Genomic DNA, 56,834 nt, shown 5'->3' with positions numbered 1-56,834 from the left:
GAAGTCACCAGCAACAGCGCTGCAGATGATGGTGCCGCAGTCCACGGAATGGACTGCACCTGACTGACAGTCAGGTATGCCCCGGTCATCGCATAGCTGCCTTCACCCAACTCAGGATCTCGCGGCGCCGGTCTCGTCAGCCAGTACAGCCTTCACCCGCCCACCGCTCGGTGCTCAGGAGGCCAGATCATGAGATACCCAAGCTCCCGGTCGTAAGGAGCCGCCAGCCCCGCGTTAGTGGACAAACCTCACAGGTCGCAGGGGCCTTGATCCCTGATAACACTCAACATTCTTGGCGGGATGACGTGGGGAAGGTTTTCAGAGCTTGGCTTCGAGAGGAGTTTGATCATGGGGTTGGTGGGTAAACGAGAGGGGCGGAATTTTGGATATGGGCGGCAATTGAGTTATGCCGGACCGCAGGCGTTGCGCGATCTGTTTGGCGGTGGGCATTACGACACAGTGAAAGCGCACAGCGATCGATGGCAGGCGTTTGTACGCTGGTGCCGATCTGAGGATGGACCGGGGGTTAACGATGCGCGACAGATTGACCGGCAGACGTTGCTGGATTACGCCGGACATTTGCGTAAGCAAGTTGAACAAGGTGACCTCGCCATCGCCACTGCTCAAAACCGATTGTCCAGTGTGAACCGAACGATGGCGGCACTACGCCGTGATCGGTATGTGGAAGTGCCCAGCCCGAGCAAGGCTTTAGGACTGCAGCGGACTACCGTCCGCACAGCAGACCCGCAAGGCCAGAATCGTGAGCAAGTGATGTGGGTTTTCGAGGTGCTTTGCGAACAGCACCCCCGTGCGGCCTCCATCGCCCTCTTGGCGCGAACCACCGGCATGCGCTTGCGCGAGGCCGTCTTAGCCGACCTGTCGCGTCTAAAACGTGAGGCCGAACACTACGGCAGGATCAATATCCAAGATGGCACCAAGGGTGGCCGCTCGGGCGCATCGGCACCTCGCTGGATCTGGGTGAATGACCATATTCGCAAAGCGCTCAGGTACGCCGAACAAGTCTCCCCCACCGGCAGCCGCAATTTGCTTGCGCCTAATGAAAGCTACCTCGATTTCCAAAAGCGAATTGTCCGCCCGGCACGAAACATCCTCCATACGCACAACCTCAAAGGCTTCCATGAATTGCGCGCAGCCTATGCATGCGAACGCTATGAGCAAATTACCCATCACCTAGCGCCCATCAACGGGGGCTTGTGCCGCCGACTCGCCCCGCAACTTGATCAACTGGCACGCTCACAAATCAGCTATGAATTAGGACACTGTCGAATCGACATCGTATCAGCCTACATTGGTGGTCTAACATGAGTAAGCCATTCGATATGGAGTTGTTCCTTGCAGGCGTCCTGACTGGAGCACATGCCACACGCAAACGCCACACCCGCCAGGCAAAGACTATTCAAGCTGCAATTTCTGAACGCTGGAGCCGAGACAATCCGTGGACTTGGCAGCATAAGCACCTGGCATGGTTTTTAAACTATAAATTAAGGTGTAGCGCTAAGCCAACTAGATATTACTACTTACTTACTATTAATCTTATCGCCTTACACTTAAACAAAGACTGGAAATTTCATCACATTAAAAACGAATGATGTAGACCTAACACCGATTTTTATCAGTCCACAATTAACACTAGGAAACTCAAGTAACGAATAGATTAACTGACAAACTGATTTTTTGGAAATAAAACAACTCTACGCGAAACCTTTCTCGATATCTGTCACGCGCCTCGCCAGCGCATGACAAAACGAAAAAAATGTGCTATGTTTTCCGGCAAGCTCCGCGCTTCGCTTAAAAGTATCAGATTCAATGGGGAACAGTGTGAAAATCGTATTATTAAGGAATATCGCGCATGATGGAGTTTGACGATATTCTCCTGCAATATGGCGGAGATCCTGCGTCCTTATTGCGATTTGACAGCGACCGCCCCGAACTACTTCCCTATGCGACACTTACTACCGCAAGAAGATCGGACTCTCCTGAACTTTCCGCACTACGAGGTGTGTATGAATGGCAAAGCAGCCCTCTTTTTTTCTTGGTAGATGGTAGTCAGCTCGAGAATGACCCGCTAAAGCTACTTAGAATTCGCCGCCTTGTGGCTATGCGTGGAGACGCCCCATATCTGGCTGTTGTGAACCCCGGAAGCTTATCAATATACCAAGTTACTTTAGACAGCGATCTTGCACAAGCTTGCGTCCCAGTCAGCGAGAATCGCGAACAACAACAAATTGTCATCCCTAACCTAGCAAATACAAGACCGCAGACTTCAGCAAATCGTCGATGGATTAGCGATGTTATTCTTAGACTTCTAACAGCGGCCCTAAGCGAAATGTCCGTGCTAGGGGTTGCAGATGGGGATGCTATCTCTCTAGTTGGACGCGCTTTATTTGTTCGTTTTTTGGCTGACCGTAACATCCTTCCCGAAGCGGTTTGTGCGGTTGCGCCAAGTGGTGCATCTACACTCTTTGATTCTGCAATGACTACGACAGCAATATCTAGCTGGCTCGATGAGACATTTAATGGGGACTTCCTCCCTATTACAATAGAATCAATAAATTCGGCCCCACAAGATGTTTTCCGTATACTTGGCCATATTTTGCGGCGAGCACCTGAAGGTCAACTTCAGCTAGACTGGCGCGAAAAATGGGATATGCTGGATTTCGCTTATATCCCCGTTGGCGTTTTGAGCCAGGCGTATGAGCGATATTTGTCACACCATCAACCTGAAAAACAGCGAAAAGAAGGTGGATTCTACACGCCGCGACACATAGCAGAGCTAATGGTTCGCGCGTCTTTCTCAGCACTAGCACGTGAAGGACAATGCCATAAAACTCGTGTACTTGATCCCGCAGTTGGCGCAGGAGTTTTTTTGCTTACTGCTTTTCGACAGTTGGTTGCTGAACGCTGGCACCACGATCAAAAACGACCAGACACAGAAACACTGAGGGAGATACTCTATAATCAGATTTCGGGATTCGATATAAATGAGTCTGCTCTACGTTTCGCAGCGCTTGGCCTTTATCTTATTTCTATCGAACTAGATCCGAATCCTGAACCAATCAAGAAATTACGATTTAAAAATCTTCGTAATTCTGTACTTTTTAAGTTTGGAAATAACATTGAGGAAACACAGTGCTCAGGCTTAGGAAGTCTTGGAGACGATGTTGGGAAGGAACATATAGGAGCCTACGACTTAGTCATCGGAAATCCCCCTTGGGCGACCTCAACAAAACTGTCAAACTGGTCCTCATTAGAGAATAAAATTTCGGGCATTGCGCGAGAACGACTTCGCAATCCCCAAGCCCGCGCACCTATTCCAAACGAAGTTCTAGATTTGCCATTTGTCTGGCGAGCCCTCGAGTGGGCGCGTCCCAGCGGGCAAATCGCTTTTGCACTTCACGCTAGGCTTTTATTCCAGCGCGGCGAAACCATGCCAGAAGCTCGTAACGCTTTGTTTGGATCATTAGATATTACAGGCATAGTAAACGGCACCGAGCTAAGAAAAACTCGCGTATGGCCAGAAATTACCGCACCCTTTTGCCTACTTTTTGCTCGAAATGCCGTACCAAGCCCCGGCGCCGGTTTTCGCTTCACAAGTCCTCACCTTGAAGGTCCACTAAATCAGAGCGGCGCCTGGCGGATCGACGCTTCGAATGCCGAGATTGTGTCCATAGAAGACGTGAGGCGACGCCCTGAACTCTTGAAAATTTTGTTCCGAGGTACACGCCTGGATTTAGAGCTATATGACCGAATAGCTTCAAAAGGCTTTCCAACTTTGGAACAATATTGGTCCGACCGCTTTGGCACATCTCGAGGCCGTCTGAAGTATACAGGGAATGGCTATCAACGGTTGAGAGACAGTAGTCAAGCGAGTAAGTCTGGGGATGGACTTCCTGGCCTCTCAGCAGTTTATCTAGAGGATCTTCCTGAAGTACCGAATACACCTCTACTTGGGATGCTGCTAGCACCGGCTGACTTTGATAAATTTAACAAGCCTAGGGTTCATCGTGGACGGCCTAGAGAACTGTTCAAAGGGCCACTTCTGTTAGTACGCGAAGCACCTCCCGTTAGCGCCGGTAGGATTAAAACTTCAGTTTCGACAGAAGATGTAATATTCAACCAAAGCTATCATGGCTATACCGCTCACACGCACAAACATGGCGAGGAGCTTGTGCGCTTCCTAGCCTTAATCATAGGAAGTAAAATTTCGCTCTGGCACGCTTTAATCACCAGCGGCAGATTTGGATTTGAAAGAGAAGTTGTAGAAAAATTCATCATAGATGAGTCTCCTGTGCCAATCTTTGAGGAACTTACAGAGACCAATCGTAAAGCCGTGTCAGAATTATTCAATATGCTCGTAGCTAATGACAGCGAAGCAAGTTGGAAAAAAATTGATCAGTGGGTTGGCTCGCTATTTGGTCTTAGTTCGGATGATATTGAGACAATAACCGATACGCTCGAGTATCGCCTCCCATTTTCTGTGAATGTCAAAGCAAGTCAGCAGCCAGCTAGCCCTGCACAAAAAAACGCATTCAAAGATCGCCTGGAACTGGAACTTAAACCCTGGGCTAAACGCTTCGATCAAGCATTAAGCATTCAAAAAATTACGACTCCACCAGCATCCCCATGGAGTTTCCTACAAATTGCTCGAAACACCATTCCAGATGATTCGCGAAGCAATAACATTGATTGGATGCAAGCCATGCGACTTGCTGATGAACTGTCCGCAACCGAGATCATATACACCGACAAAACAAATAATACTTTGATACTTGGTCGACTCAACCAAGCTCGATATTGGACACCAAGCCAAGCACGGCTTACAGCAAGACGTATTATCTGGGATCATGTCTGCTTTCTCTCGGGCCAGGATGCTCTATGAAAAAATCTGCAATCAGACCACGAGAAGATCAAGTAGCAGAGCTCACTCGAGGCCAAAAACTTCCACTCGACCCAATTGCAAATATACATCTTGATATTATATTTGAAACACTGAGCCGAGTTTGGGATCAGCTGAAGTTTGAGAAAAATCAGATTTTAGCGCATGGGAGCGAAACCGAAATAAACGCGATCATGGAGTCACGTTTAAATAATCTTTGTACTATAGACCCATTTTGGTCTCAGCTCGTTACATCTGTCGTACGTGGGAAAGAGTCATTAAGCTACGACGGATCTCATCTTGAAAAGCGCCCCGATCTCTCAATTTTTCTGACAGGTAAACATCCTTCATTTCCAATAGTTGTCGAATGCAAAATCATTGACTCAACGTCAGGTAAAGGTGTTGATTTATATTGTAAGAACGGGATTTCGCGCTTTGTTGTCGGAGAATATGCGTGGGCGAATCGCGAGGCTGTTTTGATAGCTTACACTCGAGACTCGTCGACTATTGATGAGCATCTTACTCAGATTCTGGAAAGTGGCACACAGCGAAAACCGGATCCTTGGCAAACACATCGACTCCCAGCTAGACCGACTACATTTCGTTCTGCTGTCTCTTCGAGCCACCATTCTCGTAATTTCATTTATTCAAAATCCATCTCGGTGACGCCTCCTGGCGCAATAGCCCTCTGGCATCTATGGTTGAATTCAAAATAAAAAGGTCAACGCTAATTAGCTTTTAAACAAATTACCGCCACCTACCCAGCTAACCGACCAGCAGACTTTGAACAAAAATAGGAACTATCAATTTCCGACCACGATATAGCCTTCACGCACAAGGGTAGTTCTAGAGGTAGTGAAACCGAAGGATAGATATTAGCTATTTAAAAACAGTAGCTTAGCAACCGATTCGACTCCTGGTGCCCCATACAAAACAAAGCCCTCGCAGAAATGCGAGGGCTTTGTTGTTTCTGGAAGGATTCAAATCTCCTGAAAGCTGGATGAAGGCCAGCATCGCCTCATCAGCATCGACAGCCAGCGTTGCTCGACCGTCTGCTCGTTACAATTTCACGTCGGTGCAACGTTGACGGTCTCTTACACCTACCTATAATTCGTCCCGACACACCCGCCAAGCCTAGGTTGAACCAGTCAGCAAGCTCAAATCGTGCGGGTTTTTTTTGCCTGGAGAAAACTACATGAGGCCCTTCGACAAACCGGCTTAGCGTAGAACAGCAATTGGAATGATGCTGGCCTACCTAACCGACTTGATCAGTCCAGACAGCCAGTGGAAGCCTCGCCTGGCCGAAATCATGGATCAGCAAGAGTTGGATTATTCGAGACTCATGGGATTTCCAAATGGCTGGAAACGTCAACAGCAATGGGGTCTAGCGTAAGTCTGGCAATGGCGCAGAGAGGAGGAATTGATATGGATATCTCAACCGCACAAAGCATCAAGCTCGCCATTGTGTCGGCAACCGGACTGTCAAAAGACGCGCTGCATATCTATTTGGGCATGGCGGTCTATTTAACGTTGTCCGTTGGCATCCGGCGATTCAGGCCATACCTTGGCTGGCTGGTTGCTTTCATCATTGCGTGCGCTGGCGAGTGGGTAGATCGGCGAGACGATATTGGAAGCTTCGGATACTGGCGCTGGCAGGCAAGCGCTCACGACGTTCTCAACACATTGTTTTGGCCAACGGTGCTAACACTGCTTTGGCTTTTAAAGTGCCGCAGTAAAGCAAGCGTACATCCGTAAGACTCTCGCAATATGCTCTGCCTCGTGGGGCCATCCAAACAGGGCTGAAAAGCCGCGACGTCAACTACCAGCCCCCTCAAGACCGCTCTGGGTGTGCTTAAGCCAAAAGTCGGCGAACCAGGAGCCCAGCTCCGATATCACTCCACCCTACTCCTGCTTTGCCAGCAGAAAGGCTTTGAGGTGTTGAATCACCTGCACTGGTTGGTCTTCATGAACATACAACTTGGCCTTGTCGATGCTGATAAAGCCGGCCAGGTTGGCAAAGCTTCGGCTCATCTCAATGGCATACGGCTCAGGGAAGGTATCGTCCTGCCGCCCCCAGATCAGCAAGGTCTGTGCCTCGATCTGGCCATGAAGACGGCTCAAGGCATCGAGCTGCGGCCAATCGAGCACTGCGATAAAGGCGCACCGGGCTTGCTCCATGCTCTGCGCGGATTGGATCAGCGGCGCGATAAAGCGCCGATGAAAGCTGCCGAGCAAGTGCTGGTGATCGTAGAGCGTTCCGCCAAACCCCCGCTTCGAACACAGATAGGCAGCACTTCTTAGCTGGATGCGAGCAAGCGCGCCGTATCCCGGTAACCAACGCGCCAGTTGTTTGTACAGACGCTGGTTGGGTGCGCGATGCCCGGGTATTTCGCTATTGAGCAGAATCAACTTGGCCACGCGGCTGGCGTCCCAAAGTGCAAGGTAGCGGGCAGCGATACCGCCGCTGTCATTACCCAACAGGCTATAGCCCTGCGCAATGCCCAAGGCCGCAAGTAAACCCTGGAGCAGACGCGCCTGGCCGGCGGGGCTCAGATCATGTTGGGTTGACCAGGCTGTCATGCCTGCGCCAGGAAGATCCGGCACAATGCAACGAAAGCCTGAGGCAAGCGCATCGACCAACGGCGCAAAGGTATCGCCATTAAGTGGCCAGCCGTGCAGCATCAGCAGTACCGGACCTGTTCCATAGTCGCGATAACCAAAACGCAGCCCTTCGATACTGATGAATTGATGCGGTGCGGCAAGAAAGCCGCTGGCATATGCATTCATTGTGCTGCCTCAAGTGCTGTGGAGTTTCGGCCAGTGTAGTGGCAGCCAGGGCGAGCGACTTGTAAGAACCAACTGACTTGAGGACACCGTGCAGAATTTTTTGATCCTGGGCAATCAGCTCACCCTGTATGTCGGGCCGCTACCCGACATCAGTCTCCATCGACATAGCGCCAGCGCTCTATGCCTGGGGTTACAGGCGCCGATTCAGGCACGAGGCACCGACGCAAGCCCATGGCAGCGTTACGATCAGTTATTCGTGCCAGCAGGTGTCGAGCATGCTTTGGCGTTTGCCGGGCAACCTGTGGCGGTGTTGTTTTTTGAGAAACAGAGCCGCCTCTACCAGCAGTTGCTGCTGCGTTACAACCTATCTACCGAGCACTTGAGCGATCCCGGGCCGAGCGCTGGCAACTGGCTGACGGAACTCAACGGGTTGACGGGCCGCGATGTGCTGGAAGGCGAAGCCCTCCTCGGGCTAATCGCCATGCGCTTGCTGCCCGATACGGGCGAGTCGAACCACGCAGACCCACGGGTACTCAAGGTGCTGGATGCGATGCAGGCGCAGCCCCAGCGCAATTTCACCACCCAGGAACTGTCGGCCCTCGTTTGCCTGTCGCCAAGCCGCCTTTCTGCACTGTTCAACCAGGCCATGGGGCTGCCGCTGAGGCGCTACCGGGTGTGGCTGCGTCTGCGCGCGCTGGTCAGTTTTGTCAGCCAGGGGCTATCGCTAACCGAAGCCGCGCAGATGGCGGGGTTCAGCGACTCAGCCCATTTCAGCAACAGTTGCCGCAAGCTATTGGGGGTCAAGCCGACTGACGTGCTTGCTGGCGATGATCTACGCATCCTCTTTTCCAACCGTCTGTGAACAGCCTTTAGGATCCTCGCTACCTGTGTCCGGTCCTGTGTCACTCCTGCCCACCGAACTTCAGAGAAATTTTAACTCGTTGTGGAGCGGCCAGCCGCTCTCGCCCCCTACGGATCAAGGCTACGTCATCGCTCATCAGGGCCGACTTAGAGGACAATTGGCCCTGACCTAAACCTCACCCGCCACCATCGCGCCACGATTGCGGCTTCCCCAATCGCCCGCTACTCTCCAACCGTCGCTGCCAATTCAGCGACCGGGCGTAGGAAACCCGAAGTAAATCAAGGCGCATCAGCTGCGCCTCGCTTACTATTGCAGGCGCTTTTTTTGTGTCTGCGATATGCGTTATGGCGGCTGTGCGCGGGACACCTTCGGGTGTGCCGGGTGCCTTGATTCCCGGTTTTCCTACCCCGTGCATGGCCGCCACCCAATCCCGTAGGAAAGGACGGTTGCGGCTCTCACAGTCAAGGAGCCAGACAATGCCAAATCCGCAAGACCTCAAAACCCCAGGCCTAACCCCCTTCTGCTACCACTCCGACCGCCCGCTATTCCGCGTCAACAGCGGCATACCCATCGGCGAAGCCCTGTCCCACGCCTCCGACCTGCTCCACGTTGCCAAGGTCCTGGCCGAGGACGCGGCGATGATTCGCAGTACGGATCGGTATGCCTGGGCGTCGTATTATTTGCAGGATATGAGCAAGGCCGTCATCGATGATGTGGTGAAGGTGCTGGAGGCGCCGGGGAGTAATCCGGCTTAAGGGCCGCAGGCGCAATGCTGCTCACGAGCGGGGCAGCGTTGGGCTTTCCTCAGTCACCACGAAATAAAGAAGGGCTGCTGCGCAGCCCAGCGGGAGCAAGCTCCCTCGCCACGGGCTCATCTAATCATTCCCCCCGCCGATAGCCTCGAATAAGGGCATTGCCTGTTCCAAGGCTCCGCTTGCGCTCAACTACACTTCCCGGAATTCCCCCGCTCCAAGGAGCAGTAAGCGATGAAAATCCGCACCAAGGTCATAGGCTCGGGGTTGGTCAGTCTTTCTTTTGCGCTGTTGCTCGGCGGAATCGGGTTGTGGGGTTATCACTCTATGACCCAGGCCTTGGTGCAGAACGAGACCAGTATTTCGGCCATGCGCAAGCACATGGAGGCGGACATGATGCACGACGCCATTCGTGCCGATGTGCTCGCCGCCCTGCTGGTGAAGCCGGGGGATGCCCAGGGGGCAAGGGAAGTGTTGGAGGCGTTCGATGAGCACACGCAGCGAATGCGCAAGGTCATCGCCGAAAATGCCGAGGCGAAGTTGCCGGGAGATGTCGCCAAGGCGATTGGCGAGCTCAAGCCACAAGTCGAAACCTACATCGATAAAGCCAAGCAAGTCATTGGCAAGGCGCTGAACGGCGCCCAGGATGGCCAGGCGTTGCGGGCGGAGTTCGACGGGGCGTTTTCGGCGCTGGAGGAGCGCAACGAAGCGGTGAGCGAGCTGATCGAGAACCAGGCGCAGTCATCGCGTGAGCATCAGGACCACAGCATTCACACCTCGGAGCGCTGGCTGATCGCGACGTTGCTGGCCACTTGCGTGGCGCTGGCGCTGTTGTCGTGGAGCCTGCTCAAGGCGGTGCTGACGCCGCTGAACAAGATCATCCTCAATACCCAGGCGATTTCCCAAGGGGATTTGCAGCGGTCGATGGGCGCTCAAAGCAAGGATGAGTTGGGTCAGTTGCAGGGCGTGATCGAGCAGATGCAGACCAATCTGCGGCAGATGATCGCCACGATCCGCAGCCAGAGCGATGAATTGCACGGCACCTCCCAGAATTTGGGTAATACGGCGCGGCAGATTGTGTCCAGCGCCGATCAACAGGCCCAGAGCGCGACCAGCATGGCGGCGAGCATGGAGCAGATGATGGCGAACATCAGCCAGATCCATCAGCACGCCGACAGCGCCCGGACGATTTCGGCGCAGTCCGAGCATTTGGCGAGCAGCGGTGGCCAAGTGATCCTCGGGGTGGTGGAAGGCATGAACCGGATCGCCGAGGTGGTCAACCAGTCGTCCAGCAAGATCACGGCACTGGACGCCTCATCCGAAGACATTCATTCGATCATCCAGGTGATCAAGAGCATCGCCGAACAGACCAACTTGCTGGCCCTCAACGCCGCCATCGAAGCCGCTCGCGCCGGTGAGGCGGGCCGTGGTTTTGCTGTGGTGGCCGATGAGGTGCGCAACCTCGCGGCGCGCACGACGCAGTCCACCCAGGAAATCACTGCGATGATCGAGCGCATCCAGTCCAGCGCCCGGGACGCGGTGGCGAACATGCAGGCCTGCGTCAGCCGTGTGGACGAAGGCGTCAACCTGGCCCAGCAGGCCGGGGTGTCCATCAGCGAAATCCGCACCGGCGCCCGGCATGCGGCCGAAGTGGTGGAGGAAATTTCCCAGACCATTGCCGAGCAGTCCAAAGCCAGTGATGAAATGGCCCAGCGTGTGGAGTCGATTGCCGAGCAGTCCCGTGAAAACACCCGCTCCATTCACAACCTGACGCAAACGGCGGATCAATTGAACGATGCGGCGGGGTCGATGCAGGCTTCGGTGCAGCAGTTCAAGATTTGATCAATAGACGCTCTCGTGGCGAGGGAGCTTGCTCCCGCTAGGCTGCATAGCAGCCCTTCAGTCCCTGATCAGCAGGCAAACGGTTTCGCTTCCAGCCTGCGTAAAATCTTATGCTAAATTATGGCTCGGCAATAATTATGGCTAATCCATAAAACAGGATAATTGCATGAGCAGCATTTTCCAGCGCCCGGAACTGGCTGAAAGCATGGCCAACCAGCTTCTCAATCCTGGGGTTCTTGACGAAGGTTTGCGTTCGGGCCTGTTTCTGTCCGGGTTACGTAGAACCGGTAAAACGACTTTTTTGCGAAGTGACCTGATTCCAGCTCTGGAAAAAGAGGGTGCGCTCGTCATTTACGTGGACCTCTGGAGCGATACCCTCGCCAACCCGGCCACCTTACTGCATGACGCCATTCGGAAAACGCTACAGGAATTACAGACCCCTACCTCTGGGCTGCTTGAAAAACTCAAGCGAGTCGGCGGCGTCGATATGGGTGCGGCAGGATTCAAGTTCGGCTTCAAACTTGAAGGCGTCGGTGATGAGGCACGACGCTCGCGCAAGCGTTCACCGAAGTTGTCGATCAAGCCAAGACCGACCTAGTGCTTATCGTCGACGAAGTACAACACGCCATTGCCTCTGAAGACGGTAACCAGATGTTGCTCGCGCTGAAAGCCGCTCGCGACGCCATCAACCCCCGACCCAATACCCCAGGCTATTTTCTGTTCATCGGCACCGGCTCTCACCGAGCACAGATCAGCGAACTCACAGCAAAACGTAACCAGGCTTTTTCCGGCGCAACTTCCACGGCGTATCCCGTCTTGAAAGGCGACTATGTCGAGTACCTGCTGAACCGCCTGGCAATGACTGTCAACCGGCACAAACTGCCGTCGCTTGAAGTCGCAACGGAAGCGTTCAATACCCTTGGCAACCGTCCGGAAGAAATGCTCAAGGCCCTCAGGCAAGTCTTGCAACAAGAGGGTAATCCGGACCTATTCTTGCCCGTCATCGCCAGTACCCTGCGTTCTGCCGCAGCAAACATCGAACTTGAGAAGGTTGAGCAATTGGGCAGTCTGGCTCAAGCCATCTTCAATAAAATCGCCTCCGCAGCGGGAGATGCCCGCGGTATTTTTTCCGTTGATGCAGCAGCAGAATACTCAAAAGCCGTGGATCGAGATGTTCGTATTGAAGAAATTCAACCCGTGGTGATCGCCTTGGTGGCGGAAAATATCATCATGCGTCGCGGGCATGGGATCTACGCGATTACAGATCCGTTCGTTCAGGAAATATGGCTGGAAGAACAAGCGTTGATCGCGGCAAGTTGATTTACAGACGGGGGCTGCTGCGCAGCCCAGCGGGAGCAAGCTCCCTCGCCACGAATTGATTCCTGTAAGGAACACTGCCGATTCTGCCGGGTGCTTTTCTATTCCAACTCACACCTGACTCACTTCAAACACAAACGAAATCTCCCGCTTCTGGGCGCTCCAGACATACCGAATATGTTTACCCTGCACCGGAATCGAAACCGCCGGCGGGCGAAACGCGGCCACGCATTCGTGGCCGGGCAATCGGACGCTGTTGTACAGCAGCCCCCACGACAGGGTTTCACGCAGTTGTCGGGCGAACACTTGGGATGGACCGTAGGCGGTAGGGTCCGGGTCGTGGAGGTGGGGATAGTCGTGGCGGATGTCGTGCAAGGGTTTGACGACCTTGTTGACGTAGGTGCGCATGGTCAACTCAAGGTCGGGCTCGTTGGTCGCGCCGAGGAATCGTGCCTGGTGGTAGCAGGTTTCGGCAATGGCCGCTTCCTGGCTGCTGGCGGCGTAATAGACGCCGAAGGTGCCGTCGCTGAAGCGGCTGCTCTTGCCGATGTGAGTAAACGCCGCCATCACCGGCGAGGAACCGGGCCCGGAAATACGGTCCTCGGGGCGTACCCGGGACAGCACACCAGCCTGTTCCATCAGCCGATCATTGGTCAACGCTTCCAGGGCGTAGGCGGTGGGCAGGTCTTCAGGGTCGAGTACGTCTTCAAACAGCGAAATCGGCGGGAAGCTGCTGTTGACGATCCGATAGGCCCGTTTCCATTGCGGGTCCGCCAGTGGTGGCACCATCAGCCGCGCACTCCGTCGAGGTATCGCCGCACATCAGCGATGTCCACCACCCGCCCGGTCAACATGTAGGACAGCGCCGACTGGCCGTTGAACGGTGCCGCAGTGTTGGGGCTGCTGACCCACTGATAGGCACGGTCCCGGCTGTTGCTGAAGATAATGCTCAGCGCTTTGTGAATGCCCATGAGGTAGGAAATACGCTCCAGCGTATCGCGAGGCAGCCTCACGTTTTCCGGCAATTGTTTGTACTTGTAGAAGGTCGTATTTCCCACCTTGCCCAATAAGGTGCGCTGCTGCTCGACGCTGCAACCCCACAGCGCCATGAGGTTGAAGAAAAACTTCAACGCGACTCGACCCGCGTCCGGGGAGTCCAATTGCTGTTGAGCATTGAGGGTGATCGAGGAAGTCGCCATGGGTTTGGGCTCCTTTGTAGCGGGGTGGTGCTTAGAGGATAGTACAGATATGGATTATTTTTAAGTTTTTATTCATAAGTGAACTACAAAAACCCCTATTTGAACAATTCGGCATGACTGCCCAAGTCAACAAACGTAACCAGATTCGGGCGTGAATGCTCATAAATCAACAGAAAGTCACCGCCAATATGGCACTCTCGAAATCCAACCCAGTTACCAGTCAAGGCATGATCCATGTATTCGCTCGGTAGCTGCTCACCCAAAAAAAGCATGACCATCACATGACGCACTTCATTCATATCGCGCCGCCCTGCCCGTTTGTAACGCTCCCAGGATTTTTTGAATTCAGACGTATATGCACATTGCTTCGGCAATTCAGCGCGCTTTTGCTTTTCTCCCGGTTTCGCCATCAGCCTCTCTCAGCATGTCGTCTATCGAGTTGAATCGTTGACGGATATCCCGTGCCTCAATCATGGCCCGGGCGGTCTTGTCCGAAGGCACTCGTATCTCGAATGGAAGCCCCTGAGTCTCAACAACCTGGCGCAGGAAAAGACGCATCGCGTCGCTAACACTCAATCCGCAGGCGTTCAAAACCTCGGTGGCACGAGCCTTCAAGTCCTCATCAATGCGGCAACGCACGTCGGTGGTTTTTAATAATGCACCCATGAAATAAACCTCATCGCTAAATTTGTAGCTACATTGGCGCTACCTCAAAACATTGTGGTGGGACTGCCGCCATGGGTCAACGTCAGGTGGATAAGCGGCCTTGCATGGATAACGGCAGGTTTGGCATCGCCTGTATTAAGGGGCGTATTTCAACCTGAGTTTCCAAGGACGGATATCAGAGCGATCAGCCATGATGTTGGGAGTGTTCCGAGACTCACGCAGGATTTTTCGCAAGACAGTCCACCTTTGACCCTGCTAACTGATCCCGGCCAGCAACGACTGGGCAAAACCCCCAAATCCCGCATAAGCTCCAATCATCGCCTCCCGGCGCTTTTTGGCACAAAATCGCGACAAGCGTGGCAAGGTGCATGATGATAGCCAGCATGACCACCTGGCCCGGTTCAGGTGCACAACAATAGCGAGCCCACTTAAGCAGAGGGCATTACCTCATGGATAGCAGAACCCTACGCAACCTCATGCGTATCGTGCAGACCGGCTCGTTGTCGGCAGCGGCCGAGCATTCGTGCCTCACGGTGCAGGCGTTGGCGGCGCAATTGAACAAGGTCGAGGAGCAGTTCGGTTTCCGATTGTTCCGGCGCTCGAACAAAGGCCTGACGTTGACGAGCCAGGGCTCGGAACTGACCCCCTTCATGGATCAGGTGCTGATTGCCACCCGGCAATTGGAAGAAAAAGTCGCAGCGCTCAAGACACCGCGACAGCGCACGCTCAAAGTGGCGCTCAATACCACCCTCCCGGCGGCGTTCAACCGGCGGATGATCGATCGGTTGATCGCGGTGTTTCCCCAGTATCAGCTGGAGTTCAGCTACGCCGAGTCGATGGAGAACCTGAGCAAGCTCAGGAATGAAGATTTTGACCTGGCGATCCTGATCGGGCAGCAACAGGGTGGTTTTACCAGCATCACCATGCCGGATGTGCAGGTGCGGGTGGTCGGTGCCCATTGTGGCGACGAGGACGATTCCCTTGGCCTGCTCGGTGACAAGTTTCAGGTGCGTCCGGCAGAAGAATGTCCGTATTCCCACAGCTTCCTGCGTTTTCTCGACGCTGGCCTGGGCGAATACGGGTCGAGCCAGCGCATGGTCTATTCCTGCAGTGAAACGCTGACGTTGTCGCTGATCACCCAGCTCGACGGCCTGGGCCTGGTGTCCCGGGAGGCTGCACTGGGCAACGGCCTGGCGATTTTCCCGGACTTCGAGGATTTCCTTGAGGTCCGCCTGGCGGTGAACAATCCCGAGTTATCTGGGCAGGCGCTGCACGATGTGGTGGACCTGAGGCTACAGGAGCGAGCCGAGCGCGATGTACGCCGCCGTGCCCAGCGCCACACTGAGAAACAGGTTGCGGCTGAAATACGCACATAACAGCGTCGGGATCGCGGCATAAAACTCAGGGCGATCGAGTTGTATCTGCTGGTCCTTGATCAGCAACGGGGTCAGGCTGATGGCAGCGACGATTGCCACGGGCAGGTATTCCAGGGCACGGGCGACGAAGGGCGGCCAGTGGTCGGTATTGATCTGCAGCGGCAGGGCGCGCGGCAGGAAGGTCACGGCCATCATCAGGACCACGACCAGGATCAGGAACGTTTGGTCAGGCATACGCCTACCCCGCAGCCAACGAACGTGGCAATGAAGACATTGAACGGCGAGCTGCCCAGCAGGCTCAGCCCGCCCATGCAGACGACAGCCGCCAGGGCCGCGATCAGTTTGTTGCGGGTGTCGCACAACGAAACCAGCACATAGAGCATCATCGCCGTCAGGGCATAGTCGAGTTGGTATTTGATGAGGTGCGCCGCGTATTGCGCACACACTGCGCCCAGCAAGCCACCGAGCACCCAGGATGTATGGCAGAACAGGTTGAAGCCGACCAGGTAGCGCACGCTCACCGGCGCACCGCTGCCAAGCTTGACGCTGTGGAACGCGAATGACTCGTCCGTCAGCCCCGCCGCGTAGCACCAGCGTTCGAAACGACTGAGCCCCAGCGCGCGCAGGGCCTTGGCCATGTAGACCGACATCAGCATGTGCCGGGCATTGATCAGGAACGTGGTGAGCACGATGGTGGTCAGCGAGGCACCGCTGGAAATCAACGCCAGCGCTGCGAATTGCGAAGCGCCCGCGTAGACGAACAGGCACATCGCCACCGGCAACCACAGGGGCAGCCCGGCGTTGACCGCCATCAGACCGAACACAAACGAAACCGTGAAATAACCCGCTACCACCGGACTGGCTTCAGCAAAGGTACGCGAGGCTTGTGGTTCGACCGCCAGCGGCTGGCTGGAAGTCTTGTTCATAAATCCCTCTCGAAGGTGATTTCACCCCGAGGCTCACAGAACCCCTGGGCGGCCCAGAAACGCTTGCCGGCCAGATTAGCATCGTCGACGAAAAGGAACATGCGCAGCACGCCCACCCGCTTCATGTCTGCCGATGCCGCTTCGACCAGACGCTGGCCCAGGCCTTTGGTGCGATGCTGCGGGCTGACCGCCAGGTGATTGATCGTGCCGCGGGTGCCGAGCATGCCGCCGATCACCGCGCCCACCACTTCACCGCTCGCATCGATGGCCAGGTACGCGGTGGTGGTTTCCTGCAACAACACACCGCGCAAGAATCGGGCATCCTGCCATTCGCAGAACGACACTTCGTCGAAACCGCGAAAGAACCGCTCCAGCCGCTCGGCGTCCCGGACCATGGCCCGACGCAACAGGACTTGCTGCGTCAGGTCGTCCATGGGTTCGAGCCGTTCAGCGAACAATGTCGAAAGCGGTCCCGGGCCGCGAGAACGAAATGGCGAGGATCTGCCGGTACGCCATGTCATGGCTATGGGTGTTGCGCGCCGGGGTTACGTAATGGCGCATGTCGCGATCCAGGAAAAACGTGGTGTCGAGAATGTCCTCGTAGGTCGTCGCCGCCAGCTGTTCTTCCTGGGCGGTGTACAAGCGGCTTTCGGCACCCGCCACATTCTGACGGCCCCAGAAGTGCACGCCGCTGAACGGATAACCGTCGCAGTGAATCCCTTCAGGGGTGATTTCCAGCTGTTTGCCCGGCTTGATCTCGATGCGGATCTGATGGATCTGGCACTGCCAGATTTCATCGTGCAGTTCTTGCGGCAGGACGTTCTTGTACACCTCGAAGTCCGTGTCGATCAGGCTGCGCATCACCGGCGAGTTGATCACTTCGTTGGAGAAGTCCTCGAAGTGCCGCTCCAGTCCGCCGACATAGCTGTTGTTGGCCTTGGACTGAACGTAGGCCCGGTGTTCGAGCTGCGTGAGCTCGCGGGTCGTTGGGTTGTATTCGAAGTCGCTGTAGCGGCGAAAACGCATGCCTGACTCGGCCTGGCCGTAATAACTGTCGGGCTCCATGTTTTCCCAGCTTTTGGTCAGCCGGACAAAGTCGCCGAAATGACCGTAGAGGTTGAAGTCCCCACCGCGAACGTTGACGTATTTGTCACGTCTCAGCGCTTCGCCCACTTCCCTGTTCAGAACGATCATTTTTCATAGGTCTCCACTGCATTGAGCGGCCTAATCTAGTGGGTGCAGGATTTACGTCCATGAGAAAGTATTTGAGGCATTTCAAGCGGCGCTTGAAACGGCGGGCAACATTACATAAACACGACTTTTTCTCGGGGAAACAGGCGATTCCAGCGGCTTTTCTTGGGCTAAAAGCCGAAAGAACCCGAGCTTGGCGTCGCCATGCTGTTCACTTCAGGCAGGCATGATTCAATGGTGGCGAGGGAGCTTGCTCCCTCGCCACGGTTATCGACTTACAACCTGATCAGGCCTCAGAAGACGCTGATCGGATAATCCACGAACACCCGCAGCTCATTACCGCTGACGTTGTACTCGCTGGATTTCTGCGACACCCGCAACACAGAGCTGCGCAACCTCACACTCAAGTCCTTGGCCGGGCCATTCTGGACCACGTACTTGAACTGGTTGAAGATCTCGCGCTCGGTCCCGTCTTCGCTGGTGGACGTGGTGATGTTATCGCCACGCACGTAAGCGACGTTATAGGTCAGGCCCGGTACGCCGAAGGTGGTGAAGTCCAGGCCGTAGCCCAACTGCCAGCTGCGCTCGTCCTCAGCGTTGAAGTCGGACCAGTAGGAGTTGGCCAGGTAGATCGTATTACCGCCATCACCCACGCGGTTCTGCTCGCGCTGATAGCCGCCGTAGGCGTAGCCCAGGTTACTGTCGCCCGTACTGCGCTGGTGGGCGAGCGTGAAGCTGTGGGGACCGGTGGCGAAAGTAGCGGCCAGGCTCCAGATCTTGTTGTCGTCGCCGGTGACGTTGTTTTCACGAACGTAGCTGTCGTCCAGCTTGGTGCGATAACCGTTGAAGTCCAGGGTCAGGGATTGATCCTTGGCCAGTGGGAACACGTAGTTGGCGTTTACGTATTGCTTCTTCAATACGTCTTCGACATCCGACGCGTAGAGCGAAGCCTTGAACTGCTCGGTGAATTGATAGCTGCCGCCCAACACGTTGATCGACTTCAGGCCACCGCTGTCATGGCCTTCGGCGCTCTTGCGCGATTCGGCGGTGAAACGACCGGCGTTCAGTTCCAGCCCCTTGATCTCCTTGGAGGTGATCAGCGTGCCGGTGTAGCTTTCCGGCAGCAGGCGCGAATTGTCATAGCTCAGCACCGGCAGGGCCGGCATCTGGTCACCGTAGGCCAGTACGGTATTGGAAACGCGGAACTTGACCGCCGCACCGAACTTGGACAAGTCATCGGCCGCGCTGCCGCTGTCGCCTTGCTTGAAGAAATCGATGCCTTGCGCACCGCTACGCCCCTTGCCGCCATCCAGACGCAACGCGTACAGGCCAAAGGCATCGACACCCACGCCCACCGTGCCTTGGGTGAAACCGGACGAGAACGTACCGATGGCCGCCTGGCCCCATTCGGCCTTGTCTTCTCTGCCGTCCTTGTAGTCGCGGTTCATATAAGCGTTGCGCAACAGCACTTTCAAGCTGCTGTCTTCAACGAACCCCTTTGACTCCGCCTGGTCATTGGCCATGGCGTGTGTCGTGCTCAAGATCCCCAATGCGATCAAACTGATGCGCTTGTTCAACATGATTATTTTCCTTGTACGGGTTGATACGCACCGCGGCGAGCAGCCGAAATGGCGCTTTGCGCTCTTTTTCGGACTCTTGCTCCTGAAAATAATGAAAAGGCCCGCCCACGTCTGATCGTGTCGGGCCTTTTTATTATTTAAGAGTCATGGCTGTCAGCCACAGGCGTAGGGCGAATCCTAGTCGCGCCCTCAAGAGCGTGTCAATTTCGTGAATCGTCTTTAATTAGGCAAAAAATGTCTAAGAACAATCAAAACGAACAACCATCCAGACCGCAAGTGGCTGATGGCGTAGAGGCCTGCTCCGGCAGGGCTTGCTTCAACCATTGGGCGAATGCCTCGGGCTTGCCTAGCCAGGGACCGATGTCGATCAACGAGAACTGGCCGTCCTGCTCCAGAGCCAAGGTTGGAAAGCCCTGGCCGCCAACCTGGGCGAGCAAGGCGCGACTGGCCTTGATATGCCCTTGCACATCAGCCGCGCGGAACGCCGCCAGGAACGCCTGGGCCGGCAGGCCAATGGATTGAGCGAGCTCCAGCAGGACGGTTTCGTCCGCGATGCGCCGCCCTTCGACGTAGTGTGCGGTTTGCAACCGTCCTAGCAGTTCCAGGCCATGGCCGCCGAGCTGTTCGGCCGCAAGGACGGCGGCGGTCGGCGGCGCCGAATCGAACACCGCGCTCTGATCGCGCAGCAAACCGTCGAAATAGGCCTCGCCAAAGGGCTGCCCGGAGTATTCGGCGATGCGCCGGTCGTGGGGCATCACATAATTGCGCAGTTGTGGCGAGACCTGCTGGCGATTGGTACCGGTCATCATGCCGCCGCCATGGGCGATCACTGGCAATACAGCCTGCGCCGCCTGCACCAGCGGTTTGGCGCCGTAGCACCAACCGCACAGCGGGTCGTAGAGGTAATGGAGAGTGGTCATGGAAAACTCCGCTAGCCATGGGGATTCGATGGCAGCAGGGTAGCCTCGCGAGCGCTGCGGAAAAACGCCGGAACGGCTTTCAGTGTGTTTCGTGGATCGGGCGAATGCCCACTTGAATTAAACACCGGCCCCTGTGGGAGCGAGCTTGCTTGCGATGGCAGTGCGTCAGTCAACATTTGTGTTATTTGACCCACCGCGATCGCGAGCAAGCTCGCTCCCACAGAGATTCAAGGGGATTCGAAAGCGGGCAGACACAAAAAAAGCGCTGCCATCCCGGCCAGCGCTTTTTATCAATCCGTCGAATTCTATCCTTGCATCACATCCCACAGCGCTTCCAGCTCAGCCTCGCTGAACAGGCCAGCGGGGTAGCGCTCAACGATCATCCGGCGCGGATCAGGTTCTCTGATCTGACGCGTTCCGTTGGACTTCAACCACTGCGCCAACGCTTGAAGCGACTCACCATTAACGGCCAAGGGATGGCATGTGCGCTCGCTTGTCATATTCATTCCAGCGCCCTCTCCTGGTTGATGAGCGGCTAATTTATCCAAGGTTTATGACAAAACAACTCAGCTCCCTTCCCCGGAACTGCCGCTGATCCGATACAAGAGCTATGCCAATCCATCCCTGTCCAGCCACGAACGAACACAAAAAAACCCGCGACCCAATCGGGCCGCGGGCTTGCCGGGATGGATCCAAAATCACCGATTTAGAGCCGGCGCTGGCGATATCCCCAGGCTGTTACATCGCCACTCACTTTGCCCGCGGCGCAGGTTGCTGTTGGGTAAGGCAATGGATATTGCCGCCGCCCAGTAACAGTTCGCGTCCTGGCACCATGACCACTTCGTGCTGCGGGAACAGGTTCTGCAGGATGTCCCTGGCCGGTGCATCCAGCGGGTCGTCAAAACTCGGCGCGATGATGCCGCCGTTGACGATCAGGAAGTTCACATAGGAACCGGCCAGTCGCACGGTTGGGTTGCGTTCCTGGGAACCTTCCACCGCATCCACGCCCGCGCATTCCTCTTCGGTGGCATACAACGGCCCCGGGATCGGCATTTTATGCACTGTGAACGAGCGCCCCTTGGCATCCGTGCTGTTTTGCAGCACGTCCAATGCCGCATGGCAGCGGGTATAGTTCGGGTTTTGCGGGTCGTCGGTCCAGGCAAGCAGGACTTCGCCAGGCCGTACGTAGCAGCAGAAGTTATCCACATGACCGTCGGTTTCGTCATTGAACAGACCGTCCGGCAGCCAGATGATCTTGTCCACGGCCAATTGCGCACTGAGCACCGCCTCGATCTCCTCACGGCTCATGTGCGGGTTGCGATTGCGGTTGAGCAGGCACTCCTCCGTGGTAATCACGGTGCCTTCGCCGTCCACATGGATCGACCCACCCTCAAGCACGAAACCTTCGGTGCGATAACGGGGGCTGCGCTCGAGCTCGAGGATCTTGCCGGCCACTTGCGAATCACGGTTCCACGGCGCGTACAGGCCGCCGTCAAAGCCGCCCCAGGCATTGAAGTCCCAGTCGATACCGCGCACTTCACCGCTGTCGTTGATCACGAACGTCGGGCCGGTATCGCGGACCCAGGCGTCGTCGCTGGACATTTCCACCAGGCGGATATTCGGCACGTCGAGGCGCGCCCGGGCATTTTCGTATTGGCCCGCGGACACCGCCACGGTCACCGGTTCAAAACGGGCGATGGCCTTGGCGACCGCCACGTGGGCAGCCTGTGCGGGCTTGCCGCCCAGGCGCCAGTTGTCCGGGCGCTCGGGCCAGATCATCCAGACCTGGGTCTGGGTCGCCCATTCGGCAGGCATGTGGAAACCATCCGCGCGCGGAGTGCTGTGCAACGTTGTCATGGGTCATCTCCTGGGCGATAGGCGTGGCAACTTTATAGACGATAAATATCGACTAATAAAGTCAAAAAATCCATCAAGCATAAAATAGAAGCGGAAAAGGCCGACAAAAATCGATTATAAAAACGCTAAATCCCCTGTGGGAGCGAGCTTGCTCGCGATAGCGGTGGGTCAGCCACATACGATTGGCTTGGCCACCGTCATCGCGAGCAAGCTCGCTCCCACAGGGAAACAGCTCGGCATTCCAGATCGATTACAGCCCCTCGTCCAATACCTTCATCAGCATATCGACAAAGAAATCCACACTCTGGCGCGTAGTCACCATCGGCGGTTTGATCTTGAGGATGTTCAGGTAATCACCCGTCGGTTGCATGAAGATGCCCAGCTCCCGCAGGCGATTGCACAGCGCCGTGGTTTCCTCGGTGGCCGGCTCCAGAGTATCGCGGTCGCGGATCAGCTCCACGCCCAGGTAAAACCCCGAGCCGTGGACGGCGCCGACCAATGGATACTGATCGATCAAGGCCTCCAGTCGAGCTTTGAAATGCCCACCAACCACCCGGGCGTTTTCCCAGAGATTGTCCTCTTCCATGACATCCAGCACCGCCATGCCGATCTGGCAACTAACCGGGCTGCCGCCGGCCGACGAGAAGAAATACCCCTCGGCCTCCAGCGCCTCGGCGATTTCCCGGCGAGTGATGACCGCGCCCAGCGGCTGGCCGTTACCCATGCCCTTGGCCATGGTGATGATATCCGGCACCACGCCTTGCTCTTCGAAACCCCAGAAAAACTCGCCCATGCGCCCGTAACCGACCTGCACCTCATCGGCGATGCAGACCCCACCGCGCTCGCGCACCATCGCGTAGACCTGCTTCAGGTAACCGGGCGGCAGTGCGATCCCACCGGCGTTGCCATACACCGGCTCGCAGATGAAACCGGCAAGTTGACGTTTGCTCTCGGCAATTTTCGCCAGGTTGTGTTCGACGCTGCGCACGTAGTCCGGCGCACTGTCGGGGCCGCGGAATTCGCCGCGATAGGTGTTCGGCGCGGTCACCGGGTGCACCCAGTCCGGGCGACTGCTCAGGGCCTGGGGGTTGTCGGCGATGGAGGTCGATACCGCATCGGCGGCCACCGACCAGCCGTGGTAAGCCTCCAGCACGCTGAGCATGTCCCGTCCGCCGCTGTAGGCCCAGGCCAGGCGGATCGCCAGGTCGTTGGCCTCGGTGCCGCTATTGACCAGGAACACTCGGTCCATGTTGGAGGGCGACAGCGCCAGCAGGCGCTCGGAAAACTCGGCGATCGCCGCATAGTGGAAACGCGAGTTGGTATTGAGTAGCGACCATTGCCGGGCAGCCACCGCCGCCATGCGTGGATGGCCGTGGCCCAACACCGCGACATTATTGAGCATGTCCAGGTACGAGCGCCCCTGCATGTCGATCAGGTGGTTGCGCCAGCCACGCTCGATGCGCGGCGGATCGACGTAATAGTGTTTCTGCGAACGGGCAAAGCTCGCATCGCGACGAGCCAGCAGCGCCTCGGGATCGGTCTCCGGCTCGGCATCGCACGCCAGCCCCAGCAGCACCGCCGGCGAAGGGCAAAGCGCCTGCCAGGCCAGGGCCCTGGAGGGCGTGCAGAACAGTGGCGGATTCACGTGGGCACCCCGGCACAACTGGACACACAACGCCCCCGTCACTTCGCCCAGCACCTGCCCCTTGACCAGCGCCGCGCCGGAATGCAGCGGCGACGTCACGCCCCACAAGCGCACGCTCAATTGTGCACTGTCCAGTTGCAACATGCCGTCGGCAAACGTGTGCACAACCCCGGCGAACGGAGATTCGAGCGGCGTTCCCCGCGGCACACTCAACGCCACATGCAAGGGATAAGTGTCGGGTTCGACGGCGCTGTCCGGCCGAGTGCGAGACAAGCGGTACTGCCCATAGCGACTGGCCGCCAGGCCGTGAACACCGGCGGCTTCATCCAGCAGGCGCTGGTCGATTCCCGGCTGCTCCCAATTGCCGGCCTCGAAATGCGGGCTCAGCACCCCCAGGTCGATCAGGGCGAACTCACGTCCTACCAGGGTCGGCAACAGTGGCGCAAAGCCCTCGCTGGCAATGGCTGGCAGGCTGTGGCCGACAGCGGTGAGAATCGCCGCTTCCATCAGATCGAAGGGCACCGAGTGGGCGACGCGGAAAATCTCCCACTCATGGGCCAGGTTGTCGCGGCTGTATTGGTTGTCCGGATCGATGGAAACCTGCTGCTCACCGCTGAGCACCAGCACCGCGGCGCGCGCCACGATCAGCGGCCACAGCGCCAACAGTTCCTGGCGCTGCAAGGGGTTGACCGCGTGGTAGGCCTTGATCGCCGGCAAGATGAAGAACGGGTCGCCGTCGGCGTGATGCAGCAGGGCTGCGCACGTCACCGACAAGTCAGTGATGCGCCAGGTACGGACCAGGTCGCCGAAATCGATAACGCCCTGCAATCGCCATTGGCGCTGGGCATCGCGCTGCCAGACCACGTTGTCATCGGTGATGTCCATGTGGATCGCCTGCACCGGCAGGCTGGGCTTGAGCGGCTGCAAGCGCCGCTCGGCCTGTTGCGCGACCTCGGCGACGCGATGGCGTCGTGTTTCATCCTTGATGACAGGCAGCAGGTAATCGACCAGGGCCGGGGCGTGGCGCCCGTCCCATTGCAGGGTGCGCTCCAGGCCTGGGTGGTCGAATGTCGCCAGGGCCAGGTCCATTTCCGCGCACAGGCGTCCCAGGCCAGTGACAAGCTCGGGCGTCAGGTGCTTGAGCTGCGTGAGGGACTGGCCGTCGATATATTCCAGCAGACGCATGTGAATCGCTTGGCCATCGACGTCCAAGGTCAGCAGGTCCTGGCCGTTAATCGCCGCAATGACCCGCGGCACTTTCACCGCGTCGTGTCCGGCCAAGTGCTTGAGGGCGGCATGTTGGGCCTGGATTTCCTGGACAGCGTAGTCGCCGTGGCAAATTTTCAACACAAAGCGTCCGCGCTCGCTGTCGACGCGGTAGTTGAGGTCCTGGTTGCTGCCAAGGGGTCGCAGGTCGCCGCTGAGTCCGTAATTCGAGCGCAGCAGCACCAGCGCTTGCTCGGCGCTGATCTGTGGGCTTGGCAAACTGGCGCGGTGAACCAACGTAGCGAGTGGCATACAACGACCCCTGAGGTGGTTTTGTTCGGATGCCTATCTCGCCACCGAGTCGGGGGATAAGCAACCCCCCCTGTTCAAAAATATGCACAGCTCTCCTGGGAAGCTGAATAGGAGGGTGTGCCCATGGGATATTCGCTTGCACCGCTCCCGCCATGCCGACAAGCTATGCTCCTATGCTTTGTCGTACCACGGAAAAAGGCTTACCCGGATGCGCATTCTCATCACTGGCGGTGCTGGCTTCATCGGCTCGGCGCTCATACGGCACTTGATTCTCGATACCGAGCATCAGGTCCTGAACCTCGACAAACTGACCTACGCAGGCAATCTCGAGTCCCTGAGCAGCATCGATCACGACAGCCGCTACGAATTCGTCCAGGCCGACATAGTGGATCAAGCCGCTGTCAGTGCGGTGCTGGCGCGATTCCAACCTGACGCCATCATGCACCTGGCGGCCGAGTCCCATGTGGACCGCTCCATCGATGGCCCGGCGGACTTCATCCAGACCAACATCGTGGGCACCTATAGCCTGCTGGAAGCCACCCGCGCGTATTGGCAGGCTTTGGCCGAACCGCAGAAGCGTGCGTTTCGCTTCCACCACATCTCCACCGATGAAGTGTATGGCGACTTGCACGGCGTGGATGACCTGTTCACCGAAACCACCGCCTATGCCCCAAGCTCCCCGTATTCGGCGAGCAAGGCGGCGTCCGATCATCTGGTCCGTGCCTGGCAACGCACCTACGGCTTGCCCGTGCTGTTGACCAACTGCTCGAACAACTACGGGCCGTTTCACTTCCCCGAGAAACTAATTCCCTTGGTGATTCTCAACGCGCTGGCTGGTAAACCGCTGCCGGTCTACGGCAACGGCCAGCAAGTGCGCGACTGGCTGTTCGTCGAAGACCATGCCCGGGCGCTGCTCAAAGTCGTCACTCAAGGCGCGATCGGCGAGACTTACAACATCGGCGGGCACAACGAGCAGAAAAACATCGACGTGGTGCGCAGCATCTGCACGCTGCTCGAAGAACTGGCGCCACGCAAACCCGAAGGCGTCGAGCACTATGCCGACCTGATCAGCTTCGTCCAGGATCGCCCCGGCCATGATTTGCGTTACGCCATCGACGCCAGCAAGATCGAACGGGAACTGGGCTGGACACCTCAAGAAACCTTCGAGACCGGGCTGCGCAAGACGGTGCAGTGGTACTTGGAAAACCTGCTGTGGTGCCAACGGGTCCAGGACGGTAGCTATCAGGGCGAGCGCCTGGGCTCGCTCGACAACAAGGATGCAATCGCATGATGAAAGGCATTGTCCTGGCCGGCGGTTCCGGCACCCGCCTGCACCCGATTACCCTCGGGGTTTCCAAGCAGCTATTGCCGATTTATGACAAACCGATGATCTATTACCCGATCTCGGTGCTGATGCTCGCAGGCATCAAGGACATCCTGATTATTTCCACGCCTCAGGATCTGCCGCAATACCGCAACCTGTTGGGCGACGGTCGGCAGTTTGGTGTGAATTTCAGCTATGCCGAGCAGCCGTCGCCCGATGGCTTGGCCCAGGCGTTCCTGATCGGCGAGCAATTCATTGGCAGCGATTCGGTGTGCCTGATCCTGGGCGACAACATTTTTCACGGCCAGTATTTTGGCGAGCAATTGCAGACCGCCATCAACCGACCGAGTGGCGCCACGGTGTTCGGCTACTGGGTCAAGGACCCTGAGCGATTTGGCGTGATCGACTTCGATTTGGAAGGGCGGGCGATGTCCATCGAAGAAAAACCCACCGCACCCAAATCCAGCTACGCGGTGACCGGCCTGTATTTCTACGACAACGATGTGATCGAGATCGCCAAGGCCATCAAGCCATCCAAACGCGGCGAACTGGAAATCACCGACGTCAACAATGCGTACCTGAAACGCGGCGACCTGCACGTCGAGCGCTTCGGCCGTGGTTTCGCCTGGCTAGACACCGGCACCCACGACAGCCTGCTGGAAGCCTCGCAATACGTACAGACCATCGAACATCGCCAAGGCCTGAAAGTGGCATGCCTGGAAGAAATTGCCTACCAGCAAGGTTGGGTCAGCCGCGAACACATCCTTGAGCGCGCCCAGTATTTTGGCAAGACCGGCTACGGCCAGTACCTGTTCAAGATCGCCGGAGAAACACGTTGAACGTCATCGCCACCCGTTTGCCGGACGTCTTGATCATCGAACCGAAAGTCTTCGGTGATGACCGGGGGTTTTTCTACGAAAGCTTCAATGCCCAGGCATTTGCCGAGGCGACCGGCAGCACCTTGCAGTTTGTCCAGGACAACCATTCCCGCTCCACCCGGGGCGTGCTGCGGGGCCTGCACTACCAGATCGAACAGGTCCAGGGAAAACTGGTGCGCGTCACGGCGGGGGAGGTGCTGGATATCGCGGTGGACATTCGCCGCAGCTCGCCGACCTTCGGCCAATGGGCGGGCGTTCGCCTGTCGGCGCAAAACCATCGGCAGCTGTGGATTCCGCCAGGGTTTGCCCACGGTTTCGTCGTACTCAGCGAATCGGCGGACTTCCTCTACAAGACCACTGATTACTACGCGCCACCGGCCGAACGCTGCATCCGCTGGGACGATCCGCAACTGGCCATCGATTGGGCGCTGGACGACGCGCCGATCCTCTCGGCCAAGGACCAGAACGGCAAGGCCTTGCACGAGGCAGACCTGTTCCCATGAGCACGGCCTTGCGCATCCTGATCATAGGCCGCAATGGCCAAGTCTCCCGAGCGCTCCAGTCGCGCCTGAACGGCATGGGCGAGTTGCTCGTACGCGGCAGCGACCAGCTTGACCTGGCGCAGGCGGATTCCCTGCGCGCCCCCATCAGGGCCCTGAGACCCGACCTGATCATCAATGCCGCCGCCCACACGGCCGTCGACCAGGCTGAGAGCGAGCCGGAACGGGCGTTCGCCATCAATGCCACGGCGCCGGGCATCCAGGCCCAGGCAGCGGCCGAACTGGGCATACCGTTGATTCACTACTCCACCGACTACGTCTTCGATGGCCTCAAGCCCACCCCCTACACCGAGGACGACACGCCCAACCCGCTGAGTGTCTACGGGCGCAGCAAACTGGCCGGCGAAAATGCCATCCGCCAGGCTGGCGGCCAGCACCTGATCCTGCGCACCAGTTGGGTATATTCCACCGAGGGCCGCAATTTCCTGTTGACCATGCAGCGTCTGTTGCAGGAAAAACCGCAACTGCGGGTGGTGGCCGATCAGATTGGCGCACCGACCTGGGCGGGCACCATTGCCGACAGCACCGCCCAACTGATCGAACGCTGGCAGGCCGGTCAAGCCGGAGCCTGGGGCACCTATCACCTGACGGCCCGGGGGGAGACGTCCTGGTTCGGTTTCGCCCAGGCCATCGGCGAGAACCTGCTCGAGCGACACAAGCCGTGCGCGCTACTGGAGCCCATTGCGTCCAGCGACTATCCAACGCCGGCCCCTCGACCATTGAACTCGCGCCTGGATTGCAGCCGCCTGTCCAAGGAATGGGCGGTGAGCCAACCCGACTGGCGAAGCGCGTTGCAGCGGTGTCTGGCCGGACAAGCCTGGTAAGGCCTTACAAATAGTATTTGCGAGACAACTAGGCATAATACGCCTGTCACCACAGGCGCCCCATGTTCATGAATTCCACCCTTCCTCGCAGACCCCGTTGGCGCAGCCTGGCCTTGCTCGCGCTGTGCCTGGCGCCGTTGCTGTGGCCGTTGGAGCACCTGGCCGAGCGTTATTACCGCAGTGAACTGGCCGGCCAGAACCGCCAGACCCTGGACCTTTACGTCGCCAACCTGCTGGGCACGCTGCACCGCTATGAAGTGTTGCCACAGATCCTCGGCGAGCTGCCGGCCTTGCGCGCCGCCTTGTCGGCCCCGGACGACGGCGTCACCCAAGGCAACGCCAACCGGCTGCTGAAAAACATCAGCGCCCAGACAGGCGCCGAAGTCATGTACCTGATGGACCCTTCCGGCAAGACCCTGGCCGCGTCGAACTGGGACAAACATGACAGTTTCGTTGGGCGCAATTTCGCCTTCCGGCCGTACTTCATCGAAGCCATGGCCGGGCGCCTGGGGCGTTTCTTCGGTTTGGGCACGACGTCGGCCAAGCGCGGTTATTTCTTCGCGGCCGCCGTGCACGACCGCGAAAAAGTCATCGGTGTGCTGGTGGTCAAGGTCGACCTCGACCACACCGAAAGCCTATGGGGCAAGACCCCGGAACAATTGCTGGTGACCGACCACAACGGCGTGGTCATTCTCACGTCGCGCCAGGAATGGCGCTTTCGCGCGACCCGGCCCCTCAGTGACGACGAGCGCAAGGCCATCAGCGCGGTACAACCTTATCCAACTCGCGACCCCAAGCCGCTGAACCTGGATGCCAACGCCTGGCTGCCCCAGACCCAATCCATCGAAGAAACCGGCTGGAGCGTGAGCATCCTCGCCCCGCGCACGCTGATCGACCGTCCCGTGCGTACCGTGGTTGCCACCGGTGGCGCGGCCTTGCTGGTGTTGATGCTGTTGCTCGGGTTGATGATGCAACGCCGGCGCCATTATCTGGATCGGATCGCCTTCGAAGCCAAGGCCCGTCACGAGCTGGAGGGCCGGGTGGCCGAACGGACCAGCGACCTGGAAGGGCTGAACCGGCGACTGAGACAAGAAGTGCTGGAGCGCGAGCAGGCCCAGCAGGAATTGGTCCGGGCCCAGGATGACCTGGTGCAGGCCGGCAAGCTGTCGGCCCTGGGCACCATGTCGGCGAGCATTAGCCACGAGCTCAACCAGCCACTGGCGGCGATTCGCAGCTACGCGGAAAACGCCGAGATCCTGCTTGACCACCAACGCACCGAAGACGCCCGCGGCAACCTCAAGCTGATCAGCGAACTGACCGGGCGCATGGCATCGATCATCGCCCACCTGCGCGCTTTCGCCCGTCGCGACCGTCATGCCCCGGAAAGCGTCGCCCTGCAGCCGGCGCTGGACGATGCCCTGGCGCTGCTCGCCAAACGCCGGCGCAGCATGGAAGTGGAGCTGATCCGCGACTTGCCGGCCGCCACGCTGTGGGTCGAGGCCGGCGAAACCCGCCTGCGCCAGGTACTCGGCAACCTGCTGGCCAACGCCCTCGATGCGCTCACCGAGAAGGGCCCGCCGCGCAAACTCTGGATCAGTGCCCAGGCCACCGACACGGGCGTCAACCTGTATATCCGTGATAACGGCCCAGGGTTTTGCATGGAAGCCTTGGGCCGCGCTGGCGAGCCTTTCTACACCACCAAGACGCGCACCCAGGGCCTTGGCCTGGGGTTGGCGATCTGCGACACCCTGATGCGCGCCTTTGGCGGCGAATTGTCGTTCGCCAACCACAAGGAAGGCGGCGCCCTGATCACCTTGAAGCTGCGCGCCGGTGCGCCCGGGGTGAGCCTGCAACCGTCCGAGGACCGAAGTGTATGACCATCGATAACCGGATTGAGGTGGTGCTGATCGATGACGATCCCCATCTGCGTCAGGCCTTGAGCCAGACCCTCGACCTGGCCGGCCTGAAAATCCTGCCCCTGGCCGAAGCCAAGGGCGTGGCCGGGCAACTGTCCCGTGACTGGCCGGGAGTGGTGGTCAGCGATATTCGCATGCCGGGCATGGACGGCCTCGAACTGCTGGGCGAACTCCACGCGCAAGACCCGGAACTGCCGGTGCTGCTCATTACCGGCCACGGTGATGTGCCGCTGGCGGTGCAGGCGATGCGCGCCGGGGCCTACGACTTCCTGGAAAAACCGTTCGCCAGCGATCACCTGCTCGACAGCGTACGCCGCGCCCTGGCCTTGCGCCGCCTGGTGCTGGACAACCGCAGCCTGCGCCTGGCCCTGAGCGATCGCCATGAACTCAGCGCCCGCCTGGTCGGCCAATCGACCCCGATGCTGCGCCTGCGCGAGCAGATCGGTGCGCTGGCCGCCACCCGTGCCGACGTGCTGATCCTCGGTGAAACCGGCGCCGGCAAGGAAGTGGTCGCCCGTGCCTTGCACGACCTCTCCGGCCGGCGCAACGGCCCCTTCGTGGCGATCAACGCCGGTGCCCTGGCCGAGTCGGTGGTAGAGAGCGAACTGTTCGGCCACGAACCCGGTGCTTTTACCGGCGCGCAGAAACGCCGCATCGGCAAGTTCGAGTTCGCCAACGGCGGCACGCTGTTTCTGGATGAAATCGAGAGCATGAGCCTGGATGTCCAGGTCAAGCTGCTGCGTCTGCTGCAAGAGCGCGTGGTGGAGCGGCTGGGCGGCAATCAACAGATTCCCCTGGATATACGCGTCATCGCCGCGACCAAGGAAGACCTGCGCCAGGCCGCCGACCAGGGGCGTTTTCGCGCCGACCTGTATTACCGCCTCAACGTCGCGCCGCTGCGCATACCGCCGTTGCGCGAACGGGGCGAGGATGCGCTGATGCTGTTCCAGCATTTCGCCAACGAAGCCAGTGCCCGACATGGCCTGCCGCCCCACGAATTGCAGCCGGCGCACCGGGCGTTGCTGCTGCGCCACAGCTGGCCGGGCAATGTGCGAGAACTGCAGAACGCCGCAGAACGCTTTGCCCTGGGCCTGGAGCTGGCCCTGGACAACAGCGCGCCCGACGGCAACCCTGGGGCACCGGTGGAACTGGTCAGCGGAGGCTTGAGCGAGCAGGTGGAAAACTTCGAGAAAACCCTCATCGCCGCCGAGCTGGCCCGCCCCCACAGCTCGGTGCGCAGCCTGGCCGAGGCCTTGGGCATTCCCCGCAAGACCCTGCACGACAAGTTGCGCAAGCATGGCCTGACCTTCGGCGACAGCAGCCAGGGGTCGGCCGATGAGTCCGATTGAATTATCGTCACTACCCTGCCAAGCAAGAGGCCCCGCAATGAACCGCGACAGCCGTTACCTGGAATCGATCCTGCACCACGACATTCCCTTGACCCGGGACATGGGCCTCAAGGTGCTCGATTGGCAGGCCCGGCAACTGCGCCTGTCCTTGCCGTTGGCGGCCAACGTCAACCACAAGAGCACCATGTTCGGCGGCAGTCTGTATTGCGGCGCCGTACTCGGTGGCTGGGGCTGGCTGCACCTGGCCCTGCGCGAGGAAGGCATTGAAGACGGGCATATCGTGATTCAGGAAGGGCAGATCAGTTATCCGCTGCCGGTGACCCGCGATGCGGCCGTCGTCTGCCAAGCGCCTGAGGAAAAGCTCTGGAAACGCTTCCTGGCCACCTACCGGCGTTACGGACGGGCGCGGCTGGCCTTGCAGACCCAGGTGATGAACAGCGGGAGCGAGGACGTGGCGGTGCAGTTCGAGGGGCAATACGTGTTGCACCGCTAAAACAGCACATGGCTTGGATTGTAGGGATGGGTAGCCCCTGTGGCAAAAAGCACTCTTGCCAGACAAAAAGCTTTTGCCACAAGAATCAGGTAGGGCTCAGGAGCGAGCCAGCTCCAACAGTTTCCCACGCCACGCCGCTTTCGCCGGCAACGCCAGGAACGAGGCATTCAACAGCGACTCACGCGGTGGATAACAGAACGGCTCGCCGCTCAAGTCCAGCACCGCGCCTCCCGCACCTTCCAATACTCCCTGGGCGGCGGCGGTGTCCCACTGGGAGGTTGGCGCCAACCGTGGATAACAATCCGCCGCGCCTTCGGCCACCAGGCAAAACTTCAACGAGCTGCCAATACTGGTCAGTTGCAGCTCACCCAGGCTCGCGCTCAAACCGTTGAGTAGGCGCTCCTGCTCCGGGCTGGTGTGCCGGCGACTGGCGACCACGGTGAACGCCTCGCCCGGCGCCACTGCGTCACGCACCGCGATAGGCAAAGGTACGCCCCCCTTGTCACCACGCCAGGCACCCAGCCCGGCGCCACCCACGTAGAAGCGACCATTGGTGGGCATCGACACCACGCCGAACACCACACGCCCCTGCTCTACCAAGGCGATGTTGACGGTGAATTCTTCGCTACCGGAAATGAATTCCTTGGTGCCATCCAGCGGGTCCACCAACCACCAGCGTTGCCAGCCGGCCCGCACGCTTTGCGCGATATCGGCGTCTTCTTCGGAAAGGATTGGAATGTCCGGGGCCAGCGTCGCCAGCCCGGCCACGATCACATCATGAGCCGCCATGTCGGCAGCGGTCACCGGCGACTCGTCGGCCTTGTGGTTGACCAACACGTTGGCGCGCCAGAACGGCAGGATCGCCTCGCCGGCCTTGAGCGCCAGCTCGACCACCGGGGCCATCAGCGAATGAGGAAATGTCATGACAGGAACGCTCCACGCTGGGCCAGCAGGTCACGGGCCAGGTACAGCGCCGCCAAGGCCCGGCCCTCGGTGAATTGCGGGTTTTGCGCCAGGGCCGACAGCTCGTGCAGGTTGACCTTGTCCACGCGCATCGGCTCGGGCTCGTCGCCCTCCAGGCGCTCTTCATACAGATCGGTCGCTAGCACCACTTGGATCTTCTGGCTCATGTAGCCGGGGGACAGCGACAACTCGGTCAGATGTTCCAACTGTCGCGCCCCGAAACCGGCCTCTTCCTTGAGCTCCCGCTCGGCCGCCGCCAGTACATCTTCCCCTGGCTCGATCAAGCCCTTGGGCAGGGACAACTCGTAAGCATCGGTGCCACCGCAATACTCTTCCACCAGCACCGCATGGTCGGCGTCGAGCATCGCCACGATCATCACCGCGCCGTAGCCTGCACCCTTGCTCGCCAGACGCTCATAAGTGCGCTCCACACCGTTGGAAAACCGCAATTTCAGTTCTTCCACACAGAACAGGCGGCTGGTAGCGACGATCCGGCGATCGAGTATGGTGGGTTTCTGGCGCATAAACGGCTCCCTGGGCGATAGCGGGCTACTATACCCGGCCTATTCTGATTGTTTGTGTCGGATATCCGATTACCGCTGGAGAAGTTTTATGGCCTTGCTGCCCTGGCATGAGATCGATACGGTTCTGCTGGACATGGACGGCACCCTGCTGGACCTGCATTACGACAACCACTTCTGGCTCGAACACCTGCCCCAGCGCTACGCCGACCTGCATGGCGTGAGCCGGGCGATGGCCGAGATGGAGCTGCAGCCATTGTTCGAGCGCAACGCCGGCCAGTTGCAATGGTATTGCCTGGATTTCTGGAGCGCCGAGCTGAAACTGCCGGTGCGCGAACTGAAGTTGGAAACCGCCCACCTGATCGCCTTGCGCCCGGACGCCGATACGTTCCTGGCCGCGATTCAGCGCGCCGGCAAACGCGTGGTGATGATCACCAACGCTCACCGCGATTCGTTGTCGCTGAAGCTGGAGCGCATCGAACTGGCCCCCTACTTCGAGCGTTTGATCAGCTCCCACGACTACGGCTTCCCCAAGGAAAACCCGCAGTTCTGGGACGCATTGCAAGCTGACCTGAATTTCGACCCGGCCCGCAGCCTGTTCATCGACGACACCCTACCGGTGTTGCGCAGCGCCCGGGATTTCGGCGTGGCGCACCTGCTGGCGGTCAGCGAGCCGGACAGTCGCAAGGGACCGAAGGATACGGGGGAGTTCGAGGCATTGGGGGATTATCGGGACTTGATCGAAGGGCTCTGAACCGTGGTGCCTTCATCGCGAGCAAGCTCGCTCCCACACTGGTTTCGCGGCGAACCAAAAAACCTGTGGGAGCGAGCTTGCTCGCGATGAAGGCACCACAGCCCTGAAAGTTATTCAGGGATACGCAACACCTGCCCCGGATAGATCTTGTCCGGATGCGACAGCATCGGCTTGTTGGCCTCGAAGATCTTGTTGTACTTGTTCGCGTCGCCGTACTCGGCCTTGGAGATGGCGCTGAGGGTGTCACCCTTTTTCACGGTCACGAAACGCGCCGCTTGTGCCACTGGGCCAGTCACGGTGATCTGGTCGTCCACGCTACCGACACCGGCGATATTACCCACCGCCAACAGGATTTTTTCCTTCTCTTCCTGGCTCGCCACTTCACCTGTGACGATGACTTTGTCGCCTTCGATGGTCGCCTGTACATTCGGATTACCCAGGCCGACCTTTGCAATGTGCTCTTTCAGTTGTTCGCTGGCATTGGCGTTACCGGGGGTCAGCAGGTCGATCAGCTTTTCACCGGCTTCCTTCACAAAGCTAAAGATACTCATGGCACACGCTCCTTGATTTAAGTGTCCAGACGCAAAGACTAGACCAGGCGAGACGAACCCGGTTCCCAGCCGACCAATGACCCCGCCCCGCGCAAGCGCTAGAATCCGAATCTTCCCGCGCCCTGGAGCGAAGATGGACATCAAGCAGCTGAAATTTCTCATCGCGCTGGACGAAACCCGTCACTTCGGCCAAGCCGCCGCACGCTGCCATATCACCCAGCCGACGTTGTCGATGCGCCTGCGCAGCCTTGAAGAAGAACTCGACCTGCCATTGGTCAACCGCGGCCAGCGCTTTGAAGGTTTTACCGCGCCGGGGGAACGGGTGCTGGCCTGGGCACGCACGGTGCTGGCGGCCTATGACGGGCTGCAGGCCGAAGCGGCAGCCTGCCGCGGCAACCTGGTGGGCACGCTGCGCCTGGGCGTGGTGCCGTTGTCGGACTTCGACCCGCTGGCGATGATGCAGCGCTTGCACACCGAACACCCCAGCCTGCGTTTCGAATTGTCGTCCCTGAGTTCCGAACGCATCCTCGAACAGTTGGCGAACAACCGCATCGACCTGGGCATTTCCTACTTGGAGCGGCTGGACAATGAACGCTTCGAGGCCCTGCCCTTCAGCCCCACCCGCATGGGCTTGCTTTACGACCAGCGGTATTTCTTTTTCGGTGAACAACCGCTGAGCTGGGAAGCGCTGATCGAACTGCCGCTGGGCATGCTCACCAGCGGCATGCATTTTCGCCAGTCCATCGACCACAATTTCCACAGCCGGGGTCTGACGCCCCAACCGCTGTTGCAAACCGATGCGGTGCATCAATTGTTACAAGCTGTGCATGGGGGATTGTGTTGCGCGGTGATGCCCCTGGACAGCGGCCTGAATGTCCTGACCGAAGACTTGCGCATCCAGCCCATTGAAAACGCCCAGACGCTGGTTTCGCTGGGCCTGATCATGCGGCGCGGTGCCCCCCGCTCGGCGTTGGCCGAGGCCTGTTTCGCCCTCTATCAGAAATCAGCGACGACTTCTTGATCGACGTCATCTATTGGAAGATCAGTAATAGCGATTAGACGTGGCAGATTGCCGCATTTAGTCTTAGCACTATTCCTACTTTCAGTGATGCCTATGAACGACAAGCCTCCGGTCAGTCCAGCGCCTGCGATGGAAACATCCGCGCCGGCCGCCAGCCAGAGCTATCGCTACTGCAATCTGGACCACGCCCAATCGGACAGCACCGCGCTGGCCGAGGAAGTGGCGCTGGCGATTGCCTACAACGGCATCAACCAGGCGGTCATGCTGGTCACGCCCACCGACCTTGAAGACTTCATCGTCGGCTTCAGCCTCGGCAGCGGCATCATTGAAGACTCATCGGACATCTACGACCTGCAACTGAGCGGCACCGGTGCCGCGCACTACGCCCAGGTAACCATCGCCAACCGCGCCTTCTGGAACCTCAAGCAGCAACGCCGGCAGTTGGCGGGCACCAGTGGCTGCGGGTTGTGCGGTGTGGAAGCGGTGGAACAGGCCTTGCCCAACCTCAAGGTGCTGCCCGGCGCGCCGTTGCCTGCCGGGCAATGGCTCGATGGCCTGCGTGACCGTATCGGTCAGTTCCAGCCCTTGGGCCAACATTGCGGCGCGGTGCATGCAGCCTTGTTCATGAATGCCCAGGGTGAGTTGCTCCTGGGTCGCGAAGACATTGGTCGGCACAACGCCCTCGACAAACTGATCGGCGCGCTGATCCGGCAACAAATCCCGGTGGCCGGTGGCGTGGCGATCGTCACCAGCCGTTGCAGCCTCGAACTGATCCAGAAAGTACTGCGCGCCGGCATCCAGACCCTGGTCAGCCTGTCGTCGCCCACGGGCCTCGCCGTGCAATGGGCCCGTCAACACAACCTCAACCTCATCCACCTGCCGCAAAAAAGTGCGCCGCGGGTCTACAGCCCTGCGATGGAGAAACAAGCGTGAGCAATCATCAACAAGCCGACCAGAAACCCGTACCACGCTACAAGCCCTACAAGGGCCCAGCCGGTGGTTGGGGTGCGCTGATCAGTGTCGCTCAGGCCTGGTTGACCAGCGACAACGCGCTGAAGAACATCCGCATGATGCTCAAGACCAACCAGAACGGCGGTTTTGACTGCCCGGGCTGTGCCTGGGGCGACTCGCCGGAAAGCGGCATGGTCAAGTTCTGCGAGAACGGCGCCAAGGCCGTGAACTGGGAGGCTACCAAGCGCCGTGTCGATGCCGCATTTTTCGCCAGACACAGCGTGACCTCGCTGCTGGAACAGAGCGACTACTGGCTCGAATACCAAGGTCGCCTGACCGAGCCAATGCGCTACGACGCCGAAACCGACCGCTACAAGCCCATCAGTTGGGAAGCGGCGTTCGCCCTGGTTGGCAAGCACCTGCAAGGGCTGTCCAGCCCCAACCAGGCCGAGTTCTACACCTCGGGCCGGGCCAGCAACGAAGCGGCCTATTTGTATCAACTGTTCGTACGCGCCTATGGCACCAACAATTTCCCTGACTGCTCGAACATGTGCCACGAGGCCAGCGGCGTAGCGCTGGCCCAGAGCGTGGGCGTGGGCAAGGGCACGGTGACATTCGACGACTTCGAGCACGCCGACGCGATTTTCGTCTGGGGCCAGAACCCTGGCACCAATCATCCGCGGATGCTCGAACCACTGCGCGAGGCGGTGAAGCGCGGCGCCCAAGTGATCTGCATCAACCCGCTCAAGGAGCGTGGCCTGGAGCGCTTCCAGCATCCGCAGAGCCCGATCGAAATGCTCACCAACGGCAATAAGCCGACCAACACCGCGTATTTCCGCCCGGCCCTGGGGGGTGACATGGCGATCTTGCGCGGCATGGCGAAGTTCCTGCTGCAATGGGAGCGGGAGGCACAGGACAGCGGTGCGCCGGCCGTGTTCGACCACGCGTTCCTCAACGAACACAGCGCCAACGTGCTGGACTACCTGGCAGCGGTCGACGATACGCCGTGGGCGCAGATCGTCGAGCAATCGGGCCTGACCCTGGTCGAAATCGAACAGGCGGCGCGCATGTACGCCAGAAGCAAGAACGTGATCATGTGCTGGGCGATGGGCATCACCCAGCACCGTCACTCGGTGGCGACCATCCAGGAAATCGCCAACGTGATGATGCTGCGCGGCAATATTGGCCGGCCAGGCGCAGGCCTGTGCCCGGTCCGCGGCCACAGCAACGTGCAGGGCGACCGGACCATGGGCATCAACGAACGTCCGCCAGTGGCGTTCCTCGACACGCTGGAGCGGCGCTTCCAGTTCAGGGTTCCGCGTGAGAACGGCCACAACGTGGTCGAGGCGATCCACGCCATGGCCGACGGCCAGGCAAAAGTGTTCATCGCCCTGGGCGGCAACTTCGCCCAAGCCACGCCGGACAGCCACCGCACGTTCCAGGCCCTGGCCAATTGCGATCTGACGGTACAGATCAGCACCAAGCTCAACCGCAGCCACCTGGCCCACGGCAAGGACGCGCTGATCCTGCCGTGCCTGGGCCGCACCGACATCGACCTGCAAACCGAAGGCGCGCAAGCGGTGACCGTGGAAGACTCCTTCAGCATGGTGCATGCCTCCATGGGTCAGTTGCAGCCGCTGTCGAACCAGATGCGCTCGGAACCGTGGATCGTCGCCGGCATCGCCGCCGCCACGCTGGGTAGCCGCCCGGTGGATTGGAACTGGCTGGTGGCCGACTACAGTCGCATTCGCGACCTGATCGCCGAGACCGTCCCCGGCTTCAAGGACTTCAATGAAAAGCTGAAGAACCCCGGCGGATTCTACCTGGGCAACAGCGCCGGCTCGCGACGCTGGAACACCCCGTCGGGCCGCGCCAACTTCAAGCCGAACCTCTTGCCGACCGACCTCGTGCATGAGCGCACCCGTGCCACCGGCCAGTTGCCCGACCTGATCATGCAGTCCATGCGTTCTCACGATCAGTACAACACCACCATTTACGGCCTCGACGACCGCTATCGCGGTGTAAAGGGCCAGCGCGACGTGTTGTTCGTCAACGAAGCGGACATCATTCGCCTGGGCTTCAAGCCGGGACAGAAAGCTGACATCGTCTCGCTCTGGGAAGACGGTCGCGAGCGTCGGGTCAAGGGTTTTACCTTGCTGGCGTTCGACATTCCAGCCGGGCAGGCTGCGGCCTACTACCCTGAAGTGAACCCGCTGGTCCCGCTGGAAAGCACCGGTGATGGCAGCCATACGCCGACGTCGAAATTCGTCGCGATCCGCCTGGAAGCGGCGAGTGAGAACGGACTGATCCTGGCCAAGTCGGCTTGAGACAACCTTTTGGATCATGGTGGCCCTGTGGCGAGGGAGCTTGCTCCCGCTGGGCTGCGTAGCAGCCCCTTCCATCCATTCACCTGACACACCGAGATGCTAAGCTTCAGGGCCGCTTCGCGCCCAACGGGAGCAAGCTCCCTCGCCACAAACGACTTTTCGAACGGGCACAAAAAAGGCCGTTTTCCATGGAAAACGGCCTGTCTCAAGTAGCTAAAGACCGGCCAATTCGCCTTAAGTTCCCACCGAAAAACAATAACTTAGAGAATTGTGCACAAGTCGTGCTACTCGTCGGATTTCGATTGTAAGCAAGCGAGGCCAGCCTCAGGATCGCGCCGTCATCCCTTTGAGGCTCCTCTATGAAGTTCTCCTCCATTCTCTTGTTGTCCCTTAGCCTGGCCAGTGGCATCGCTTCCGCCGGTGGTACTGCCGAAGCAGGTGTGGGCGGCGCATTAGGCGGGGTTTTGGGTTCGGTCGTCGGCCAGTCCCTGGGCGGCAACACCGGTTCCACTATCGGCGCGGCGCTGGGCGGTGCAGGCGGTAGTGCAGTCGGTGCAGACAGACACAGCCGCGGCGAAGCGGCGATCGGCGGCGCGCTGGGCGCGGCCGGCGGTAACGTGGTCGGCCGTAGTGTCGGCGGCAGCACCGGCAGTCTGATCGGTGCGGCAGCGGGCGGTGGCGCCGGTGGCGCCCTGGGTAACTACATGGGCAAGGACGATGACGATGACCGCCGTTATGACGGCCGCCGTGGCGACCGCCGCTACTACCGTGACGGCCATCCGGGTCGCGGCCATGCCTATGGGCATCGCAAGCACAAGCATAAACATCGTTATTACGACGATTGACCGCTGGCTTTGATACCCGCCGGTAAAAGATCGCAGCCTTTGGCAGCTCTTCACAGAGCCTGACCGGAGGCTGCGATTTTCGTTTCAGACCACCAAACGCTCCATCGCCCCACGCAGCCGATCCGGAATCGCCACCGGCCGATTCGATGCCCGATCCACGAATACGTGGACAAAACGCCCCGCCGCGCAGGCCTCTTCCTCGCCCGCCTTGAACACCGCCAGCTCGTACTGCACCGAACTGCTGCCCAACTTGCCGACCCGCAGGCCGATTTCAATCCGGTCTGGAAAGGCGATCGAGGCAAAATAGTCGCAAGCCGAACTCACCACGAACCCCACCACCTCTCCGTCATGGATATCCAGGCCACCGACCTCGATCAGGTAGGTATTCACGGCGGTATCAAAAAAGCTGTAGTAGGTGACGTTGTTGACGTGACCGTACACATCGTTGTCGTGCCAACGCGTGGTGATGGCTTGCAAGTGAGGGTATTCGCTACGTTGGGGCATCAAGTGCTCTTCATGGTTGTTCAATGACTTCAGGATGACGGCCTACCGGCTCGCGAACCCCTTGCCCTGCGCCGCCAGTTCGCCGATCAGGCGCGCGGGCTGCCACTGGTCGCCCTGCTTCGTTTCGAGCTCCAGCAGGCGCTCGTGGATAGCTTCCAGCCCCTGCCCGTCGGCCCAGGCCATCGGCCCGCCCTTGTCCACGGGAAAGCCGTAGCCGTTGAGGTAGACCAGGTCGATATCGTGGGCCGACTCGGCAATGCCTTCCTGCAGGATCTTCGCCCCCTCGTTGACCAGCGCCAGCAAGCAACGCTCAAGGATTTCCTCCGGGCCGATCTCGCGGCGCTGGAACCCCAGCGCTTCGCTGACCCGCAGCACCAGCGCATCGACCTCGACGTCATGCTCGGCCTGTCGGCTGCCCGGCTCGTAGTGATAGTACCCATTGCCGCTTTTCTGGCCGAACCGCCCCAGTTCGCACAAACGGTTGTCCACCTGCACCTCGGGCGCGTCCTGGCCCTTCCCCGCCAGCTCACGGGCACGCCATTCCAAGTCGATGCCGACGACGTCGTACATGCGGAACGGCCCCATGGCGAAACCGAAGCCTTGCAACGCCGCATCAACCTGGTGGGGGAACGCCCCCTCCAGCAGCATCTTGCGCGCTTCCAGCACATACGGGTGGAGCATCCGGTTGCCGATGAAACCATGGCAGTTGCCCGATATCACGCTGACCTTGCCCATGCGCTTGCCCAGCACCAAGGCCGCGTCCAGCACCGCTTTGGAGGTTTGCGCACCGCGGACGATTTCCAGCAGCTTCATGATGTGCGCCGGGCTGAAGAAATGCAGGCCCAGGACTTGGGCTGGCCTGCGAGTGACAGCGGCGATGGCATCGATGTCCAGTGCCGACGTATTGCTCGCCAGGATCGCCTCGGGCTTCAGCAGGCCGTCCAGCTCACGAAAGATAGTCTGCTTGAGCTCCAGGTTTTCGTAGACCGCCTCGATCACCAAGTCCACGTCGCGGATCGCCGCGTAATCCTGTGCCCGCGTCACCCGGGCGATCCGCGCATCCGCCTCACCCTGGTCGATACGGCCCTGGCGCACGCCATGGGCGTAGGTCTCGGCCACGGCGGCCAACGCTTGCTCGAGCATTTGCGGATTGTTGTCGACCCATTGCACCGCCACGCCGGCATTGGCCAGGCACATCACGATGCCCCGTCCCATGGTGCCTGCACCGACCACCGCGGCGCGCTGAATATCGAAGGGTGTCTGGCTCATGTCTGCTCTCTTGTTTTGGCGATCCGAAGACAGCCTTCACCTTAGTCAGCCAACGAATGTTTTTGAAATTTATTCGTGTGATGAGGGGCATTCAGCGGATGGATACAGCTCACAGGTGCGCTTGGGCCCACTGGCGAACTTCAGCGTATGGATACGTTTCCAGTGCGGCATACCCATGGATCTTCCGTGCCTTCAAACGGGTGAACAGCGGCACGCTGATTCCGCACAGGAACCGGGTGAGGCGCTCGGCAGACGGCACGCTGCCGCTGTGCTGCTCATGCGTGTGGATAAAATCGCCACATAGCGCCTCGAAATTTTTATCCACAAGCGCCGGCAACACGGGCGGCTCCGGCAGGCGGGCGACATGCCCATGGCACACCGAACAATGGCCGCACTGGCGTGGCGCATTGCCGTCGCCGAAATACTCCGCCAAGCGATGACCCAGACAACGGTCAGTGGCGAACAATTCGAGCATGGCGTGGATCCGCGCGATCTCACCGTGTTCGTGCCGGGTGAAGTAGGCGTGTAGCTGGGCGCTCAAGAGCTGCGCATCCAGATCCGCTTCCAGCACGCTGTACACCTCGGTCATCTGTTTGCTTTCCAGCTCGATCCAGCCCTTTTCCTGGAAATAATCCAGCGCCTTGACCACTCGATTACGCTCGGCGCGATACTGCTGGTACATCCCGTCAAAATCCACCGTGGCCCAACTCCGGGCGCGACTGGAGGTTTGGATGATGGCCGCGACGAAGTCCCGTCGCTCACCTTCGAAGCGCTCCAGCAGCTCGTGCGGCTCGGTCAGGAATTTGAAGCGGTACTCGGCGAAATAGGCATAGCGCGGCGCGATCAGCCGGCGCAATTCCAACTGGACCAGCAGCGTCTTGAGCGGCAGTTGCCGGATGTTGCTCTGGTCCGCCAGCGGTCCCAACAAGAATTCCCACTGCCCGTCGGCGGCCGCGGCCTTCAGTTCATCGAGCACGCAACGAATGCCGGTAAGCTCCGGCGTATCGCCATACACGAAGTTCTCCAGCACGTTGAGGCTGTCGCGGTTGGCCAGTACCAGGCAATCGGAGGGCTGCCCGTCCCGTCCGGCGCGGCCGATCTCCTGGCTGTAGTTTTCGATGGACTTGGGCAAGTCGAAATGCACGACGTTGCGGATGTCGCTCTTGTCGATGCCCATGCCAAAGGCGATGGTCGCGACGATGCAATTGGATTGGCCGCCCATGAATCGCCGCTGGATGGTTTCGCGCTGTTCATGGGGCAAACCGGCGTGATAGGCCTCGGCCTGGATACCCTGCCGGCCCAGGTGTTCAGCGATCTGCTCGGCGGTTCGCTGCAAGGTGACGTAGACGATGCTCGGCTGCCCGGCACGCTCGCCCAACCACTGCACCAGTCGCGCGCGCTTGTCGGCACCACGCACGGGCTCGACCAGCAGATTGAGGTTCGGTCGGTAGAAACCGGTCGTTACCACATCGGCGGCAGCGATGGCGAATTTCGCCTGCATGTCGGCGATGACCTTGGGTGTCGCGGTGGCCGTCAGCAGCAATACCTGGGGAATGTTGAATTGATGCTGGTAATCGGGAAGCTTGAGGTAATCAGGTCGGAAGTTATGCCCCCATTCCGAAATGCAGTGGGCCTCGTCCACCACCAGCAACGAGATCGGCACCTGCTGCAGGAAATTGCGAAAGCGCTCGTTCTTCAGGCGCTCCACGGAAATCATCAGGATCTTCAACTCACCCGAACGGGCCCGCGCCATGGCGTCGTTGGCTTCGTCACGGCTCTGGGCCGAATCGATACTGGCCGCCGCGATACCGTGGCGCTGGAGGAACGCCAACTGGTCCTGCATCAACGCCAGCAACGGTGAGACCACCAGCGTCAGGTGCGGCAAGAGCAGGGCCGACAATTGATAACACAGGGACTTGCCCGAGCCGGTGGGAAAGATGGCCGCCGCCGACCGACCGGCAAGCACTGCGCCGATGGCCGCCTCCTGACCGGGACGAAACTGTGGATAACCGAAAACCTGTTCCAGGGTGCTGTGCATGCGCGGTCGCTCCTTTGACTGCTGCGATGCCCAAAGCCTAGCGGGACAATGCGGCGAGTCGAGAAAAGGTCGGGGGCAAAAACGATACTGGATGATACAGCTTGGTGCCCAGGACCTGATTCAGGAAACCACGGGAAATGCGAAGGGATCCACGACCTCGCGGCGTTGGCGGTTGTACTCAAGCATGATGATTACCAAACATCCCGATAATCAAAAGATACTTGGTAGTCATACATCGACAAATCCAAAGCATGTTCGAAATGTGGCTGTAGTATCTCAGCCCACTCAACATTTACGTTGAAACCACCGACATTAATATTGTCCTCCACAGGAACTCCAAGAGCATCAAGCACCCAAGGGTCGTCGCCGAAATCTTTCGAGTACTCACGCCCCTCCCCGAGCTCAGTTTTTTTGTCATACCAACTCAACTTCAGTTTTAACCCCATACGCTCCTCACAAATATTTTTTTATATTACGATTTCGTTTAGGGGGATCAATTTGCTCGCCCGTTAAATAATCGTAAGAACCTAGATGGCTCCCATCGCTTGCACGGTATGCCTCTAGCTCGCCGTGCATGAAGTCCCACTCATAAATAGTTCTCCCTTTTTTGTCGGTCCAGCGCTCCCGAAAGCCACCGCCTCCCTGGCGAGGCGTCTTTTGTTTTGCGATCTGTAAGTCAGAAAAGCCAGTAATTTCCTCTGTCTTCGGTGCCCTGTGATAATCATGCCCCGCCTCGGGCAGCCCTTTGCGCCGAATGTTGAAAACAACATACAACGGCGAAACCCCAGAATCCGCCGGAAACACAAGAATGAAATCCTTGTACTCCGGCGGATAAATCGGGTTGACGATGATGCTGTCCGCCGCAGGTGTCGGCGGAAAAATCCAGATGTGCGGAGCCTGTGGCGCGGCCTCCAGCGCCGGGATGCCCAACGTCGCGGAGGGATCGACCGCAGGCGTCCAGATCAACTCGACCCCATCGCCAAAGTCCGCCACTTGTTGCTCGCCGCGAGCCTGGAACGTCACCACCGGGATCATTTCCCAATCACGTCGTGCCTGGGTGTTATAGCCGTATCCCTTGAGCGTGCCATCGGCCTGGGTTTCCACATGCAACCGTACCCGCGTACGTGCCTGCTCCAGGGAACGCAGTTGCTCTTCGGTGTACAACGAACCGTCACCCAGGCTCGTGGGCGTCAGCAGCCCCACCAAGCCGATCAGTACACCCGCCGCCACGGGTGCAGTGACCGCGCCAGCAGCCCCCGCCGCCACGCCAAGGGAAACCGGCATCGTCCTACCCAAGGCAAACGTGCCGAAGCTTGCCGGCAACGCCCCACTGATACTCTTAAGCTGAATGCGCCCTGACTCGTCAGCTTGGCGCCCACCCAACAAGGTAAATTGGCCGTACTCCCTCAGGGCTTCAGTCGGGATGTAGCCGCTCGGGTTGTGATGGTCGATCACCGAGTCAGGCAGCTTGCAGGACTTTGCAAATACACAGCCCTTCACGTCGGAAGGTGATGCTTCGTGGACCTGGGTCAGACGCTCGCTCATGTACGCCGTCTGCCTGGCGAGCATGGCCTCATAGGCCTGTTGATCGGCCTCTCTTTTTGCCAATTCGCTGGGGGTCATGTCCCGCAGGATCCTGTAGCCCCGATCGCCACCGTAATGCTCCCAGACCTGCGGAACACCGGCCTTCCCTTTCGTCATGCTCATCCCTGCTTGGTCGCCGTTAACCCCCATAAAAGGGCGTGGCGAACCTTACCGAGCGGCCAGGGAAATACTCAGCAGACGGTTCCGAGACCACTGTGAGACCTTTCTTCTTTTTCCAATGGCCAGCGATTCCCCCTAAACTTTCCCTCCAGACGAACTCACTCCAACACCCCGGAACTTCGCCATGCATCTCGCCCCAGACTTCCCCGACGATCACGCCATGCGCCAGCTCATGGAGCTGCTCCACGAAGAAATCGGCCTGCCTGAACGCAAGACGATTCGCCTGGACACCGCGATCAATCTCGACTGGGGTTGTGACGGCGCGGACGCCCGGCATCTGATGGAAGCAGTGGAGGAACGGTTCGCCATCGAGTTCATCGACTACGACGCCTACCGCTATTTTCTGCCTGAAGGGTTCGATGTGTTTCAAAAGCGCAGGGCCAAGGGCCGGGGGAACAAGCTGCCACTGACCATCGGCATGCTTTACAAGGCGATCAAGGCACAGAAATGGGATACGCGGGAAGTGGAGGAGAACGAGGTGATTTGAGCACCTTAAGTGGCATTATTCTGGCTGTCTGGCTCGATTTCAGCTGGAATAATGACAGTTTCCAGCCCCTACGCACCTAACTAACCGCCCATAAAAAAACCGCCCATAAAGGGCGGTTTTTTATTCACCAACCAAGCCTTACAGCTGTGGACCTGCCGCCTTGATCGCGTCGCTCACGTCGAACTTCTTGAAGTTCTCGATGAACAGACCGGCCAATGCCTTGGCGGCTTCGTCGTAGGCGGCTTTGTCGGCCCAGGTGTTGCGTGGGTTCAACAGGCCAGTCTCGACGCCTGGAACTGCCAGCGGCACGTCCAGGTTGATGATGTCCAGGTGTTCGGTTTCAGCACCGATCAGGGCGCCGCTCTGGATCGCTGCGATCACAGCACGGGTGGTCGGGATGTTGAAGCGCTTGCCGACGCCGTAGCCACCACCGGTCCAACCGGTGTTGACCAGGTAGACCTTGGAGCCGAAACCGCGGATGCGCTTGATCAGCAGCTCAGCGTATTCACCGGCTGGACGCGGGAAGAACGGGGCGCCGAAGCAGGTGGAGAAGGTCGACTTGATGCCGCTGCCCGAACCCATTTCGGTCGAGCCCACCAGTGCGGTGTAGCCGGACAGGAAGTGGTAGGCGGCTTGTTCTTCGCTGAGGATCGACACAGGCGGCAACACGCCGGTCAGGTCGCAGGTCAGGAAGATCACGGCGTTTGGCTCGCCACCGAGGTTTTTCGGTGCGCGTTTTTCGATCAGCTCACGCGGGTAGGCGGCGCGGCTGTTCTGGGTCAGGCTGTCGTCGGCGTAGTCGGCTTTCTTGGTGACGGGGTCCAGAACGACGTTTTCCAGTACGGCACCGTGCTGGATGGCTTTCCAGATGACCGGCTCGTTCTTTTCGGACAGGTCGATGCACTTGGCATAGCAACCGCCTTCGATGTTGAAGACCACGCCCACGCCCCAGCCGTGCTCGTCGTCACCGATCAGGTAACGGCTTTCATCGGCGGACAGGGTGGTCTTGCCGGTGCCCGACAAGCCGAAGAACAGGGTCACATCGCCCTCTTCGCCCATGTTCGCGGCGCAGTGCATCGGCAGCACGTCAACAGCCGGCAGCAGGAAGTTCTGCACGGAGAACAGCGCTTTTTTCATCTCACCGGCGTAGCGCATGCCGGCGATCAGCACTTTCTTGGCCGCGAAGTTGATGATCACGGTGCCGTCGGAGTTGGTGCCGTCGCGCTCAGGCTCGCAAACGAAATTCGGCGCGTTGAGGATCTGCCATTCGTCCTTGCCGCCGGCGTTGTACTGCTCGGGGTTGATGAACAGGCAACGGCCGAACAGGTTGTGCCACGCCGTCTCGGTGGTCATCTTGACCGGCAGGTAGTGCGCAGGATCGGAGCCTACATGCACATGGGATACAAAACGCTCACGCTCGCCCAGGTAGGCCTCAACGCGGCTCCACAGGGCATCGAACTTGTCGGCCGGGAACTTGCGGTTGATCGGGCCCCAGGCGATGGCGTCCTGGGTGGTTGGCTCTTCCACAATGAAACGGTCGACTGGCGAGCGACCGGTACGATGACCGGTACGGACAACCAGCGCGCCAGTATCGGCAAGCTCGCCTTCACCGCGATTCAGGGCTTCTTTGACCAGATCATCGACACTCAGATCGGTGTACACGGCGTTATTGGCTTGCGTCATGAGATTCCCCGTCGGCCCGTGGCCGAGTGCTCCAAACGTTTTGTAGTAGGAAGTCGCGCACTACTACCCGAAAAAAGTGGGCCGGATTATGCCAGAAAACCCCAAAAAGAGTAGGGCCCTCCCGTCAGTACGGCGTAAATCCGGCGTTTGCCAGGAGATTTACCTGCGCTGAACCGTTTTAGTGTCGAGTATCTGACGGTGTGTCGACACCCGCACCGGCGAACAATTGAGCGATGTCCGCCGCGTCGAACAGGTAGCGTTCGTTGCAGAACTGGCAGTCGACTTCGATGGCGCCGCCATGCTCGATCACCAGTTGCTGCGCATCTTCCAGACCCAGACTGACCAGCGCATTGCCGGAACGTTCACGAGAGCAACTGCATTGGAAGCGCAACGGCTGGCCGTCGAACAAGCGCACCTGCTCTTCGTGGTAGAGGCGATGCAGCACCGTTTCGTTGTCCAGGCCCAGTAGCTCATCGGCGCTCAAGGTGCTGGCCAGAGCGGTGATGTGCTGCCAGCTGGCATCACGTTCTTCCGGGTCACGCAGGCGATCGGCAGGCAGCTGTTGCAGCAGCAAACCACGTGCGCGCCGCCCGTCGGCGTAGAGCCAGAAGCGGGTATTGGTCTGCTGGGACATGACGAAGTAGTTGGTGAAGCATTCAGCCAGGGTTGCCCCGTCCAGATCGACGATGCCCTGGTAACGCTGGCCTTGGGTCGGATCGACCGTCAGGGCCAGCACGCCGTTGGGCATCATGTCGGCCAGGGTGGCGTCGGGCGCGATCTGTTCGGCGTCATACCGGGCCAGGCCACGGATCTCACGCTCGCTGGAGCACTCGATCATCAGCAGCGGCACCGGACCTTCGGAACGCGCCTGGAGAATCAGCAAGCCATCGAATTTCAAGGTGCCCACCAGCAACGCTGCGGCCGCCATCAGCTCGCCGAGCATTTGTGCGACCGGCTCCGGATAGGGGTGCTTGGCGAGGACTTCGGCGTAGCTACGCTCCAACGCCACCAGCTCGCCACGGGCGTCGCTGTCATCGAAGATGAAACGCTGGGTGTAGTCGGTATCCGGTAAATCAGTCATAGGGTCTGGTATCTGAAGTGATGACAAATGATGGCAGGCATTTTAGGGGCATTCAGGATGGGTTCCAAGCAAGGCTTGGGTTGGCCTGACGGGAAGGGACTGACGCCCATCTGAATGTGCAGGGCTGACACATTGTGGCGAGGGAGCTTGCTCCCGCTCGGTTGCGCAGCGACCGTAAGATTTTGGGGCCGCTGCGCAGCCCAGCGGGAGCAAGCTCCCTCGCCACGGATAGACTCGAATGACCGATGTTTTATTCGTTGTTGCTGCCATGAAACTTGAACAGGTCCCGGCGCTGCTTCTTGCTCGGTTTGCCGTCGGTGCTGACCCCCAGGGCGCCGGCCTTGCGTTGCGCGGCGGCGGCTTCGCGCTTGGCGATGCTGGCTTCGGTTTCACGATACAGCGCCTGTGCTTCAGGCGCGCCGCGCCGCACGGTCGACAGGGCCTCGACCACCACGGTCTTTTCATCGAACCCGGTGCGGATGACAAACTCATCGCCGATACGTGGCTCCTTGCCCGGCTTGCAACGCTCTCCGCGGTGATGGACCTTGCCGCTTTCGATGGCGGTCTTGGCCAGGGCCCGTGTCTTGTAGAATCGCGCCGCCCATAACCATTTATCGAGACGGACCTTGTCGTCCTCTTCCTTTTTTTGTGCCACTGCCATTCCTCTTTTCTGCCAATAGCCGGAACTGTACTACCGTTTTTGTCGGGCGCACGAATCCGGCCCGACGGATAGAATGCCCGTCAAACCGACGCCGTACGCATCGCTGGGGTCGGAATCGGTTACACGCACAAACAAGTGCGTAGATAACTGTCGCCATTTTGTGATTATTCTGCGTGAATACCGCGATTCGCGGAGTCCACGATCCGATGCACTGATCGCAGGTTTTTTTATTGAAGATTTTTGACCATTTGACCGTTGTCGGTCTGCGCGAGTGGGTGGCGCTCCCGGATCTGGGAGTCGCGGGCCTGCGGGCAAAAATCGACACCGGGGCCAGCACCTCCAGCCTGCATGCCACTGAGATCGAACCCTTCGAGCGCGATGGCGAAAAGTGGGTACGCTTCACCGCGCACCTCGGCACGGTGGTGCAGTTGCGCCATCGCCGTTGCGAAGCCCCGCTGGTGGCGCGCAAGACCATCAAGAGTTCCAACGGTCACGCGCAGGTCCGCTACGTGATCAGCACCACGTTGGCGCTGGGCGACCGGATCTGGCGGGTCGAGTTCACCCTGGCCTGCCGCAAATCCATGCGATATCGCCTGTTACTGGGTTCCAAAGCCTTGATCGACGGCCAATTGGTGGTCAATCCGGGTAGCAAATACGTTCAAGACAAGCCGGCATTCCCGGTGTCCACTACCTCTGCCACAGGTGTTGCATGAAGATCGCTGTGCTGTCGCGTAATCCGCGTCTGTATTCCACCCGTCGCTTGGTCGAAGCAGGGACCGAACGTGGCCATGAAATGGTGGTGATCGACACCCTGCGCGCCTACATGAACATCGCCAGCCACAAGCCGCAGATCCATTACCGTGGCAAACCGCTGGAAGGGTTCGACGCGGTGATCCCGCGGATCGGCGCATCCGTGACGTTCTATGGCTGCGCGGTGTTGCGCCAGTTCGAAATGATGGGGGTGTTTCCCCTCAACGAGTCGGTAGCCATCGCCCGTTCCCGGGACAAATTGCGCTCGTTGCAGCTGCTGTCACGGCGCGGGATCGGCCTGCCGGTCACCGGTTTTGCCCACTCCCCCGACGATATTCCCGACCTGATTGCGATGGTCAACGGCGCACCGCTGGTGATCAAGGTGCTGGAAGGCACCCAGGGCATCGGCGTGGTCCTGTGTGAGACCGCGACGGCGGCGGAGTCGGTGATCGAAGCGTTCATGGGCCTGAAGCAGAACATCATGGTCCAGGAATACATCAAGGAAGCCGGGGGCGCAGACATTCGCTGCTTCGTGGTCGGCGACAAGGTGATTGCCTCGATGAAACGCCAGGCCAAGCCCGGTGAGTTCCGCTCCAACCTGCATCGCGGCGGCAGCGCCAGCCTGATCAAGATCACGCCGGAAGAGCGCATGACCGCCCTACGGGCCGCAAAGGTCATGGGCCTGGCCGTGGCCGGCGTGGATATCCTGCGCTCCAACCACGGGCCGCTGGTGATGGAGGTCAACTCCTCGCCGGGCCTGGAAGGCATCGAGACCACCACGAACAAGAACGTGGCGGGGATCATCATCGAGCACCTGGAAAAGAATGGCGGGCCGAACATGACCCGGACCAAGGGCAAGGGTTAATTCAACACACCCCCCTGTGGGAGCTAGCTTTTGTGGGAGCCGAGCTTGCTCGCGTTAGCGGTGTGTCAGTCAAGATCAACTTTACTGATCCACTGCTATCGCGAGCAAGCTCGGCTCCCACAGGACTCGCTCCCACAGCTTCCTGTCTTGCTTGAGAGAGATCGCTACACCGCATCCCGAGGCAGCATCAAGCCCAACGGCAACCGCACCCGAGCTTCCAATCCACCACCGGCGCGGTTGCGCAACTCGACGTTGCCACCGTGCATCGAGGCGATGCGCTTGACGATGGCCAGGCCCAGCCCCGTGCCCTTCCCACCACGGGCGCGATCGCCCCGGGTGAAGGGGTTGAAGATGGCTTCCAGCTCCGAAGGATCGATGCCGGCGCCACGGTCCATGACGCTCAGCACCACGTAGGGCGCGCTGGTGTCGCCGGAGACATAGGCGGCGACTTCGACGCCAGCACCGGCATGGTTCAGGGCATTGCCGATCAGGTTGTTCAGCAAACGCTTCATCGACACCCGGCGTAATGGAAACGGCTGGATCGGTTCCAGGCGCAACTGCACTTTCTCGTCGTTCTGGTTATAGGGCGCGACCACTTCCCGCACCAACTCGCTGAGGTCCACCTCTTCCACGGACTCATCACGTCCGTCGCGAATGAACGCCAGGAACTGGTCGAGAATCGCGTCCATATCCTCGATATCGCGGACCATCTCGTCGGTCAGGTCGGTGTGCTCACCCATCAACTCCAGCGACAGCCGCAGCCGGGTCAGCGGCGTACGCAGGTCGTGGGAGACGCCCGCAAGCATCAATTCGCGCTCGCGCCCGGCCTGTTCCACATCCTCGGCCATCTGGTTGAAGGCACGGTAGACCTCAGTCATCTCGCTGGGCGTATCGCTGATGGGCAGCCGCACGCTGCGCCCCTGGCCCAGTTGCCGAGCGGCGTAGACCAGGCGCTTCAACGGTTGGTTGAGCTGGCTGACGAAGATCCACGCCGACGCGGTCGACAGCAGGCCGATGGCCAGGAACCAGCCGAGCACGTTCCAGATTTTCTGACCGCGCAGCGGATGCGGATACAGCGGCACCTTCAGCCAGCCATCCCCCAGGCTCGGGGCTCGCACCCAAAGCGCCGGCGGCGAATGCATGCGCAATCGCACCTCGGTGTCGGCGCCCAGTTCGGCCTGCATCTGGCGCTGATAAATCTCGCTGTACGGCCAGTGCTGCTCGCCCACCGGCACACCGGCACCGACGACGCGGATCAGCGTCGCCGCCTCGGCGATTTTCGCCCGGTTGGTTTCGTCCGCCGCCCAATAAGCCCGCAGGGTCAGAGCAACACCATGGCTGTACTGCCGATCCACGAGCACGTCTTCGTTCATCAGCAGGTACACCAACGTCAGTGCCTTGGAGAAGAGCACGACGATCAGCACCAGCCAGAGGGTGCGGGAGAAGAAACTCTGGGGGAACCACACGGGGGTTTTCATGAATAACCGCTACACACTTGCAGGAGCGAACGATGCTCGCACAATGACAGACCGCGAGTCGCCTGGAAGAAGACATTTCAACCGGCCAGGCCACCCGCTCCTACAAATCGCCGATCACTTGCTGGCGGCGCCATCCGGCACGAACACGTAACCTACGCCCCAGACGGTCTGGATGTACCGCGGCTTGGAAGGATCGGGTTCGATCATCCGGCGCAGGCGGGAAATCTGCACGTCGATGGAGCGCTCCAGCGCATCCCACTCACGGCCACGGGCCAGGTTCATCAGTTTGTCGCGGGTCAGCGGCTGGCGGGCGTTCATCACCAGGGCCTTGAGCACGGCGAACTCACCGGTGGTGAGCATGTGGACCTCATCGCCGCGCTTGAGCTCGCGGGTGGCCAGGGACAGTTCATAGTCGCCGAAGGTCACGCTTTCGTCTTCGCTGCCCGGCGCACCCGGCACCGGTGCCGACTGGCGACGCAGCACCGCCTTGACGCGGGCCATCAGCTCGTCGGGGTTGAACGGCTTGGCCAGGTAATCGTCGGCGCCCAGTTCAAGGCCCTTGATACGGCTCAGCTCGTCGCCCTTGGCGGTGAGCATGATGATCGGGATCTGGTTGTTGGCGCCGCGCAGGCGGCGGCAGGCAGTCAGGCCGTCTTCGCCGGGTAGCATCAGGTCGAGTACGACCAGGTTGAACACTTCACGGGCCAGCAACCGGTCCATTTGCTCAGTGTTCGGGACGGTGCGGGCGCGGTAGCCCTTGCTGACGAAAAAACGCTCCAGCAGGCTGCTCAGCCCTGGATCGTCGTCAACAATCAGAATTTTTTCGCCTTCAGCAGTTTGTGCAGTGCTGCTCATAGGAAGCTCCTTTGATCTTGGCGCGCATTATGGCTTAGCTGCCGTTATACGCACCGTGTGCATTGTTAGCAGATTTTTCCTCTATCTCCAGCAAACCGCCCATCAAAGCCACATTCCACAACGCCCCCGAACAGCGGAACGCTGGTTATAATGCGCGGCCCTTTGTGCCAGGGCAGACCGGATCGCCGGATCGGCGCCGCGCCTTATTATCTTTGGCCAGGCAGCACTTTTTGAATTTCGCGGGTCAACAGGCAGCCTTTTGACCCAGGCAGCGGCGCATGCCAGGCCGCTCAACCAGTCTCGCCGAGCCCCGTTTGCGCGGTGGCGAGCCTGATTTCACAATTTGTCAGGTGGTTTTATGGACAGCATCAACAGCCGCATCGCCGAGGAACTCGGTGTACGCCCACAGCAGGTCGAAGCGGCCGTCGCGCTACTCGATGAAGGCTCCACAGTGCCTTTCATCGCCCGTTACCGGAAAGAAGTGACCGGCAGCCTCGATGACACCCAATTGCGGCATCTGGAAGAGCGCCTGCGCTACCTGCGAGAACTCGACGAACGGCGCATCAGCATCCTTGCCAGCATCCAGGAGCAGGGCAAGCTGACCCCGCAACTCGAGCGCGACATCAAGTTGGCCGACACCAAGACCCGTCTCGAAGACTTGTACCTGCCCTACAAGCAAAAGCGCCGCACCAAGGGCCAGATCGCCCTGGAAGCCGGCCTCGGCGAGCTGGCCGACGGCCTGTTCAACGACCCGACCCTGGCCCCGGAAACCGAAGCCGCGCGCTTCGTCGATGCCGAAAAAGGCGTGGCGGACGTGAAGGCGGCGCTGGAAGGCGCCAAGTACATCCTCATGGAGCGTTTCGCCGAAGACGCCAACCTGCTGGAAAAGCTGCGCAACTACCTCAAGCAGGAAGCCACCCTCAGCGCCCGGGTCATCGCCGGCAAGGAAGACGAAGGCGCGAAGTTCCGCGACTACTTCGAACACGACGAACCGCTCAAGAGCATGCCGTCCCACCGCGCCCTGGCGATTTTCCGTGGTCGCAACGAAGGCATCCTCAGTTCTGCGCTGAAGGTCGGCGAAGAACTGCCCGGCACCATGCACCCGTGCGAAGGCATGATCGGCCAGCAGTTTGGCATCCAGAACCAGAACCGCGCCGCCGACAAATGGCTGGCCGAAGTGGTGCGCTGGACCTGGAAGGTCAAGCTCTACACCCATCTGGAAACCGACCTACTGGGCGAGTTGCGCGATAACGCCGAGACCGAGGCGATCAACGTGTTCGCCCACAACCTGCACGACCTGCTGCTGGCCGCGCCGGCCGGGCCGCGCGCCACCCTGGGCCTTGACCCGGGCCTGCGCACCGGTTGCAAGGTGGCCGTAGTGGATTCCACCGGCAAACTGCTGGACCACGCCACGGTCTACCCGCACGTGCCGCACAACAAGTGGGACCAGACCCTCGCCGTACTCGCCGCCCTGTGCGCCAAGCATTCGGTGGACCTGATCGCCATCGGCAACGGCACCGCCAGCCGTGAGACCGACAAGCTGGCCGCCGAGCTGATCAAGAAATACCCAGCCATGAAGATGACCAAGGTCATGGTCTCCGAGGCCGGCGCTTCGGTTTACTCGGCGTCGGAACTGGCTTCCAAGGAATTCCCGGACCTGGACGTGTCGATCCGTGGCGCGGTGTCCATCGCCCGTCGCCTGCAGGATCCACTGGCAGAGCTGGTGAAGATCGACCCTAAATCCATCGGTGTCGGCCAGTACCAGCACGACGTCTCCCAACTGAAACTGGCGCGCGGCCTGGACGCCGTGGTGGAAGATTGCGTGAACGCCGTGGGCGTGGACGTGAACACCGCTTCGGTGGCGCTGTTGGCGCGCATTTCCGGCCTGAACGCCACGCTGGCGCAGAACATCGTCACCCACCGTGACGAACACGGCGCGTTCAAGACCCGCGCCGCGCTGAAGAAGGTCCCACGCCTGGGCGAGAAAACCTTCGAACAGGCCGCCGGTTTCCTGCGAGTCATGAATGGCGACAATCCTCTGGATTCGTCGGCAGTCCACCCTGAAGCCTACCCGCTGGTGCAACGTATCGCCGCCCAGACCGACCGCGACATCCGCTCGCTGATCGGTGACGCCGCGTTCCTCAAGCGCCTGGATCCGAAGAAATTCACCGACGAAACCTTCGGCCTGCCGACCGTGACCGACATCCTGCAAGAACTGGAGAAACCGGGCCGCGACCCACGTCCCGAGTTTAAGACCGCCGAGTTCCAGGACGGCGTCGAAGACCTCAAGGACCTGCAACCGGGCATGATCCTCGAAGGCGTGGTGACCAACGTCACCAACTTCGGTGCCTTCGTCGACATCGGCGTGCACCAGGACGGCCTGGTGCACATCTCGGCCTTGTCCGAGAAGTTCATCAAGGACCCGCGCGAAGCGGTGAAGGCCGGTGATGTGGTGAAAGTGAAGGTCATGGAAGTCGACATCCCGCGCAAACGCGTCGGCCTGTCGATGCGCATGAGCGACACACCGGGCGAGAAAATCGACGGTGCCCGTGGTGCGCGTCCTGGCTCGACGCCACGCCAGTCGCAAAACACCGCGCCACGCAAGGAAACCGCCACCGCAGCCCCGGCGAACAACGCCATGGCTTCGTTGTTTGCCAACGCCAAGCAGTTGAAGAAACGCTGATGGACGCACCGGCCGGATTGGTGGAGAGCGCGTTCTTCAAGCTGCTCGGCTGCCGTCTGCAGAGCCTTGGGGATGGGGTGGCGCAAGTTGCCCTGAGCCTCGAG

At 59.4% G+C, this 56,834-nt stretch carries 53 protein-coding genes and 1 pseudogene (1 of these 54 only partly in view); 27 read left to right on the top strand and 27 right to left on the bottom strand.

Annotated elements, in window-relative coordinates:
* The first annotated feature begins 348 nt into the window (after positions 1-348).
* The 5 genes from J3P85_RS01250 to J3P85_RS01230 all read left to right on the top strand — a co-directional run bounded on the left by J3P85_RS01250 (position 349) and on the right by J3P85_RS01230 (position 6,652).
* Positions 349-1,326 (top strand): integrase domain-containing protein, encoded by a 978-nt coding sequence (locus tag J3P85_RS01250; protein ID WP_434704626.1) that lies wholly within the window; start codon positions 349-351, stop codon positions 1,324-1,326.
* A complete protein-coding gene (locus J3P85_RS01245; RefSeq protein ID WP_434704625.1) occupies positions 1,323-1,610 on the top strand; it encodes a hypothetical protein in 288 nt (95 codons plus the stop codon). Before J3P85_RS01250 ends, J3P85_RS01245 begins: the two co-directional genes overlap by 4 nt.
* A gap of 260 nt (positions 1,611-1,870) precedes the next feature.
* Positions 1,871-4,900, top strand: a complete 3,030-nt coding sequence (locus J3P85_RS01240; protein ID WP_434704624.1) for an HsdM family class I SAM-dependent methyltransferase — start codon at positions 1,871-1,873, stop codon at positions 4,898-4,900.
* Positions 4,897-5,613, top strand: coding sequence for a hypothetical protein (locus J3P85_RS01235; RefSeq protein WP_434704622.1), 717 nt, complete (start codon positions 4,897-4,899; stop codon positions 5,611-5,613). The genes J3P85_RS01240 and J3P85_RS01235 overlap by 4 nt, the downstream gene beginning before the upstream one ends.
* Before the next feature lie 709 nt (positions 5,614-6,322).
* Positions 6,323-6,652, top strand: a complete 330-nt coding sequence (locus tag J3P85_RS01230) for a hypothetical protein (RefSeq protein WP_434704621.1) — start codon at positions 6,323-6,325, stop codon at positions 6,650-6,652.
* A 147-nt stretch (positions 6,653-6,799) separates the two neighbouring features.
* Here the strand turns inward: J3P85_RS01230 and J3P85_RS01225 are convergent, their stop codons facing one another.
* Positions 6,800-7,684 carry an alpha/beta fold hydrolase gene (locus J3P85_RS01225; protein ID WP_434704620.1) on the bottom strand — a complete coding sequence of 295 codons (885 nt, stop codon included), beginning with the start codon at positions 7,682-7,684 and terminating at the stop codon, positions 6,800-6,802.
* A gap of 88 nt (positions 7,685-7,772) precedes the next feature.
* Here J3P85_RS01225 and J3P85_RS01220 point away from each other — a divergent pair, with 88 nt between their 5' ends.
* From J3P85_RS01220 to J3P85_RS01205, 4 genes and pseudogenes are all read left to right on the top strand, one after another.
* Complete coding sequence (locus J3P85_RS01220; protein WP_434704619.1) at positions 7,773-8,546, top strand: helix-turn-helix domain-containing protein; 774 nt, start codon at positions 7,773-7,775, stop codon at positions 8,544-8,546.
* 476 nt (positions 8,547-9,022) lie between these two features.
* Positions 9,023-9,301, top strand: a complete 279-nt coding sequence (locus tag J3P85_RS01215) for a DUF3077 domain-containing protein (RefSeq protein WP_434704618.1) — start codon at positions 9,023-9,025, stop codon at positions 9,299-9,301.
* A 231-nt stretch (positions 9,302-9,532) separates the two neighbouring features.
* Positions 9,533-11,140: a methyl-accepting chemotaxis protein gene (locus J3P85_RS01210; RefSeq protein WP_434704617.1), complete on the top strand. Its 1,608-nt coding sequence runs from the start codon at positions 9,533-9,535 to the stop codon at positions 11,138-11,140.
* 166 nt (positions 11,141-11,306) lie between these two features.
* A pseudogene (locus J3P85_RS01205) lies at positions 11,307-12,460 on the top strand (ATP-binding protein).
* A gap of 108 nt (positions 12,461-12,568) precedes the next feature.
* Here the strand turns inward: J3P85_RS01205 and J3P85_RS01200 are convergent.
* The 4 genes from J3P85_RS01200 to J3P85_RS01185 form a co-directional block, all read right to left on the bottom strand.
* Positions 12,569-13,246 carry an RES family NAD+ phosphorylase gene (locus tag J3P85_RS01200; RefSeq protein ID WP_434704616.1) on the bottom strand — a complete coding sequence of 226 codons (678 nt, stop codon included), beginning with the start codon at positions 13,244-13,246 and terminating at the stop codon, positions 12,569-12,571.
* The gene (locus J3P85_RS01195; RefSeq protein ID WP_060739641.1) at positions 13,246-13,656 is read right to left on the bottom strand and encodes an MbcA/ParS/Xre antitoxin family protein; all 411 of its coding nucleotides are present in this window, start codon (positions 13,654-13,656) and stop codon (positions 13,246-13,248) included. The genes J3P85_RS01200 and J3P85_RS01195 overlap by 1 nt, the downstream gene beginning before the upstream one ends.
* A gap of 95 nt (positions 13,657-13,751) precedes the next feature.
* A complete protein-coding gene (locus J3P85_RS01190) occupies positions 13,752-14,066 on the bottom strand; it encodes a type II toxin-antitoxin system YafQ family toxin (protein WP_058544980.1) in 315 nt (104 codons plus the stop codon).
* Positions 14,032-14,322, bottom strand: a complete 291-nt coding sequence (locus J3P85_RS01185; RefSeq protein WP_207963137.1) for a type II toxin-antitoxin system RelB/DinJ family antitoxin — start codon at positions 14,320-14,322, stop codon at positions 14,032-14,034. Before J3P85_RS01185 ends, J3P85_RS01190 begins: the two co-directional genes overlap by 35 nt.
* A 449-nt stretch (positions 14,323-14,771) precedes the next feature.
* On the opposite strand from J3P85_RS01185, the gene J3P85_RS01180 reads away from it, so the two are divergent.
* Positions 14,772-15,698: a LysR family transcriptional regulator gene (locus tag J3P85_RS01180; protein ID WP_434704614.1), complete on the top strand. Its 927-nt coding sequence runs from the start codon at positions 14,772-14,774 to the stop codon at positions 15,696-15,698.
* Here the strand turns inward: J3P85_RS01180 and J3P85_RS01175 are convergent.
* The 9 genes from J3P85_RS01175 to J3P85_RS01135 all read right to left on the bottom strand — a co-directional run bounded on the left by J3P85_RS01175 (position 15,615) and on the right by J3P85_RS01135 (position 25,335).
* Positions 15,615-15,932, bottom strand: coding sequence for an AzlD domain-containing protein (locus tag J3P85_RS01175; RefSeq protein ID WP_122565219.1), 318 nt, complete (start codon positions 15,930-15,932; stop codon positions 15,615-15,617). The genes J3P85_RS01180 and J3P85_RS01175 overlap by 84 nt on opposite strands.
* A complete protein-coding gene (locus tag J3P85_RS01170; protein WP_053117411.1) occupies positions 15,911-16,624 on the bottom strand; it encodes an AzlC family ABC transporter permease in 714 nt (237 codons plus the stop codon). The genes J3P85_RS01175 and J3P85_RS01170 overlap by 22 nt, the downstream gene beginning before the upstream one ends.
* The gene (locus J3P85_RS01165) at positions 16,621-17,058 is read right to left on the bottom strand and encodes a GNAT family N-acetyltransferase (protein ID WP_434704613.1); all 438 of its coding nucleotides are present in this window, start codon (positions 17,056-17,058) and stop codon (positions 16,621-16,623) included. The genes J3P85_RS01170 and J3P85_RS01165 overlap by 4 nt, the downstream gene beginning before the upstream one ends.
* A 13-nt stretch (positions 17,059-17,071) precedes the next feature.
* A complete protein-coding gene (locus J3P85_RS01160; RefSeq protein WP_250961866.1) occupies positions 17,072-17,818 on the bottom strand; it encodes a 2OG-Fe dioxygenase family protein in 747 nt (248 codons plus the stop codon).
* A gap of 290 nt (positions 17,819-18,108) precedes the next feature.
* Positions 18,109-19,395, bottom strand: a complete 1,287-nt coding sequence (locus J3P85_RS01155) for an OprD family porin (protein WP_434704612.1) — start codon at positions 19,393-19,395, stop codon at positions 18,109-18,111.
* A gap of 248 nt (positions 19,396-19,643) precedes the next feature.
* Positions 19,644-20,315 (bottom strand): DsbA family protein, encoded by a 672-nt coding sequence (locus J3P85_RS01150; RefSeq protein ID WP_434704610.1) that lies wholly within the window; start codon positions 20,313-20,315, stop codon positions 19,644-19,646.
* A gap of 305 nt (positions 20,316-20,620) precedes the next feature.
* A complete protein-coding gene (locus tag J3P85_RS01145; RefSeq protein ID WP_057449186.1) occupies positions 20,621-20,821 on the bottom strand; it encodes a hypothetical protein in 201 nt (66 codons plus the stop codon).
* Between the two features lie 244 nt (positions 20,822-21,065).
* Positions 21,066-22,172, bottom strand: a complete 1,107-nt coding sequence (aguA, locus tag J3P85_RS01140) for an agmatine deiminase (protein ID WP_411386214.1) — start codon at positions 22,170-22,172, stop codon at positions 21,066-21,068.
* 250 nt (positions 22,173-22,422) lie between these two features.
* Positions 22,423-25,335, bottom strand: coding sequence for an aminotransferase (locus tag J3P85_RS01135; RefSeq protein ID WP_434704609.1), 2,913 nt, complete (start codon positions 25,333-25,335; stop codon positions 22,423-22,425).
* A 208-nt stretch (positions 25,336-25,543) separates the two neighbouring features.
* On the opposite strand from J3P85_RS01135, the gene rfbB reads away from it, so the two are divergent.
* From rfbB to J3P85_RS01100, 7 genes are all read left to right on the top strand, one after another.
* Positions 25,544-26,626, top strand: a complete 1,083-nt coding sequence (rfbB, locus tag J3P85_RS01130; RefSeq protein ID WP_434704608.1) for a dTDP-glucose 4,6-dehydratase — start codon at positions 25,544-25,546, stop codon at positions 26,624-26,626.
* The gene (rfbA, locus tag J3P85_RS01125) at positions 26,623-27,498 is read left to right on the top strand and encodes a glucose-1-phosphate thymidylyltransferase RfbA (protein WP_434704607.1); all 876 of its coding nucleotides are present in this window, start codon (positions 26,623-26,625) and stop codon (positions 27,496-27,498) included. Before rfbB ends, rfbA begins: the two co-directional genes overlap by 4 nt.
* Entirely contained in the window at positions 27,495-28,040 is a 546-nt protein-coding gene (gene rfbC / locus J3P85_RS01120) for a dTDP-4-dehydrorhamnose 3,5-epimerase (RefSeq protein ID WP_434704606.1), read from the top strand. Before rfbA ends, rfbC begins: the two co-directional genes overlap by 4 nt.
* Positions 28,037-28,921, top strand: coding sequence for a dTDP-4-dehydrorhamnose reductase (gene rfbD, locus J3P85_RS01115; RefSeq protein ID WP_434704605.1), 885 nt, complete (start codon positions 28,037-28,039; stop codon positions 28,919-28,921). The genes rfbC and rfbD overlap by 4 nt, the downstream gene beginning before the upstream one ends.
* Before the next feature lie 68 nt (positions 28,922-28,989).
* Positions 28,990-30,798, top strand: a complete 1,809-nt coding sequence (locus tag J3P85_RS01110; RefSeq protein ID WP_434704604.1) for a sensor histidine kinase — start codon at positions 28,990-28,992, stop codon at positions 30,796-30,798.
* Positions 30,795-32,186, top strand: a complete 1,392-nt coding sequence (locus J3P85_RS01105) for a sigma-54-dependent transcriptional regulator (RefSeq protein WP_186707285.1) — start codon at positions 30,795-30,797, stop codon at positions 32,184-32,186. Before J3P85_RS01110 ends, J3P85_RS01105 begins: the two co-directional genes overlap by 4 nt.
* Positions 32,187-32,223: 37 nt before the next feature.
* The gene (locus tag J3P85_RS01100; RefSeq protein WP_186707286.1) at positions 32,224-32,679 is read left to right on the top strand and encodes a YiiD C-terminal domain-containing protein; all 456 of its coding nucleotides are present in this window, start codon (positions 32,224-32,226) and stop codon (positions 32,677-32,679) included.
* Positions 32,680-32,775: 96 nt separating this feature from the next.
* On the opposite strand, the gene cysQ is transcribed toward J3P85_RS01100, so the two are convergent.
* Both cysQ and nudE read right to left on the bottom strand, forming a co-directional pair.
* Positions 32,776-33,603: a 3'(2'),5'-bisphosphate nucleotidase CysQ gene (cysQ, locus tag J3P85_RS01095; RefSeq protein ID WP_434704603.1), complete on the bottom strand. Its 828-nt coding sequence runs from the start codon at positions 33,601-33,603 to the stop codon at positions 32,776-32,778.
* Positions 33,600-34,166: an ADP compounds hydrolase NudE gene (gene nudE / locus J3P85_RS01090; RefSeq protein ID WP_186707288.1), complete on the bottom strand. Its 567-nt coding sequence runs from the start codon at positions 34,164-34,166 to the stop codon at positions 33,600-33,602. The genes cysQ and nudE overlap by 4 nt, the downstream gene beginning before the upstream one ends.
* An 88-nt stretch (positions 34,167-34,254) precedes the next feature.
* Here nudE and yrfG point away from each other — a divergent pair, with 88 nt between their 5' ends.
* Positions 34,255-34,917 (top strand): GMP/IMP nucleotidase, encoded by a 663-nt coding sequence (yrfG, locus tag J3P85_RS01085; protein WP_411386205.1) that lies wholly within the window; start codon positions 34,255-34,257, stop codon positions 34,915-34,917.
* Between the two features lie 110 nt (positions 34,918-35,027).
* On the opposite strand, the gene lysM is transcribed toward yrfG, so the two are convergent.
* The gene (gene lysM, locus J3P85_RS01080) at positions 35,028-35,468 is read right to left on the bottom strand and encodes a peptidoglycan-binding protein LysM (protein WP_186707290.1); all 441 of its coding nucleotides are present in this window, start codon (positions 35,466-35,468) and stop codon (positions 35,028-35,030) included.
* Between the two features lie 133 nt (positions 35,469-35,601).
* Between lysM and J3P85_RS01075 the strand changes: the two genes are divergently transcribed.
* From J3P85_RS01075 to J3P85_RS01060, 4 genes are all read left to right on the top strand, one after another.
* Positions 35,602-36,489: a LysR family transcriptional regulator gene (locus J3P85_RS01075; protein ID WP_186707291.1), complete on the top strand. Its 888-nt coding sequence runs from the start codon at positions 35,602-35,604 to the stop codon at positions 36,487-36,489.
* 93 nt (positions 36,490-36,582) lie between these two features.
* Positions 36,583-37,422, top strand: a complete 840-nt coding sequence (fdhD, locus tag J3P85_RS01070; RefSeq protein ID WP_434704602.1) for a formate dehydrogenase accessory sulfurtransferase FdhD — start codon at positions 36,583-36,585, stop codon at positions 37,420-37,422.
* Positions 37,419-39,767 carry an FdhF/YdeP family oxidoreductase gene (locus J3P85_RS01065; protein WP_434704601.1) on the top strand — a complete coding sequence of 783 codons (2,349 nt, stop codon included), beginning with the start codon at positions 37,419-37,421 and terminating at the stop codon, positions 39,765-39,767. The genes fdhD and J3P85_RS01065 overlap by 4 nt, the downstream gene beginning before the upstream one ends.
* 359 nt (positions 39,768-40,126) lie before the next feature.
* A complete protein-coding gene (locus J3P85_RS01060) occupies positions 40,127-40,612 on the top strand; it encodes a glycine zipper domain-containing protein (RefSeq protein ID WP_053181061.1) in 486 nt (161 codons plus the stop codon).
* An 84-nt stretch (positions 40,613-40,696) separates the two neighbouring features.
* Here the strand turns inward: J3P85_RS01060 and J3P85_RS01055 are convergent, their stop codons facing one another.
* The 5 genes from J3P85_RS01055 to J3P85_RS01035 all read right to left on the bottom strand — a co-directional run bounded on the left by J3P85_RS01055 (position 40,697) and on the right by J3P85_RS01035 (position 46,124).
* Positions 40,697-41,116, bottom strand: coding sequence for an acyl-CoA thioesterase (locus J3P85_RS01055; protein ID WP_434704600.1), 420 nt, complete (start codon positions 41,114-41,116; stop codon positions 40,697-40,699).
* 42 nt (positions 41,117-41,158) lie between these two features.
* The gene (locus J3P85_RS01050) at positions 41,159-42,385 is read right to left on the bottom strand and encodes a 3-hydroxyacyl-CoA dehydrogenase NAD-binding domain-containing protein (RefSeq protein WP_434704599.1); all 1,227 of its coding nucleotides are present in this window, start codon (positions 42,383-42,385) and stop codon (positions 41,159-41,161) included.
* Between the two features lie 109 nt (positions 42,386-42,494).
* Complete coding sequence (locus tag J3P85_RS01045) at positions 42,495-44,423, bottom strand: RecQ family ATP-dependent DNA helicase (RefSeq protein WP_434704597.1); 1,929 nt, start codon at positions 44,421-44,423, stop codon at positions 42,495-42,497.
* Positions 44,424-44,614: 191 nt separating this feature from the next.
* Positions 44,615-44,869 carry a colicin E3-like toxin immunity protein gene (locus J3P85_RS01040; RefSeq protein WP_434704596.1) on the bottom strand — a complete coding sequence of 85 codons (255 nt, stop codon included), beginning with the start codon at positions 44,867-44,869 and terminating at the stop codon, positions 44,615-44,617.
* 7 nt (positions 44,870-44,876) lie between these two features.
* Complete coding sequence (locus J3P85_RS01035; protein WP_434704595.1) at positions 44,877-46,124, bottom strand: colicin E3/pyocin S6 family cytotoxin; 1,248 nt, start codon at positions 46,122-46,124, stop codon at positions 44,877-44,879.
* A 187-nt stretch (positions 46,125-46,311) separates the two neighbouring features.
* On the opposite strand from J3P85_RS01035, the gene J3P85_RS01030 reads away from it, so the two are divergent.
* Positions 46,312-46,674 (top strand): DUF1493 family protein, encoded by a 363-nt coding sequence (locus J3P85_RS01030; RefSeq protein ID WP_434704594.1) that lies wholly within the window; start codon positions 46,312-46,314, stop codon positions 46,672-46,674.
* A 138-nt stretch (positions 46,675-46,812) separates the two neighbouring features.
* Here J3P85_RS01030 and J3P85_RS01025 read toward each other — a convergent pair whose 3' ends face one another.
* From J3P85_RS01025 to J3P85_RS01015, 3 genes are all read right to left on the bottom strand, one after another.
* Positions 46,813-48,357, bottom strand: a complete 1,545-nt coding sequence (locus J3P85_RS01025) for a phosphoenolpyruvate carboxykinase (protein WP_186707301.1) — start codon at positions 48,355-48,357, stop codon at positions 46,813-46,815.
* 178 nt (positions 48,358-48,535) lie between these two features.
* A complete protein-coding gene (gene hslO / locus J3P85_RS01020; protein ID WP_186707302.1) occupies positions 48,536-49,438 on the bottom strand; it encodes an Hsp33 family molecular chaperone HslO in 903 nt (300 codons plus the stop codon).
* 250 nt (positions 49,439-49,688) lie between these two features.
* Positions 49,689-50,093, bottom strand: coding sequence for an RNA-binding S4 domain-containing protein (locus tag J3P85_RS01015; RefSeq protein ID WP_434706307.1), 405 nt, complete (start codon positions 50,091-50,093; stop codon positions 49,689-49,691).
* Positions 50,094-50,389: 296 nt separating this feature from the next.
* Here J3P85_RS01015 and J3P85_RS01010 point away from each other — a divergent pair, with 296 nt between their 5' ends.
* Positions 50,390-50,812 (top strand): ATP-dependent zinc protease family protein, encoded by a 423-nt coding sequence (locus J3P85_RS01010; RefSeq protein WP_434706306.1) that lies wholly within the window; start codon positions 50,390-50,392, stop codon positions 50,810-50,812.
* Complete coding sequence (gene rimK / locus J3P85_RS01005) at positions 50,809-51,714, top strand: 30S ribosomal protein S6--L-glutamate ligase (protein ID WP_053117324.1); 906 nt, start codon at positions 50,809-50,811, stop codon at positions 51,712-51,714. Before J3P85_RS01010 ends, rimK begins: the two co-directional genes overlap by 4 nt.
* A gap of 164 nt (positions 51,715-51,878) precedes the next feature.
* On the opposite strand, the gene J3P85_RS01000 is transcribed toward rimK, so the two are convergent.
* The gene (locus J3P85_RS01000; RefSeq protein ID WP_186707303.1) at positions 51,879-53,192 is read right to left on the bottom strand and encodes an ATP-binding protein; all 1,314 of its coding nucleotides are present in this window, start codon (positions 53,190-53,192) and stop codon (positions 51,879-51,881) included.
* A 114-nt stretch (positions 53,193-53,306) separates the two neighbouring features.
* Complete coding sequence (gene ompR, locus J3P85_RS00995) at positions 53,307-54,047, bottom strand: osmolarity response regulator transcription factor OmpR (RefSeq protein ID WP_003196691.1); 741 nt, start codon at positions 54,045-54,047, stop codon at positions 53,307-53,309.
* A gap of 358 nt (positions 54,048-54,405) precedes the next feature.
* Here ompR and J3P85_RS00990 point away from each other — a divergent pair, with 358 nt between their 5' ends.
* Both J3P85_RS00990 and J3P85_RS00985 read left to right on the top strand, forming a co-directional pair.
* Positions 54,406-56,730, top strand: coding sequence for a Tex family protein (locus J3P85_RS00990; protein WP_434704593.1), 2,325 nt, complete (start codon positions 54,406-54,408; stop codon positions 56,728-56,730).
* Positions 56,730-56,834, top strand: the beginning of a protein-coding gene (locus tag J3P85_RS00985) for a PaaI family thioesterase (protein ID WP_250961837.1). Its footprint extends 279 nt past the window's final position; the window shows 105 of its 384 coding nt (coding positions 1-105); its start codon is at positions 56,730-56,732; the stop codon falls past the right edge of the window. The genes J3P85_RS00990 and J3P85_RS00985 overlap by 1 nt, the downstream gene beginning before the upstream one ends.

The sequence above is a fragment of the Pseudomonas sp. Z1-12 genome, assembly GCF_051132015.1.
GTDB lineage: Bacteria > Pseudomonadota > Gammaproteobacteria > Pseudomonadales > Pseudomonadaceae > Aquipseudomonas > Aquipseudomonas zanjanensis.
The sequence above is the reverse complement of the archived record's forward strand: the minus strand, read 5'-3'. Positions and strand labels throughout refer to the sequence as shown.

Coding starts and splice junctions, on each gene's coding strand:
- J3P85_RS01250 (WP_434704626.1), top strand. CDS start 349: ATGGGGTTGGTGGGTAAACGAGAGGGGCGGAATTTTGGATATGGGCGG.
- J3P85_RS01245 (WP_434704625.1), top strand. CDS start 1,323: ATGAGTAAGCCATTCGATATGGAGTTGTTCCTTGCAGGCGTCCTGACT.
- J3P85_RS01240 (WP_434704624.1), top strand. CDS start 1,871: ATGATGGAGTTTGACGATATTCTCCTGCAATATGGCGGAGATCCTGCG.
- J3P85_RS01235 (WP_434704622.1), top strand. CDS start 4,897: ATGAAAAAATCTGCAATCAGACCACGAGAAGATCAAGTAGCAGAGCTC.
- J3P85_RS01230 (WP_434704621.1), top strand. CDS start 6,323: ATGGATATCTCAACCGCACAAAGCATCAAGCTCGCCATTGTGTCGGCA.
- J3P85_RS01225 (WP_434704620.1), bottom strand. CDS start 7,684: ATGAATGCATATGCCAGCGGCTTTCTTGCCGCACCGCATCAATTCATC.
- J3P85_RS01215 (WP_434704618.1), top strand. CDS start 9,023: ATGCCAAATCCGCAAGACCTCAAAACCCCAGGCCTAACCCCCTTCTGC.
- J3P85_RS01210 (WP_434704617.1), top strand. CDS start 9,533: ATGAAAATCCGCACCAAGGTCATAGGCTCGGGGTTGGTCAGTCTTTCT.
- J3P85_RS01200 (WP_434704616.1), bottom strand. CDS start 13,246: ATGGTGCCACCACTGGCGGACCCGCAATGGAAACGGGCCTATCGGATC.
- J3P85_RS01195 (WP_060739641.1), bottom strand. CDS start 13,656: ATGGCGACTTCCTCGATCACCCTCAATGCTCAACAGCAATTGGACTCC.
- J3P85_RS01190 (WP_058544980.1), bottom strand. CDS start 14,066: ATGGCGAAACCGGGAGAAAAGCAAAAGCGCGCTGAATTGCCGAAGCAA.
- J3P85_RS01185 (WP_207963137.1), bottom strand. CDS start 14,322: ATGGGTGCATTATTAAAAACCACCGACGTGCGTTGCCGCATTGATGAG.
- J3P85_RS01180 (WP_434704614.1), top strand. CDS start 14,772: ATGGATAGCAGAACCCTACGCAACCTCATGCGTATCGTGCAGACCGGC.
- J3P85_RS01175 (WP_122565219.1), bottom strand. CDS start 15,932: ATGCCTGACCAAACGTTCCTGATCCTGGTCGTGGTCCTGATGATGGCC.
- J3P85_RS01170 (WP_053117411.1), bottom strand. CDS start 16,624: ATGAACAAGACTTCCAGCCAGCCGCTGGCGGTCGAACCACAAGCCTCG.
- J3P85_RS01165 (WP_434704613.1), bottom strand. CDS start 17,058: ATGGACGACCTGACGCAGCAAGTCCTGTTGCGTCGGGCCATGGTCCGG.
- J3P85_RS01160 (WP_250961866.1), bottom strand. CDS start 17,818: ATGATCGTTCTGAACAGGGAAGTGGGCGAAGCGCTGAGACGTGACAAA.
- J3P85_RS01155 (WP_434704612.1), bottom strand. CDS start 19,395: ATGTTGAACAAGCGCATCAGTTTGATCGCATTGGGGATCTTGAGCACG.
- J3P85_RS01150 (WP_434704610.1), bottom strand. CDS start 20,315: ATGACCACTCTCCATTACCTCTACGACCCGCTGTGCGGTTGGTGCTAC.
- J3P85_RS01145 (WP_057449186.1), bottom strand. CDS start 20,821: ATGAATATGACAAGCGAGCGCACATGCCATCCCTTGGCCGTTAATGGT.
- aguA (WP_411386214.1), bottom strand. CDS start 22,172: ATGACAACGTTGCACAGCACTCCGCGCGCGGATGGTTTCCACATGCCT.
- J3P85_RS01135 (WP_434704609.1), bottom strand. CDS start 25,335: ATGCCACTCGCTACGTTGGTTCACCGCGCCAGTTTGCCAAGCCCACAG.
- rfbB (WP_434704608.1), top strand. CDS start 25,544: ATGCGCATTCTCATCACTGGCGGTGCTGGCTTCATCGGCTCGGCGCTC.
- rfbA (WP_434704607.1), top strand. CDS start 26,623: ATGATGAAAGGCATTGTCCTGGCCGGCGGTTCCGGCACCCGCCTGCAC.
- rfbD (WP_434704605.1), top strand. CDS start 28,037: ATGAGCACGGCCTTGCGCATCCTGATCATAGGCCGCAATGGCCAAGTC.
- J3P85_RS01110 (WP_434704604.1), top strand. CDS start 28,990: ATGAATTCCACCCTTCCTCGCAGACCCCGTTGGCGCAGCCTGGCCTTG.
- J3P85_RS01105 (WP_186707285.1), top strand. CDS start 30,795: ATGACCATCGATAACCGGATTGAGGTGGTGCTGATCGATGACGATCCC.
- J3P85_RS01100 (WP_186707286.1), top strand. CDS start 32,224: ATGAACCGCGACAGCCGTTACCTGGAATCGATCCTGCACCACGACATT.
- cysQ (WP_434704603.1), bottom strand. CDS start 33,603: ATGACATTTCCTCATTCGCTGATGGCCCCGGTGGTCGAGCTGGCGCTC.
- nudE (WP_186707288.1), bottom strand. CDS start 34,166: ATGCGCCAGAAACCCACCATACTCGATCGCCGGATCGTCGCTACCAGC.
- yrfG (WP_411386205.1), top strand. CDS start 34,255: ATGGCCTTGCTGCCCTGGCATGAGATCGATACGGTTCTGCTGGACATG.
- lysM (WP_186707290.1), bottom strand. CDS start 35,468: ATGAGTATCTTTAGCTTTGTGAAGGAAGCCGGTGAAAAGCTGATCGAC.
- J3P85_RS01075 (WP_186707291.1), top strand. CDS start 35,602: ATGGACATCAAGCAGCTGAAATTTCTCATCGCGCTGGACGAAACCCGT.
- fdhD (WP_434704602.1), top strand. CDS start 36,583: ATGAACGACAAGCCTCCGGTCAGTCCAGCGCCTGCGATGGAAACATCC.
- J3P85_RS01060 (WP_053181061.1), top strand. CDS start 40,127: ATGAAGTTCTCCTCCATTCTCTTGTTGTCCCTTAGCCTGGCCAGTGGC.
- J3P85_RS01055 (WP_434704600.1), bottom strand. CDS start 41,116: ATGCCCCAACGTAGCGAATACCCTCACTTGCAAGCCATCACCACGCGT.
- J3P85_RS01050 (WP_434704599.1), bottom strand. CDS start 42,385: ATGAGCCAGACACCCTTCGATATTCAGCGCGCCGCGGTGGTCGGTGCA.
- J3P85_RS01045 (WP_434704597.1), bottom strand. CDS start 44,423: ATGCACAGCACCCTGGAACAGGTTTTCGGTTATCCACAGTTTCGTCCC.
- J3P85_RS01040 (WP_434704596.1), bottom strand. CDS start 44,869: ATGGGGTTAAAACTGAAGTTGAGTTGGTATGACAAAAAAACTGAGCTC.
- J3P85_RS01035 (WP_434704595.1), bottom strand. CDS start 46,124: ATGACGAAAGGGAAGGCCGGTGTTCCGCAGGTCTGGGAGCATTACGGT.
- J3P85_RS01030 (WP_434704594.1), top strand. CDS start 46,312: ATGCATCTCGCCCCAGACTTCCCCGACGATCACGCCATGCGCCAGCTC.
- J3P85_RS01025 (WP_186707301.1), bottom strand. CDS start 48,357: ATGACGCAAGCCAATAACGCCGTGTACACCGATCTGAGTGTCGATGAT.
- hslO (WP_186707302.1), bottom strand. CDS start 49,438: ATGACTGATTTACCGGATACCGACTACACCCAGCGTTTCATCTTCGAT.
- rimK (WP_053117324.1), top strand. CDS start 50,809: ATGAAGATCGCTGTGCTGTCGCGTAATCCGCGTCTGTATTCCACCCGT.
- J3P85_RS01000 (WP_186707303.1), bottom strand. CDS start 53,192: ATGAAAACCCCCGTGTGGTTCCCCCAGAGTTTCTTCTCCCGCACCCTC.
- ompR (WP_003196691.1), bottom strand. CDS start 54,047: ATGAGCAGCACTGCACAAACTGCTGAAGGCGAAAAAATTCTGATTGTT.
- J3P85_RS00990 (WP_434704593.1), top strand. CDS start 54,406: ATGGACAGCATCAACAGCCGCATCGCCGAGGAACTCGGTGTACGCCCA.